Origin of the sequence: Bariatricus sp. HCP28S3_D3, from assembly GCF_052065755.1 — a bacterium.
Lineage (GTDB): Bacteria > Bacillota > Clostridia > Lachnospirales > Lachnospiraceae > Allocoprococcus.
Genome location: NZ_JBQHTK010000017.1, coordinates 1 through 57671, shown reverse-complemented (window position 1 = coordinate 57671; position 57671 = coordinate 1). Strand labels below are relative to the sequence as shown.

Below are 57671 nucleotides of genomic sequence, written 5' to 3'. Positions count from 1 at the left end.
CTCGTAATCTTATCAATCTCATCAATATAAATGATTCCATGCTCCGCACGTTCGATATCACCGTCCGCAGCCTGGATAATTTTCAAAAGAATATTTTCTACGTCTTCGCCGACGTATCCAGCTTCAGTAAGAGCCGTTGCGTCAGCTATGGCAAATGGTACATTCAGGATCTTTGCCAGTGACTGTGCAAGAAATGTCTTTCCGCATCCTGTCGGACCTACCATAAGAATGTTACTCTTCTGCAGTTCCACGCCCAGGTCCTTCTCTGCCATAATTCTTTTATAATGATTATAAACAGACACAGACAGAACCTTTTTAGCTTCCTCCTGTCCGATCACATAGTCGTCAAGAAATTCTTTGATTTCTTCCGGCTTCAATAAATTGATATCTTCGTATTTTTCGCCTTCGTCATACTCCAGCTCTTCCTCAATGATCTCGGCACAGACATCCACACACCTGTCACAAATATACACTCCGTTCGGTCCGGCAATCATTTTGCGCACCTGAGCCTGTGTTTTATTACAGAAGGAACATCTTACGACATCATCATATCTGCCTGCCATATTTTCACCTCACACAATTCATACAAATCTCATATCCTGCCCCTAATCGGGCAAACTCTCCCGGTTTTTAAATTTAGAAATGGGAATGCCCGGTTCTGCGAACATTCCCACTTTCACTACCGGCTTGTCACAACCTTATCAATCAGTCCGTAAGCCACAGCTTCTTCTGCAGTCTTCCAGTTATCTCTCTCTGTATCTGCTGCAATCGTCTCATAGCTCTGGCCTGTATTCGCTGCCATCAGCCTGTTCATTCTTTCTCTAATCTGCAAAATATGCTTTGCATTAATCTCAATCTCAGTTGCCTGCCCCTGTGCTCCGCCTGACGGCTGATGAATCATAATCTCGGCGTTCGGAAGAGCAAAACGTTTGCCTTTGGTTCCTCCTGCAAGAAGAAATGCTCCCATACTTGCCGCCATTCCCATGCACATTGTGGACACATCACATTTCACATAATTCATTGTATCATAGATGGCCATTCCGGCTGAAATAGAGCCGCCCGGGCTGTTAATATAGAACTGAATATCTTTGTCCGGATCCTCCGCTTCCAGGAAAAGCATCTGTGCAACGATCACGCTTGCGGATGCATCATTTACTTCTGTGTCAAGGAAAATAATTCTTTCCTTTAAAAGTCTTGAATAAATGTCGTAAGAACGTTCTCCACGGCTTGTCTGTTCAATGACATAAGGTACTAAACTCATGTACACGCCTCCTGATTCTTCATTACCACTGCCGGTCGCAAGATGCAGCCAGCATTATAATACTCATTTATTTTACTACGGCATTCTCTACAACGAATGTAATCGCATCCTGAACTGCCATATCCAGTTTCATCTGTTCTTTTTCTCTGTCGCCCATGTATTCTTTCAGCTTATCAACTTCCATTCCGTAAGCTTCTGCCATCTTGGCAACTTCCTCATCCAGTCTCTCATCGGAAACTTCGATGTTCTCAGCACTTACGATTGCTTCGAGAACCAGTCTTGTCTTGATTCTCTTCTCAGCCTGCGGACGCATCTCTTCTGTCATCTTATCAACAGTCATTCCTGTGAACTGCATATACTGTTCAAAGGTAAGTCCCTGCTGCTGCAGTCTCTGAGCGAAATTATCAAGCATCTGTCTTGCTTCAGTCTCGATCATTGCTTCCGGAAGGTCCATCTCAGCATTTGCGATAATCGCATTCACTGCCTGGTCTTCCTGAGCTCTCTTGCCTGTGCTTTCTTTTTCTTCTCTCAACTTCTTCTCAACGTCAGCCTTGTATTCTTCCAGTGTATCAAATTCAGAAACTTCAGATGCAAATTCATCATCCAGTTCCGGAAGTTCTTTTGCTTTGATCTCATGAACGGTACATTTGAATACTGCATCTTTGCCCTTCAGATCTTCTGCATGGTAATCTTCCGGGAAGGTTACCTTAACTTCTACTTCCTGTTCCGGTTCAACGCCGATCAGCTGCTCTTCAAATCCCGGAATGAAAGAACCGGAACCGATGGTCAGAGGATAGTTCTCTCCTTTTCCGCCTTCAAATGCAACACCGTCAACAAATCCTTCAAAATCAAGAACTACTTCATCCTTATCCTGAACCGGACGTCCTTCTACTGTAATGGTTCTTGCATTCTTGTTCTGTTCTTCTGCCAGCTTCGCTTCTACTTCTTCAGCTGACACTTCTGTTGAGAAGCTGTCTACTTCGATTCCCTTGTACTGTCCAAGCGTTACTTCCGGCTTAACAGCTACTTCTGCGGTGAAGATAAATGCTTTGCCTTTCTCGATCTGTGTTACATCGATCTTCGGCTGAGAAACAATATCCAGTCCGCTTTCATCATATGCTTTTGCATATGCTTCCGGAATCAGTGCATTGGCTGCATCATCATAGAAGATCTCCGGTCCGTACATTTTCTCAACCAGCTGACGCGGAACTTTGCCTTTACGGAATCCAGGAATGCTGATCTTTCCTTTCTGCTTCTGATAAGCTTTCTGAAGTGCTCCTTCCAGTTCTTCTGCGGAAACTTCAATCGTAAGCTTTGCCATATTGTGTTCTAATCTTTCAACTTGTAAACTCATTACCATTTCCTCCTAATATATATATGTGAAAAGTCGGACAGACTTATCTACATTACACTCATTTTGATAGTATAGCATGTATTCTACAGTTTATCAAGTGCTAAAATCCTTACGATAAAGGTATTTATCTCATCTTCATCCATGGAAAGAGAGTCTCTCCCTTCTTTCGTGACGGTAAATGTATAAGTCTCCTTTTCCAGATAATCCATTTCGATATAAGATTCCTTCAGCAGCTCATATGAATTTATCAGATATTCACTCATCATCGCCTGCTGAATCTCCTCATCGGTTCCCTCATACTTTCCATTTTTTGCAGCCTGTTCGATCCGATCTGTCTCCTGCTGCAGTTTCGGAATAAATGTCGTAAATACATCGACCGGTTCATACTGTACTTCGACCTCAAATATGCTTCCGTTTTTTTTCTTTCCCTCGCCAACCTGATAACGCATCGCACGAAAAATCTCTTTTACAAGATAAGCATACGATTCCGTAAGTGTCTGCTGCGAGTCATCTGTCCCGGTCAAATAGTTCTCCACAAATGCCGTGATACCGTTTTCATACATTTCTTCAAGCTCCTTGTCGGAAGCTTCAATGAACTGTTTTGCGCCTTCCTTCTCTCCCTGAAAAATGAGATCCAGATCAGCCTGCACATAAGCTGACGCATCCTCTGCATTTTGGGAGCATCCTGTCATTCCCGAAGCCAGTACACAGATCAGCATAATCACAGCCAGACATCTGCGTTTGTAGCCTTTCATCTATTTCCTTCCTTCATATACGATCTGCTTCGCAATTTCATCCGCCTTCTCACGCCCACGAAGTACCTCCACAAGTGCAAATGCAAAATCCAAAGAAGCGCCCATTCCACGTCCCGTAATCACATTTCCATCGATCACTGCGCCCTCGGCAACCGTCTCTGCCCCCACAAGCCCATCTTCCATAGATGGATAGCATGTAGCTTTCTTTCCCTTCAGCAATCCCATTCCTCCGAGAATCGTCGGGGCAGCACAGATCGCGGCAAGATACTTTCCTTCCCGGGCAAATTGCACGATCAGTTTTGCCAGTTCCTTATACGCTCCAAGATTTCTGGTGCCCGTAAGACCACCGGGAAGTACCAACATTTTTGTCTCAGAAAAATCTGCTTTTTCAAATTTCTTGTCTGCCTTCACAAGAATTTTATGAGAACCTGTTATCTTCTTTTTTTCCATAACAGAAACTGTCTCTACACTGATTCCGGCTCTGCGCAGGACATCCACAACAGTCAGACCTTCAATTTCTTCAAATCCATCTGCGAGAAATACACAAACTTCACTCATCTTTTAAACCATCCTTTCCGGAAATAACACTCATAATTCATACTCAACACTTAGATTCTAACAGACGCCTTCAAAAAAAGCAATTCCTGCTCTTGTAAAGTTCCTCATATTTCTTTATACTATTATTAAGCATCATGTGACGGGATCTGATCCGCCGCACGATCAGCAAAGGAGTTTGATCTGTTATGGAAATCGAAAGAAAATATCTGGTCAGAGAACTTCCCGATGATTATGAGCGCTACCCACATCGCTCACTGGAACAGGGATATCTCTGTACAGATCCGGTTGTTCGTGCCCGCAGGGACGGGGATGATTACATCTTGACCTACAAGTCCAAAGGCTTCATGGTCCGCGAGGAATACAACCTCCCACTTACCAGGGAGTCCTACTTACACCTTATTTCGAAGGCTGACGGCCGCCTCATTTCAAAAGAGCGCTATCGTATTCCTTTTGACGAGTCACTTACGATTGAGCTGGATGTCTTTAAAGGTGATCTTGCGCCTCTTATTCTTGCAGAAGTAGAATTTCCGGATGAAGCTTCCGCGAATTCTTTTGTACCACCTGCATGGTTTGGCGAAGATGTGACATTCCGGAAAGAGTATCATAACAGCTTTTTAAGCAGTCAAGATAAAGCGCAAATTATGTAATATAAATGTTACATATCAATTTTCGTTACATTTTGTTGCTTACCACCATTTTCAGTATAAAAACTGATATACTTTTGAGTATGAGCGGGGATTTCAGGGGAACGGAGGTAAATCTGGCAATGCCTAACATTCAACTTTCTAAGAATTTGCGGACGCTTCGCAAAGCACATCATTTGACACAGACACATCTAAGCGAAATACTGAATATTTCGAGACAGGCCTACTCTAATTACGAAAACAATAAACGTACTCCCGATTTGGATTCTTTGATACATCTGTCTCAACTTTATCAGGTGAGTCTGGATCAGCTTGTGAATTTTAATATTGGCAGCAAAATAAAAAAAGGCATAATACCTGTTGTTTCTGCCATGGATATAGCAGCCAAAAATACATTGTATCTGACTGATTCAGAAACAAATCTGGTTATGAAATTTCGTGACCTTCCTTTTAACAGTCAGAAAGTGGTGCTCGGTTTTCTCGATTCGCAAGTGGCACATAAGTAGAAGAGGCTCTGAGCCAAAAAGCTCAGAGCCTCTTATTCTTTTCTTTATACGATTCAATCTTATATTCAGTGATACCCCGGAATAAATTAGTCTTCCAGACCAAATCCGTCATGAACGGCGATCAGCGCTTTATCCGCATCTTTTTCATCAATCAAAACGGTAATCCGGATCTCTGATGTAGAGATCATGTTGATATTGATATTGGAATTACAGAGTGCTTCAAACATGGTCGCTGCCACACCCGGATTGCTGAGCATACCTGCACCGACAATTGAAATCTTTGCTACCTTCTCATTATGTGTAATCTCCTGAATCGTCAAGGCTTCTTTTCTCGCTTCCAGAACTTCCAGCGTCTCCTTCAGATCATCCTGTGAAACCGTAAAGGAAATATCCTTCGTTCCTTCCCGTCCTACAGACTGCAGAATAATATCGACATTGATATTATGTCTAGCCAGTAAATTAAAAATTTTAAATGCAGTTCCAGGTTTGTCTTCAATTCCGATCACTGAAACGCGTGCTGTATTTTTATCCGCCGCAACGCCGGTAATTAACATTTTTTCCACTTTCACTACCTCCTTGACCACGGTTCCCTCTTCTGTATTCAGGCTGGACCGTACTACCAGTTCTACACCGTATTTTTTCGCCATCTCCACCGAACGGTTATGCAGGACCTTAGCTCCTGAAGTAGCAAGCTCCAGCATCTCATCGTATGTAATCTCTTCAATCTTTCTGGCATTTGGAACCACTCTCGGATCCGCTGTATAGACACCGTCAACATCTGTATAAATCTCACATTTATCCGCATGCATCGCTGCCGCCAGGGCAACGGCCGTTGTGTCGGATCCTCCTCTTCCGAGCGTGGTATAGTCATCGTATTTATTCACACCCTGGAATCCGGTCACGATCACGACCTTCCGGTTCTCCAGTTCGTGGCGGATGCGATCCGTGTCGATTCGTTTAAATCTTGCATTACCGTTTCTTGAAGTGGTATGCATCTGCACCTGAAATGCATTCAGTGAAATAGCCGGAACCTGCAGGAACTGCAGCGCCATTGCCATCAATGATACCGATACCTGCTCCCCTGTAGTGAGAAGCATATCCAGCTCTCGTTTTGACGGGTACGGGTTGATCTCGGCTGCCTTCTCCAAAAGTTCATCCGTCGTATCTCCCATTGCAGAAAGTACCACAATGACATCATTACCCATCTGATACTCTTCTGCGCAGCGTCTGGCAACATTAAAAATACGCTCTTTATCAGCGACTGAGCTGCCACCAAATTTCTTTACTACCAGCATAATTTCCTCCTACTCTCCCAGCAAGTGATCGATCAGCCGGAAACCTTCTTCCCATACGATTCCACTTACCCTGGCATTCTTCTCATTATATGTATCCAATCCGTTTACTTCTTTCGTGCTGTCATATAGCAAATACGGAACCGGATCTCCTGTGTGTGTCCGAACTCGGATCGGTGTCGGATGATCCGGGAGAATCAACAGACGGAAATCTTCTCCGGCTTTTTCAAGCCCTCTTACGATTACATCAATGACGTTCTGATCCAGATTTTCAATGGACTGGATCTTTTTCTCCATGCTGCCCTGGTGTCCCATTTCATCCGGGGCTTCCACATGAACATAAGCGAAATCATATCCATCTTCTGTAAGTGCCTTCACCGCTGCCTGCGCTTTACCCACATAATTCGTGTTCAGACCGCCGTTCGCACCTTCTACGATGACACGGTCCATACCGGCACCCACGGCAATTCCTTTCAACAGATCCACCGCAGAGATCATCACGCCTTTTTTACCGGTCTTTCCTTCGAAAGAAGTCAGCGCCGGACGTGTTCCTGCTCCCCAGAACCAGGCAGAGTTGGCCGGGTTTAGCCCTCTCTTTCTGCGTTCCACATTCAACGGATGGTTTTCCAGAATGTCATAACTTTTCTTCATCATTTCACGGAGGATCTCTTCTTTCGGAAGATACTCGCCGATCTTTCTGGTCAACACATCATGTGGCGGAGTGAGTTCCACAACTCTGCCCTGCTTCCAGATCAGCAGATGACGATAGCTGGTTCCGACATAGAATTCAAACCCTTCTTTTTTCAGCCCTTCCTTTACAGCCTCCAGAAGGATGGCCGCATCGGCCGTACTGATCTCATCGGAGCTGTGATCCAGAATGGTACGATTCTCGTATTCGGTATCCTCCTCGGAAAGTGTTACAAGATTACAGCGGAACGCCACATCATCCGGCTCCATGTCCACGCCAATGCTGAGTGCTTCCAGCGGCGATCTGCCTGTGTAATATTTCCTCGGGTCATATCCCGCCACTGCAAGATTCGCCGTATCGCTTCCGGGTGCCATTCCAACCGGAACCATTCTCGCAATCCCCTGCTCGGACTTCGGCGCAAGCGCGTCCATTCTCGGCGTTCTCGCAGCTTCCAGCGTCGTTTTCTGCTGCAGTTCTTCCAGCGGTTCACCCGCCATACCATCACCTAATACAATCACGTATTTCATATCTAGCCCACCTCTCCAAAGTTGTCTTATTCTCCTACTCGTATCATATGCAGAATTTCTTCATAAGAATCTGCTTTCCTCTCATAGCATCCTTCTGTCATAACCGGTGTCACAACTCCAAACTCACCTGTCAGGCCTTCCGGCTGTACAAAAGTTACATCACCGAAATCTGCCAGGATTCGATTCTGAAGCTCCTCTTTATTTCCTGCCATTCTTACAAGAAATCTTCTGGATGTATCCCTGTGGTCTTCAAGCTCAAGCTTCTCTCCGGTCCAGAAGTTCATCACATCCTTATCCTGGTTCAAAGCAGCCGCAATCACATCCGCAACTACTGCACTTGCTGTTGGGAGCTTTCCTGCGCCGCTACCGTAGAACATCGCATCTCCAAGCATATTACCTTTTACAAATACAGCATTAAACACATCATTCACACTGTAAAGCGGATGCTCTGCCGGAAGCATCACCGGTGCCACACATGCCGACAAACGGTCTCCTTCTCTCTTGCATTCCGCAATCAGCTTGATCGTCATTTTCATTGCCTTTGCATACAGCATATCTTCCACTGTAATCTTGCTGATTCCTTCTGTGTAAATCTCTTCAAAATCAACCTGTTTCCCGGAAATAATGGAAGACAGGATCGCAATCTTACGGCATGCATCGTACCCTTCTACATCAGCGGTTGGATCTGCCTCTGCATATCCATTCGCCTGAGCTTCTTTAAGAACAGTTTCATAATCGGCTCCCTCGTAGAACATCTTAGTCATCATATAGTTAGTCGTACCATTTAAGATTCCTGCAATTTCTTCAATCTCATCAGCTGTAAGTGAGGATCCGAGCGCTCTTAGGATCGGAATACCGCCTCCTACACTTGCCTCAAAAAGGAAATTAACATGATTCTTACGCGCTGTGGCGAGAAGCTCCGCTCCATGCTTTGCCACTAAAGCTTTGTTTGAAGTAACGACACTCTTTTGGGCCTGAAGAGCCTTGCTTACAAATGTATTGGCAGGTTCCACTCCTCCCATCACTTCCACAACAATCTCAATTTCCGGATCATTCAGGATTACATTGTAATCATGTATGATTTTTTCCTGAATCTTCTGTCCCGGGAAATCCCTGAGATCCAGGACATATTTCACATCGATCTCTCTGCCTGCTCTCCTGGTGATCAGATCCCGGTTCACTTCCAGGACTTCCACAACGCCTGAGCCGACAGTACCATAACCTAATACTGCTATTTTCATATCCACTCTACTCCCTGCCAACAATTTTCAAATAATGCACGCCTTCGTGCTGTTCCAGCTCATCCACCATGTCTGACATATTACCGGTACCGGCCAGCACCTCCACGCTGAGCGTAATTGTCGCCACCCCGTTGATCGGAATACTCTGATGAATCGTCAGGATATTCGCTTTATACTCTGCCACCTTCTGAAGCAGTTCCGCCATTACCCCCGGTGTATCATCAAGCTGGATGACCATCGTGACCGTCTGGCCCTTTTCATTCTCATGAAAGGGGAAAATATCATCTTTGTACTTATAAAATGAGCTCCTGCTGATTCCGATCTCATCGGTGGCCTCCTGAATGGTCATTCCCCGATTCGTGGCGAGAAGTCGTTTGGTCTCCACCACTTTCAGAAGGACTTCCGGAATTGCTTTTTTCTTCACCACAAAGTATTTTGTCTTATCCATGATTGCTCCTTTGCTTCAGATATGCATTGATAAACGGATCAAGTTCTCCGTCAAGGACTGCATTTACATTTCCGTTTTCTTCTCCGGTCCTGTGATCTTTCACAAGTGTGTACGGCTGCATAATATATGACCGTATCTGACTTCCGAAATTAATGTCTCTTACTTCTCCCCGGATGTCAGACATTTTCTCTTCCTGCTCCTGCTTTTTCAACAGATACAGTTTTGCCTTTAACATCTGCATGGCTTTGTCCTTATTGAAAAGCTGTGATCTCTCATTCTGACACTGAACCACGATTCCTGTCGGAAGATGTGTGATTCTCACAGCCGATGATGTCTTATTGATATGCTGTCCACCCGCACCGCTCGAACGGTAGGTATCGATCTTTAAATCATCATCATTGATCTCAATATCTATATCATCTTCAATATCCGGTATCACATCGCAGGATGCAAAAGAAGTCTGTCTTTTGCCCGCAGAATTGAAAGGAGAAATTCTCACCAGACGGTGTACCCCTTTCTCCGATTGAAAATACCCATAAGCATTTTCGCCATTCACCTCAAACGTAATACCCTTTAATCCGGTAATATCACCGTCCTGATAATCCAATACCGTGATGCTGAACCCCTTGTCCTGAGCATATCGGGTATACATTCTGTACATCATATTTGCCCAGTCACAGCTGTCTGTTCCGCCGGCTCCCGCATGCAGTGTCACGATCGCATTGCAGCGGTCATATTCTCCGGACAGCAGCGTCCGGATCCGAAATGCTTCAAATCCTTTTTCAAACGCTTCCAGATCTTTCCGGATCACAGGAATCATCTCGGCATCCTCCTCTTCGTCTGCCATTTCCATCAGCATGACAATGTCATCATAAGATGCCGACATCGCTTCTGCTTCTTTGACAAATTCCTGGAGTGATTTCAATTCTTTCATAACCTTCTGAGACTCTTCTGCATGATCCCAGAACCCCGGTTCTTCTATCTTTCGTTCCAGTTCTTCGACCCTCTGCTTCTTTCCAGGCAGGTCAAAGTGAATCCCTCATTTCCTTCAGCGGTTCCTCATACGCATTTAATACGGTTTTAAATCCGTCTAATTCAACCACAATTTCACCTCTATTCTATATGTTCATGCCACGTCTTCTATTTTCTTCCACAGCACTGTTTATATTTCTTACCGCTTCCACACGGGCACGGATCATTCGGATAAATCTTCTTCTCTGTCCGAACCTTCGGCCCTTTTGCAACAGAATCATCCTTATTCGTTCCGGTCACTTTCGCAACCTGTTCTCTCTCGACTTTCTGTTCTACCTTAACATGGCAGAGCAGACGTACCGTATCTGTTGTGATCGCTCTTGTCATCTCGCCAAACATATCATATCCAAGCATCTTATATTCAACCAGTGGATCTCTCTGTCCATAAGCCTGAAGACCGATTCCCTGACGAAGCTGATCCATATCATCAATATGATCCATCCATTTTGCATCAATGACTCTGAGCAGGAATACCCTCTCCACTTCACGAAGATGTTCTGCTTCCGGGAATTCCGCTTCTTTCGCTTCGTATGCCTTGGCTGCACGTTCTTTCAGAAGATGCTTAAGCTGCTTCATTTCTTTGCCCTTCACGTCTTCTTCTGTAACTGTCTGGATCATCGGGATCACATCCTGAAGTTCTCTGTTCAGTGTGCCGATATCCCAGTCCTCATAATCCTGATCCGGGGAAATATTCGCATCTACTGTATTTTCAACAAAATCGGTGATCATATTGAAAATAGAATCGCGCATATTCTCTCCATCCAGAACGCGGCGTCTTTCTTCGTAAATGATCTCCCTCTGTTCATTCATAACCTGGTCATATTCAAGCAGGTTCTTACGAATACCGAAGTTGTTATTTTCAATCTTCTTCTGTGCTTTTTCAATCGCACTGGAAAGCATCTTATGTTCAATCTGCTCACCCTCTTCTACACCAAGCGTGGTGAAGACGCCCATCAGCTTTTCAGAACCGAACAGACGCATCAGATCATCTTCAAGCGAAATGTAGAATCTGGATTCACCCGGATCTCCCTGACGTCCGGCACGCCCACGCAACTGATTATCAATACGGCGTGACTCGTGACGCTCTGTACCGATGATCTTAAGCCCGCCCGCCTTTCTTGCTTCATCGTCCAACTTGATATCGGTACCACGACCGGCCATATTGGTTGCGATCGTTACTGCTCCGTGTTGTCCGGCCTGCGCAACGATTTCTGCTTCCATTTCATGGAATTTTGCGTTCAATACATTATGCTTTACACCTCGTTTAGAAAGCATCTTGCTGAGGAGTTCGGATGTTTCAATGGTAATCGTACCCACCAGAACCGGCTGGCCTTTGGCATGTGCCTCACAGATCGCATCAATAACTGCATTGAATTTTTCTCTCTTTGTCTTGTATACCACATCCTCCATATCAATTCTCTGAACCGGGAGGTTGGTCGGGATTTCAATGACATCCAGTCCGTAGATGTCACGGAATTCCTTTTCCTCTGTAAGAGCGGTACCGGTCATACCACTTTTCTTCTCATATTTATTAAACAGATTCTGGAATGTGATCGTAGCCAGTGTCTTGCTCTCTCTTCTGACTTTCACATGTTCTTTTGCTTCGATCGCCTGATGAAGTCCGTCTGAGTAACGGCGTCCCGGCATAATACGTCCGGTAAACTCATCTACGATCAACACTTCATTATCTTTTACCACATAATCCTGATCCCGGAACATCATGTAATGTGCACGAAGTGCCAGAATAATGTTGTGCTGGATCTCCAGATTTTCCGGATCCGCAAGGTTCTCAATATGGAAGAACTTCTCAACCTTCTTCACACCTTCTTCGGTCAGGTTGACGTTCCGTTCTTTCTCATTCACAATGAAATCACCGGTCTCTTCAATGTCCTCACCAAGGATGGCATTCATCTTGGAAAATTCACCGCTCGCTTCACCTTTCTGAAGCTGACGGGCAAGTGTATCACACGCCTCGTATAACCGGGTTGACTTTCCGCTTTGACCGGAAATGATCAGAGGTGTTCTTGCCTCATCGATCAGAACCGAGTCCACCTCATCAATAATGGCAAATTTCATGCCACGCTGTACGAGCTGTTCTTTATAGATCACCATATTATCTCTCAGATAATCAAAGCCCAGTTCGTTGTTCGTCACATAAGTAATATCACAGTTATAAGCTGCACGTCTTTCATTATTGTCCATGGAATTCAGCACCACGCCGACAGTAAGTCCCAGGAATTCATGTACTTTTCCCATCCACTCGGCATCACGCTTCGCCAGATAATCGTTGACCGTGACAATATGAACCCCTTCTCCGGTCAGCGCATTCAGGTATGCCGGAAGTGTAGACACGAGGGTCTTACCTTCACCGGTTCTCATCTCGGCAATTCGTCCCTGATGCAGGATAATACCACCAATCAGCTGCACCCGGTAATGACGCATTCCCAATGTTCTCACAGATGCTTCACGTACAACGGCAAATGCCTCCGGCAGGATATCATCCAGCGTCTCCCCTTTTCCCAGTCTCTCCCGGAATTCGCGGGTCTTCGCCTTCAGCTCTGCATCGGACAGCTTCTGCATCTCCGGTTCCAGTGCTTCGATATGATCTACAATCGGATAAATATGCTTTAATTCATTTTCACTGTGTGTACCAAATATCTTTTCAAATATACCCATTCTAATAACTCCTTATGCTAAATTCACTTCTGATTCAAGGACAAAAAAAGCTCTGTTTTTCATTTTATCACTATTTTCCTTATACTTCAATCTATTTATAAACTGTTCACAAACTCTTTTCTCAAAGTTCACACCTTATCATATCCGCATAAGGGATACTTCCACCGAATAGATCCAACGCACTTCCGATCGTGAAATCCAGTTTTCCGCCGCTAAGAGATCGGAATTCCTCCAGATCCTCTCTGCTTCCGATTCCTCCCGCATAAGTCACAGGACATCCGTCCCACTCTGCCAGAAGACGGACCAGCTCTTTCGCCACACCGGAAGCCTTTCCTTCCACATCCACACCGTGAACAAGAAATTCTGCACAAGAATCTGAAAGCTCATCCAGCACTTCCCAGGACAACTTCACATTTGTAAAATTCTGCCAGCGGTTCGTCACAATATAATATCCATCCTCTTTCTTCCGGCAGCTCAAATCCAGAACCACCTGCTCTTTTCCGACTGTATCCACAAGTTTTTTCAGATTATCCCTTCGGATTTCTCCATCACGGAACACATAGGACGTTACGATTACATGGCTCGCACCGGCCTCCAGATATTCCCGGGCATTCTCGGCAGTGATGCCTCCTCCTATCTGAAGGCCGCCCGGATATGCCTCGAGTGCTTTCATCGCCTGCTGTCGGGTCCTCTCATAATATTCCGACGACGGCGGATTCAGAAGAATAATATGTCCTCCCTCTAATCCGTCTCGCCGGTACATTCTTGCATAATGATCCGCCTCATAATGTGAGACAAAATTCGTTTTCGCCTGATCTCCTTCGTCCCTCAGACTACCTCCCACGATCTGTTTCACTTCTCCGTTATGTATATCAATGCATGGCCGAAACTTCATCGTTTCTATGCTCCTTTCCCATCTGTCATATGTACACTTGTACGCTGTACCCGCACATTGTTCTTATGCGAATATACCATTTCCCTTCTGAACTTGCAAGCATCCATCTGTTATTTATCCTGCTTTATCAAAATTTTCCCACTCCCAAACGGAAAAAAGACTGCACTTTCGCACAATCTTTTCTCCTGACATCTCTTATTATTTTCCTGAATTGTCCGACTGGCTGCGGCTGGTATTATTGGTATTGTTCGTTGTGTTATTCGTTGTATTGTTATTTCCATCGTTTCCCAACACATCATTTACACCATTCGCTACGCCGTCTGTCACATCGTCCACCGCATCCGCCGCATCGTTCACAAGATTATTTCCGTCACGATTATCTGCGTTTCCACTGGTCGCGTCGTTCACATTCGTCCCGTTTCCCGTTCCAGTTCCGTCAGTACTGCCGTTTGTGGTTCCATTTCCATTCGTATCGCCAAATTCATTGTTGGTTCCATCGGTCGCATTGTTGTTTCCACAGGCCGTGACAGATCCCATAGCAAATATGCAGATTCCAATCAGTAGTATTTTCTTAAAAAGCTTCATATTCAATTCTTCCTTTCTGTAAATGTAAAATTCAGGTTACTACTACTATTTACAGAAGCGAAAAAAATATGTATGAAAAATAATTTTAAATTTTTTCGATGATCTTACCGCTGCGGTATGCCTTAAGCAGTTCCTCCAGATCGGCGATCCGCTCACGGATACTATTTCCCACATCCGTATCTCCGACCGTCTTTCTGGAAACAACACGATTGATGATCACACTGTCCGAATGAATATCACGCTCCTTCTCAATAGCTGCCTCGGTTGATTCAAACGGCTCATGTGCCGCAAGGATCAGTCCATAAGAATTGTAGATAAGCGTATATCCTGCAATTCCGGTCTCTTTCTGGTAAGCCTTGGAAAATCCTCCGTCGATAACCATCACCTTACCTCCGCATTTCACCGGATTTTCTCCATTCTTTGTCTTCACAGGTACGTGACCGTTGATGATTCTCGATTTCTTTGTATCCATACCGAATTCCATGAGAACACGATCCATCACTTCTTCATTTTCCAGGAATGTATAATACGGATTTTTATGTTCCTTGTGCAGTTCTACTTCATTCAGAAAATACCGTTCAAATGTAGCCATCTTATCTTTTGCAAACAAAGGTGAATTCTCACCCTGCCAGATATACCACATCAGATCCCGCCCTTTTGCACGTTCCTTCGGATCAATTGCAAAAAATCCTTTTCTCACATAGGAATCCATAAAATCATACAACGCTTTTCCTTTATAGGTCTTGCCATAAATCGTTACTTCTTTCAGATTTCCGTCTTCTGTAAGCGGCACACATCCATGATACAGAAGATTTGAATTGTAGATCTTGTACAACGATCCTTTGCTAAGAAGAAATCGCATATGCCGCTGGAGTTTCTCACAGTTCTGGAAAGCTGAAACAAGACGTTCCATGATTTCCTCCTCTTCCGGCGACAACGCATACGGGTCAGCCGGATCGATCGTCGGGAAATAATCATCCAGCATGGTGTATTCCTTATCTTCAATTACAATCGTTCCCTTTTCATAATTGATCTTATGCAGGAAATTCCGTTTTTCAAATCCAAATTCCGGATATACTTTAGACATCTGTCCTTCAATCTTGAACTGAATAATTGAAATCGCTTTATGAAGCTTCATATTCAATTCCATTTCCTGAGCGCCGTCGGCACCGCTTCCTTTCAATTTAAAACACTCACACGGATCTTTCGCATATTTTTTCCACGCAAAAGTCGCAAGCGGAAGTAAATTGATTCCATATCCATCTTCCAGGATATCCAGATTACCGTATCTTGCACAGATTCGGATTACATTTGCAATACAGCATTTCTGCCCAGCTGCCGCTCCCATCCAGAGGACGTCATGATTCCCCCACTGGATATCTACCGAATGATGTTCCATCAGCTTGTCCATAATCAGATGCGGTCCCGGACCTCTGTCGTAAATATCACCGACAATATGAAGATGATCCACAACAAGCCTCTGAATCAGTTCACAAAGTGCTACAATAAACTCCTCTGCTCTTCCGATGCGGATAATGGTACTGATAATGGACGCATAATAAGATTCCTTATCTGCCAGTCCCTGCTTTTCTGTAATCAATTCTTCAATTACATAAGAGAAATCCTTCGGAAGCGCCTTTCTCACTTTGGAGCGGGTATACTTGCTTGCCGCTCTCTTACTGATCTCGATCAAACGGTAGAGCGTAATCTTATACCAGTCATCCATATTCGGTTCTGTCTCACGGATCTTTTCCATCTTCTCCCGTGGATAGTAGATCAGTGTTGCCAGTGTCTGCTTATCTCTCGCACTCATCGTGTTTGCAAACACATCATCGATCTTCCGCTTTACAGAACCCGATCCGTTTTTGAGGACATGATTGAACGCCTCATATTCACCATGCACATCCGTTATAAAATGCTCCGTCCCCTTTGGAAGATTCAGAATCGCCTGAAGATTGATGATTTCGGTTGAGGCAGCTGCAATGGTAGGAAATAATTCCGCCAGACGTTCCAGATATTTTTCTTTTAATCCACTCATTTTCATATTCTCCCTGATATTCTTTTTCTAAAACTGAATCACATCACTCATATCATAATGACCTGCCGGCTTCCCTGCAAGGAACTTTGCAGCTTCCACTGCGCCCTTCCCAAAAACAGCTTTGGAGTAAGCCGTATGCTGGAACTCAATGACCTCATCCGCCCCCGCAAAGATGACATCATGCTGTCCCACAATCGTTCCGCCACGCACAGCCACGATTCCGATCTCATTCTTTTCACGTTTTTTGCGTTCCTTGCTTCTGTCATAATTATAGGTATACTTTTCATCCAGTGCTTCATTGATCGAATCCGCAAGTGCAATCGCGGTTCCGCTCGGTGCGTCCACCTTCTGATTATGATGCTTTTCCACCAGTTCGATATCAAACCCTGCCGGTGAGAGGACTTTCGCTGCTTCCTTCAATAATTTCATCAACAAATTGATTCCCAGCGACATGTTCGCTGACCGAAGCACTGCTGTTGACTCCGATGCCTTGTCTACTTTTGCGAGCTGTTCCTCGGAAAGCCCTGTCGTACAGAGTACAACCGGAAGTTTTCTTGCAACACACTCGTCGAGAAGTGCGTTCACAGCCGATGCATTGGAAAAATCGATGACTACATCCGCCTCCACATCGCATTCTGCAAGAGTCTTAAATGTCGGGTATGTATTTTCAATTCCTAAATACGCATCCACTCCTGCTACGATTTCAATCTGCTCATCATCCCTGACAAGTCCTGTAATGACCTGTCCCATTTTTCCGTTGCATCCATGCATAATTGCCCTTACCATCAATCCATTCCTCCTTTGGTTCTTTCATAAACATCGTAATTTTTTTCACAATTATCTTTATTTAACAAAAGGGCAGTGCCACCTTCCGGCAGCAAAGCCCTGTCCTATCAATCCCATTTTTACCATTACTGACTTCCAATTAAAGTACAGAAATTCCAAATTTCTTCATCTGTTCAGCTAATTTTGCAGTATTTGCTTCTGTCATCTCCGTGAGTGGCATACGAAGCGGTCCCACTTCCAGCCCCATCAGATTCAATGCCTTTTTTACCGGAATCGGATTGACTTCACAAAACAGCTTCTCGATCAGTGGAAGTGCAGCAAGCTGCATCCGGCAACTTTCTGCCACATTGCCTTTAAAGAAATTCTCACAGATATCATGTGTATAGTCCGGCGCAATATTGGCAAGTACAGAAATCACACCTTTTCCTCCGAGAGAAAGGATCGGAACGATCTGGTCATCATTTCCTGAATACAGATCAATCTTACCGTCCGTCAGATTCATAACTTTCGCAATCTGCGAAATATTTCCCGAAGCTTCTTTGATTCCCACAATGTTATCAACGGTTTTGTAAAGCTCTGCAGCAGTCTCCGGTGCGATATTTACACCGGTACGGCTTGCAACACTGTAAAGAATGATCGGCGCTTTCGCCTCCTTTGCCACCTGAGTGTAATGTGCAACCAGACCTGCCTGTGTACATTTATTATAATACGGAGTTACCAGAAGTAATCCGTCCGCCCCGTCTTCAACCGCTTCTCTCGACATCTGCACCGTTGTATATGTACTGTTGGACCCTGTTCCTGCAATGACCGGAACACGTCCTTTTACACGTTCAATCGTAAAACGGATACAGTCCATATGCTCCTCTTCCGACAAAGTAGAAGACTCTCCTGTAGTCCCACAAATAATAATACTATCTGTTCTATGATTACAGTGAAAATCCAGCAGTTCATCTAATTTATCGTAATTAATACTCTCATCATCATTAAATGGTGTTACGATTGCTACACCAGAACCGGTAAAAATAGACATAATATTCCTCCTGACTTACTTTTCTTGACTATTCACAGTTTATCATTATTTAAAAGCACTGTCAATCAAAGGATTTAGCAAAATATCTCTGCATTCATCTATTCCATACATTCCAGCTTACTTACAGACACCTCATAGGCAACTCTTTTCTCCGTCTCCGTCTCAGACAGTTTCTTCACATATTCCCTGCTCTGGATCCTGCCAAGAACCTGCACATGCTCTCCCACTTCAAATCCGGATGCATACCTTGCATTTCTTCCCCAGCAAATACATGGTATATAATCCGATTTTCCGTATGGTCTATTGACCGCAAGCAGAAGATCTGCAATTTCTCTTCCCAGCGGTGTCTTCCTGTAAATCGGCTCTTTACAGATATATCCATCCAACAGAATACTGTTCGTTTTCGAGCCGTCAGGCTCTTCTTCCATAAAGGAAATCTCCCGCACAAACACGGATAATACCAGACGGTTTTTCTGCTCCTCATGCCGGTTGTAGGACCGGAACTGACCGGATGCCATAATAAATTCTCCTGTATAGTCCTGCGTCACATCGATCAGCCGTTCTGAGACCATCAGAGGAATACGGTCGCAGGAATTGCTGAGCCTTTTCACCAATACCTCCACGATGTAGAATCCTTCACCAAACACCTCGTGACTGAACTCAAATTCGGATGCAACCTGCCCCATAATTGTTACCTGGTTGTTTTCAATAATCTTATCTGACATAGCGTCGTAAATCTCCTTCCTTTTCGTTGGCGTACTTCCGCAGCATTTTTTCCCGGTATAGCTGGCATTTTACCGCACACATTTCACCGGACACATTTATATATCTATGAATCACCCATTTGTTTTAGAACTAAAAATTGAAAATTTTTGATAGTACTTGTAAAATTTCAGAAATGTGATAAACTAAACAAGTTACAACATTATATAGGTAAGAAGAAGGGTAAAAGAACATGAATACAAAGCGTGAAGACATTAGAAATATTGCAATCATCGCCCATGTTGACCACGGTAAAACAACACTGGTGGATGAACTTTTGAAACAGAGCGGTGTATTCCGTGCAAATCAGGAAGTAGCCGAACGTGTCATGGACTCCAACGATATCGAACGTGAGCGCGGCATCACAATTCTTTCCAAAAACACAGCCGTTTTCTATAAAAATACAAAGATCAATATCATTGATACACCCGGCCATGCCGATTTCGGCGGTGAAGTGGAACGAGTTCTCAAAATGGTCAACGGTGTCATTCTTGTTGTTGACGCATTTGAAGGAGCAATGCCTCAGACCAAGTTCGTTCTGAAAAAAGCACTGGCACTGAAGCTTCCGGTCATCGTCTGTATCAATAAGATTGACCGTCCCGAAGCACGGCCGGATGGCGTCATCGATGAAGTACTGGAACTGCTGATTGATCTGGGTGCTTCCGATGATCAGCTTGACTGTCCGTTCATCTATGCATCCGCAAGAGACGGATATGCCACCTACAATGAGGATGATGAACCGAAGGATATGACTCCTCTTTTTGAGACGATCCTGGATTATATTCCTGCACCGGAGGGCGATCCGGATGCCGGCACACAGGTACTGATCAGTACCATCGATTACAACGAGTACGTCGGAAGAATCGGTGTCGGCAAAGTAGACAACGGTACCATCGCCGTGAATCAGGACGTGATCGTTGTCAACCATCACGACCCAGACAAGCAGAAGAAAGTGAAGATCAGCAAACTCTACGAGTTTGACGGACTGAATAAAGTAGAAGTTAAAAAAGCGACTATCGGCTCAATCGTGGCAATTTCCGGTATTGCAGACATTTCCATCGGTGATACGATCTGTTCTGTCGACCAGCCAAGGCCAATCGAATTCCAGAAAATCTCCGAACCTACCATCGCCATGCAGTTCATCGTAAACGACAGTCCATTTGCCGGTCAGGAAGGAAAATTTGTGACTTCCCGCCACATTCGCGAACGTTTATTCCGGGAACTGAATACCGATGTCAGTCTGCGTGTGGAAGAGACCGAGAATACCGACAGCTTCAAAGTTTCCGGAAGAGGTGAACTTCACCTTTCTGTTCTCATCGAAAATATGCGCCGTGAAGGCTATGAATTCGCAGTCAGCAAGGCAGAAGTATTATATAAGACCGATGAAAACGGCAAGAAGCTGGAACCGATGGAGCTTGCTTACATTGATGTTCCGGACGAGTTCACTGGAGTCGTTATCGACAAGCTTAGTCAGAGAAAGGGGGAACTCCGCAATATGGGTATGTCCAACGGCGGTTACACCCGAATGGAATTCTCCATTCCTGCCCGCGGCCTCATCGGATACCGCGGCGATTTTCTGACCGACACCAAAGGAAACGGAATCATGAATACTGCCTTCGACGGCTATGCCCCATATAAAGGTGACATCCAGTACAGAAATCAGGGTTCTCTGATTGCATTTGAAACAGGAGAAGCCGTTGCATATGGTCTTTTCAATGCACAGGATCGCGGTACCCTGTTTATCGGACCGGGCGAAAAGGTATACGCCGGTATGGTTGTCGGTCAGAATGCCAAAACTGACGATATCGAGCTGAACGTCTGCAAGACCAAGCATCTGACAAATACTCGTTCTTCCAGCGCCGACGAAGCACTGAAACTTACACCACCTAAGGTCCTGAGTCTTGAAGAAGCCCTCGATTTCATCGATACCGACGAATTGCTGGAAGTAACTCCGAAATCCTTACGTATCCGCAAAAAGATCCTGGATCCTAAAATGCGTAAACGAGGAATCAGCTAATGAGTTTTTTATGGACACTTTCCAGAATACGTACCCCGCTTCTTGACACGATTTTCCAGCTCATCACGTTTCTCGCGCAGGAGCTGGTCATCATCGCTGTCATCTGTGCACTGTACTGGTGTATCGACAAGAAGCTGGCCGTTCAGATCGGATTCAACTATTTATGCGCAGGACTTCTTGTGCAAAGCCTGAAGATTACGTTCCGGATCCCGCGTCCTTGGGTACTGGATCCGGAATTTAAAGCTGTGGAAAGTTCCATCCCGGCTGCCACAGGGTACTCCTTTCCCAGCGGGCACACACAGAGCGGAACAAGCCTCTTTGCGACACTTGCCATCAACGCCGAAAAATGGTACTGGAAATGTATTTTCGTGCTTACATTTCTTCTGATCGGATTCTCACGGATGTACCTGGGATGCCATACGCCGAAGGACGTGATCACTGCTATGGTGATATCACTCTTCTTTGCCTGGTTTACGCGGAAATACCTGGAACGCTTCACTTCCAATTCGAAATGGACCGGTATCATCACCCTGATCATTATATTGGCAGCCGCACTGGTCTGCATCCAGTCCGCGTACCTTTATAGAAACCAAACGATCGAGTATCGTTACGTGACCGATTGTTTCAAAGCATCCGGCGCCGCACTCGGCTTTGCCGCAGGCTGGTATCTGGAAAATAAAACGCTCCGCTTCTCCCCGAAGGCAAATAACCCTTCCCGGAACGTACTTCTGCTCCGCTATGTGGTCGGGCTTGCACTGACAGTCGTTTTGAAGCTGGTGCTGAAAATCCTTCTTGGGAGCACTCTGATTGGCGAAATGATTCAGTATGGCATTATCATTTTCTGGGTGATTTTCGTATATCCCTGGATATTCAGTCGAAAAATGAAATATTTATAAAAGAAATAAAAGAACTGTAAAAGAGTAAGAACCGGACTAGTTTCCAGTAAATTCTCCTTTACAGTTCTTTGTTTATTCGATAGAATGAAATTATCAATCAATTTATTTCATAAGGGGGAAATGTATGAAAAAGTATGCTACCGCAATTTTAAGGAAAATGTCTTCATTTCTGGAGATTTTCATCTCGGTCGTGCTTACAGTCAGCATTATACTTGTTGCTGTAAAGCTCGCGATGTCATTGAAAAATATCCCGAATTTTGACATGTATCCGAACTACAGTGATCTTCTGGAAAACTGTCTGAGCCTGATCATTGGTGTCGAAATGATACGAATGCTCTATCAGCAGACACCTTCAACCGTATTTGAAGTTCTGCTTTTTGCCATTGCACGACAAATCATCGTAGAACACTCTAATCCGGTTGCCACCCTGATCGGCGTGATTTCCATCGCGATTCTCTTTGCAACACGTAAATTCCTGTTTGTGGAATTCGATGAATCCGAGCGAGTGATCTTCCGGGCTACCTCAAAGGCAAAGCATGTAAACTCCATCATCCATGTACATATTCCATGTGAGGACAATCAGACACTTCGGGATGTACTCCATAAGCGATTTGAGGAAGAACAGACCGAGATTGGAGTCGGTGCATGTACCTATTTCGATAATTTTGGGCTCCGTGTGGCAAAGATGCATAACGGCGATATATCCCGGGTCGAAGTAATCCGCTCCATTCATTAAGCCAAAATTTATTCTTTTTTCATTGCATGTCCATAGTGAAATAGAGTATAATATTTATAGATTCATAGAACAGTGATTCTATTCTATGGAATGCTCTTATGAGGTGCGTCCGGCACCCTGCATAGGAAATACAAACAAAAGGAGTTGAGCTGTATGAAATTTATCATTAGCGGAAGAAACATCGAAATCACACCAGGTCTCAGACAGGCCGTAGAACAGAAGCTTGGGAAGCTTGAAAGGTATTTTACTCCTGAAACAGAAATCATCGTAACCTTAAGTGTCGAAAAGGAACGTCAGAAAATCGAGGTCACAATCCCTGTCAAGGGCAACATTATCCGCTCTGAACAGGTAAGCAGTGATATGTACGTATCCATCGATTTAGTAGAAGAGATTATCGAGCGCCAGCTTCGAAAGTATAAAACGAAACTCATTGCCAAACATCAGGGTGGACATGACTTCCGCCAGGAATTCATCGATGAAGAGACCAATGCCGAACCGAATCCGGAAGAAATCCAGATCGTCCGCACAAAGCGCTTCGGAATCAAACCGATGTTCCCGGAAGATGCCTGCATCCAGATGGAACTTCTCGGACACAACTTCTACGTGTTCAGCAACGCAGAGACTGATGAAGTCAATGTTGTATATAAGAGAAAGAATGGTACTTACGGACTGATTGAACCTGAATTTCAATAAACATAATCGAATATAGTATAAAGAATGCTGGTCACTTATGTGACCAGCATTTTACTTCAAAGCAGCGTTATTCAATCTCTTTTTTATCCAATCGGAAATATCTCAATCTTCCCGTCAATATCCGCGAAATAACACATATCACCGGATTCCAGCTTCGCCTGTCCGTTTGTTCCTTCCGTAATCTCAGCCAACACTTCCCGTTCCTCCACCTCCGGAATCAGAACATGAATCTTAACACTGTCCGTATATTCCGTATCTCGCACAAAAAGTTTACGTTGTGCCAGAATGTACTGGATCTTTCCAAGTCCCGTATAATCTGTCCCGATCACATATTCTTTCCCAAGGTATTTTGTAATCACAGTGCTCGCCAACAGACCGGCTTTCGTTGCGGCCTGATAAGCCCTCACCAAACCTCCGGTTCCCAAAAGGGTCCCACCGAAATACCGTGTCACCACGACTGCCGTATCATGAAGCTCTTCTCCCATCAGGACATCCAGCATCGGTTTCCCTGCTGTTCCGCCAGGTTCTCCATCATCACTGCACCGTTGGATCTCGAAATGTTCTCCGATCACATAAGCAAAACAGTTATGCGTTGCATTCCAGTATTTCTTTCTCATCTGCTCGATAAAACCAATCGCCTCTTCCTCACTGTGCACCGGCAAAACCGTAGCAATAAATCTGGACTTTTTTTCCGTAATTTCGCCTTCGCTTCCTTCAAACACTGTCCTATATTTCTTAAGCATCCTTATTCTTTTCCTTCATCTGCAAATTATAATTCCTATGACAAGTATACAAATCCTGATTACCAGATGCAAGACAATTACAAAAATATTACAAATCAACACGATTCGACAAGAATTCGGAAGTTTTTCTTAATTTTCTCATAGGTAATAAGGAAGTTTTTATTTTTCGCTTTATTTAGATTGGTATATTTGCTATAATAAATCAATATGAAGGAGGCAATGTTCATGAATTATGGAAAAAGAAGCGCTTCTAAAAAGCAAAAAAATATTACTTCCAAAGCAAATATGCGAAAGAAAAAAATAGGTGTGCGCCTATTTAAAGGTTTTTTACTCTGTATTGCCGTTGTATGTATCGCAGGCGCAGCAGGTGCCGGGCTTCTGGTAAAACGAATCATTGATAATGCACCGGAGATTACTCCTTCCAGCATCAAACCAGAGGGATATACTTCTGTTGCCTATGCGGATGACAATGCAACGATCATCGAAGATTTCAAGCAGGCCGGTTCCAACCGCGTTTATGTGACAATCGATGAAATTCCGGAAGATCTTCAGCATGCATTTGTTGCTGTCGAAGACTCCCGGTTTTATCAGCACAACGGGATTGACCCCCAGGGAATTCTTCGAGCTGCTGTAGTAGGACTTACAAGCGGACATTTTTCGGAAGGAGCCAGTACAATTACCCAGCAGCTTATTAAGAACAATGTATTTCCAGACTTCATTAATGAAAGTCAGTTGGAAAAGGTTGAACGTAAATTGCAGGAACAGTATCTTGCCCTGCAGCTTGAAAAGCAGCTGAGTAAGGAAGAGATTCTTGAAAGTTATCTCAATACCATTAACCTTGGTCAGAACACATTGGGAGTACAAGCTGCAGCCAAACGTTATTTTGGCAAGGATGTATCCGATCTAACGCTTTCCGAATGCGCAACGATTGCTGCAATTACCAAGAGTCCGGGTGGTTATAACCCAATCACGAACCCAGAGAAAAATGCAGAACGTCGGAAGAAAGTGCTGGACAATATGTTGGAACAAGGGTATATTGATCAAGCTGAACACGATGAGGCACTGGCCGATGATGTTTACTCCCGAATTCAAACGGTGAACACCCAGGTTTTGGAAGAAACACGTGTTACTTCTTATTTTGTTGATGCACTGATCGACCAGCTGATGGATGATTTGACCTCCGCCGATGGTCTCGGCTATACAGAGACTCAGGCTTACAACGCGATTTACAGCGGCGGTCTCAGCATTTACACAACTCAGAATCTGACGATTCAGGGAATCTGTGACGATGAGCTCAACAACGATGACAATTTCCCATCGAAAACGACCTGGGATCTAGACTACGCATTGACCGTCACCAGGGCAGATGAAGCGCAGACACAGGAAAACTATTCCGTAGGAAATGTAAAGCAATATAATGGTGTGGATTCCAAGTATTTATATAGTTCAAAAGAGGAAGCTTACCAACACATCGAAGCTTTTAAGGCAAGCATCGCCCAGGAGGGAGATACCTATGATGAATACGTGAATCTCGCTCCGCAGCCACAGGCTTCTGTCTGTATCATTGACCAAAGCAACGGTCATATTAAAGCAATGGTCGGAGGGCGTGGCGAGAAAACCACAAACCGTGGACTGAACCGTGCTTACGGCACGACTCGTCAGGCCGGTTCCTGCTTTAAGATTCTTGCTGTTTACGCACCGGCCCTCGACAGTGCAGGTAAGACTCTTGCAGATGTCGAAGTGGACGAGCCATATTACTATCAATCCAATCCAGACAAGCAGGTTCACAACTGGTGGGGCGATTCCTACCGCGGTGCGGTAACGCTTCGGAAAGCAATTGAACAGTCTATGAACGTTATCGCCGTAAAAGTGATCAACGAAATTTCCGTTTCACTTGGCTATGAATATGTAGAGAAATTCGGTATCACCACTCTTTCGAAAGATAAGGATATGGTAGAATCCCTTGCGCTTGGTGGTGTATCACACGGTGTATACAATTATGAACTGACCGCCGCTTATGCCGCAATCGCCAACGGCGGCGTCTATAATAAGCCGATTCTTTACACAAAAGTACTGGATCATGACGGTAATGTGCTGATTGATAATACCAAAAACGAATCGAAAACCATCATCAAAGATACGACTGCTGCCCTCCTGACACTCGCGATGGAAGATGTTGTAACAAAGGGTACTGCAGCACCGTATGCCCAGCTTGAAAATATGCCGGCAGCCGGAAAAACCGGTACAACTTCTGATAATAAGGATCTATGGTTTGCCGGATATACACCTTATTATACCTGTTCCATCTGGATGGGATATGATAACAACCAATCGCTCAGTGACACAAGCTGGTACTACCACGTGCGAATCTGGTCCAATATTATGGATAGAATTAACAGCGCCCTTGGTCTGGCCTATAAAGATTTCACAATGCCATCTTCTCTGGTAAGAAGAACCATCTGTACTGAGACCGGACTACTTGCTTTATCTGATGAATGTCCTTCCATGACAGAATGGTTTGCTCCGGGCACTTATCCGACGGAAACTTGTCCGGGACACGAGCCGGTAGAACCCGAAGAGCCCGAAGAACCGGATGATTCTGAGAATCCGGATGATGGAGGAGGAAGCGGAAACGGCGGAAACAGCGGAAACGGCGGAAATGGAAGTGGAAATGGAGGAAATAGCAGCGGCAATGGCGGTGGAACGCCCACCCCAACAGAGCCTACCACTCCGACAGAGCCTACCACTCCGACAGAGCCTACTACTCCGACGGATCCAACCACTCCAACAGACCCAGGCACATCAGATCAATAGAATAATCCAAAATATCAAAAGGGACGTAACACGAATTATCATTGCGTGTTACGTCCCTTTTTTAACTATCAAACTTGTTTCTTCTGCTTTCCATATGTACTTATTTAAGGATCATCTTAGCCGCCCCACAGATTCCTGCATCATTTCCGAGCTGTGCAAGAGCAAACTGTGTTTCCCTGTTTGCGAAGAATGCTCTTTCCTTAAATGGCCCCTCGATATAGTCGAAAAGGATTTCTCCGGCTCTTGATACTCCTCCCCCAATTACAATGACTGCAGGATCACATGCTGCCGCAAGATTGGCAAGTGCATATCCCAGATATTTTCCAAACTCTTTTGCGACTTCAATTGCTGCCTTGTCATCTTTTTTTACAGCATCAAACACTTCTTTTGCACTGAGTTCCGTAACATCACGCAGCAAACTCGGCTCCTCGTCTTGCGCAAGACGTTTCCGGGCAAGTCTAACAATCCCCGTCGCTGATGCGTATTGTTCCAGACATCCTCTGTTACCACATCCGCAGGGTTCCGTCTCTTCATAATTCACACAAATGTGTCCTATTTCACCGCCTGCTCCATGCTTTCCTATCACACACTCACCGTTGATAATGACTCCTCCACCTACGCCGGTTCCGAGCGTAACCATGACCATGTTGCGATGTCCCTGGCCTCCACCGAGCCACATTTCTCCCAACGCAGCTACATTGGCATCATTTCCCGTAGCAACATGGATTCCGGTCAGTTCCTCCAACTCACGCTTCACTTCCTTGTATCCCCATCCGAGATTTGCGGTATTCGGCACAATCCCGTCTTCTGTGACCGGTGCCGGAATTCCAAGCCCGATTCCGAGAATCTGCTGTTTCTCAAGTCCAAACTCCATCATTTTCTTATTAATTGCTTTTGTAACATCCGGAAGAATTGCTTCCCCTGCGTTCTCCGTTCTGGTCTTGATTTCCCATTTATCAACCATCTTTCCATCAAACTGGAACAATCCCATTTTGATTGTCGTTCCTCCAATGTCAACTCCAAAACAATAATTCATTTTCTTTTCTCCTTCTTTTATCTAATTACTTTTTTTGCAGATTTTCCTGAACACGCCGGTATAATTCTTGAGCAGCGTTATACCCCATCTGTTTCTGCCTATGGTTGACAGCTGCCGACTCGACGATAATTGCCAGATTTCTTCCCGGACGAATCGGAATACTATGGCAAACAATGCGGTTGCCCAGGAATTCCGTATATTCTTCTGTAAGTCCAAGACGGTCGTACTCTTTATCCTTATTCCAGTCTTCCAACGTAATCGCCAGATCGATATTCTGTGTTTCTTTCACACTCTGTACACCGAACAAAGTTTTCACATCAATGATTCCGATTCCCCTCAGCTCAATAAAATGTCTTGTAATATTCGGTGCCATTCCGACCAGAGTATCATCACTGACTTTATGGATTTCAACCACATCGTCCGTTACAAGACGATGTCCTCTCTTGATCAGTTCCAGCGCAGCCTCACTCTTTCCAATTCCGCTTTCACCCATAATCAGGACACCGACACCATACACCTCAACCAGAACGCCGTGTATAGAAATGCAAGGTGCAAGTTCTACGTTCAACCAGCGAATGATCTCCGCTGTAAATGCCGAAGTCGGCTTGTCCGTAATAAACACCGGAGTCCCTGTTTCCACTGCTTTCTCAAGAAATACTTTGTCCGGCATCAATTCCCGACAGAAAATGAAGCAAGGAACGCCATAAGACATCAACGTAACATAGATCTTTTCTCTCTGCTCCTCTGACAGTGTCTCCAGATACGTATACTCCACATATCCGATTATCTGCACTCTCTGAGACTCAAAATGATCAAAAAAACCTGCCAGCTGAAGTGCCGGTCTGTTGATATCCGGAATCTTTACTTCACGTTTTGTCAGATCCACTTCCGGTGTCAGATTCTTCAACTTCATTTTTTCCACGATTCTCTGTAACTCAACTCCCATTGTCTGTTCTCCTTTTCCTTTATCTTTTTTCCAGGGATTCATCCTGATCTTTTGTGTCACTCCTAAAGAAATTATACACGCTTCGTGCCGATTTTTCATCCATAGATGGAATTTTTTTCAAATCTTCTATTTCAGCTTTTTTTATTTCATCCAATCCCACAAAATTCTTCATAAGCGCTTTTCTCCTTGCCGGTCCGATACCGGGGATATCATCCAGAATCGAATGAACCTGGCCTTGTCCACGCAGCTTTCTGTGGAATTCAATTGCAAAACGGTGTGCTTCATCCTGGATTCTGGTAATCAGCCGAAAAGCCTCTGAATTTCGATCAATTGGCAGTTCCTCATTATTATAATATAATCCCCTGGTCCGGTGATGGTCATCCTTTACCATACCGCAGACCGGAATCGCAAGATGCAGTTCATCCAGAACTTCCAGCGCCACATTCACCTGACCTTTTCCTCCGTCCATCAGGATCAGATCCGGAAATACCTGGAAACTTCCAAGTTCCTTCCCACTCTTCTGTTCATCCAGTCCATGAAGGAATCTTCTGGTCAACACTTCTCTCATACTGGCATAATCATCTGCTCCCTGAACTCCTTTGATCTTAAATTTTCTGTAATCATTACGTTTCGGTTTTCCACGCTCATATACTACCATGGATCCCACTGAATCAAATCCATTCGTATTGGAAATATCAAAAGCCTCCATCCTCAAAATATTTTGAAGTCCCAGAATACTCTCAATCTCCTTGACCGCCCCGATCGTTCTTCCCTCTTCTCTCTTCAGCCTTTCCTTATCCTTTGCAAGAACCAGCTGCGCATTCTTTGCGGCAAGTTCCACAAGTTTCTCTTTTTCTCCTTTTTTTGGAACCCGCAAATGCACTTTATGCCCTCTCTTCTGCCCCAACCATTGTTCCAGAATGTCCTGGTCTTCCGGTTCTTCCGGAAGCATCAGCTCTCCCGGTATATAAGGTGTAGCAGCATAAAACTGTTTGATAAAACTGGATAGGATCTCACTTACTCCATCTCCTTTTGCAATTCTGAGATAGAAATGATCACGTCCGATCAGCCTGCCGCTGCGAATAAAAAATACCTGGATCACCGCATCCTCCTGCTCTCTCGCAAGCGCAATAATATCCCGATCTTCTCCTCCTGTATCTGTAATCTTCTGTTTTTGGGCAATCTGTCTGACACTTCCGATCAGTTCCCGGTATTCGATTGCTTTCTCAAATTCCAGATTATCCGATGCCTCCATCATCTTCTGTTCCAGATCTCCCAGTATCTTCTCATAGTTTCCATTCAGGAACTTCAGCACCTCATCTACCGACTTTTTGTATTCTTCCTGAGAAATATACCCCTGACATGGAGCATCGCATTGCTTGATATGGTGGTAAAGGCACGGCCGCTCCTTTCCGATATCCTTGGGAAGGCTTCTGTTGCAGCTTCTCAAATGATACAGCTTCCGTACCAGTTCAATCGTATCCTTCACTGCAGTCACACTCGTATAAGGGCCAAAATATTTAGCCTTATCTTTCTTCATCTGACGGGCCATCATAATTCTCGGGTATGCCTCATTTACCGTAACTTTGATAAAAGGATAGCTTTTGTCATCCATCAGCATGGTATTGTATTTCGGGCGGTATTCCTTGATCAAATTACATTCCAGCACTAACGCTTCCAACTCAGAATCTGTGACAATATACTCGAAACGAGTAATGTGTGTCACCATCTGTTCAATCTTCACACCCTTATTACGGCTACTCTGAAAATACTGCCGGACACGATTCTTCAGGCTGATCGCCTTTCCTACATAAATGATCTCATCCTTTTCATCATGCATCAGATAAACGCCCGGACGTCCGGGCAGTTTCTTTAATTCTTCTTCAATAATAAATGTCTGATTTTCCATAGTCCTATTATACTTGTCCGTAGGGAATAATACAAGTGACAAAACGGCGGTCCGCTAAAATCAAGCTGACCGCCGCAAAATATACTTCTATTTATCTGTTCTTAGGAAGAATGAATCCATCCTCATCTTTTTCAGTTTCATTTTCTGAATTGTTTTCTTGATCCAGAAGTCTCTGTTCCTTCTCTTTTGCAGGAAGTTCTCCTGCTTTTTTCGTCTCATCTTCTTCAGGCTCCGGAATTCCTTCGCATTTTCTGAAGATCTTCATGAATTCTTTTCCGGTAATCGTCTCTTCACGAATCAGGAATTCAGCAATCTGATCCATTGTATCACGATGCTCGGATAACAAACGTTTGGCTTCTGCATAAGCCCCTTTCAGCATTTTCATGACTTCCTGATCAATCTCAGAAGCTGTTGCTTCTCCGCAGTTCATGACCGGACGTCCGTCCAGATAACGATTCTGAACTGATTCCAGACCGATCAAGCCGAATTTCTCTGACATACCATACTGTGTAACCATAGCACGTGCAATTCTGGTTGCCTGCTCAATATCGTTGGACGCTCCAGTCGTTACCGTATCGAACACGATTTCTTCCGCGGCACGGCCCGCGAGCATTCCCACCAGCATCGCTTCCAGTTCTGCCTTGGTATTCAGGAACTTCTCTTCTTCCGGTGTATGCATTACATACCCGAGCGCTCCCATCGTTCTTGGAACGATTGTAATCTTCTGCACCGGTTCAGCGTCCTTCTGCAGAGCACTTACCAGGGCATGTCCCACCTCATGGTAAGACACGATCCGGCGCTCTTTCTGACTCATGATCCGGTCCTTCTTCTCCTTACCTACAAGAACCACTTCCACTGCCTCAAAAAGGTCTGCCTGTGATACAACCTGACGCCCGTTCTTCACTGCATTGATGGCAGCCTCATTGATCATATTTGCAAGATCTGATCCCACCGCTCCTGAAGTTGCAAGCGCAATTTCTTCCAGATTCACGGTCTCATCCATCTTGACATCTTTCGAATGTACCTTGAGGACATCAATTCGTCCTTTCAGATCCGGCTTGTCAACGATGATCCGACGATCAAAACGTCCCGGACGAAGCAACGCCGGATCCAGGATCTCCGGACGGTTCGTAGCTGCAAGAAGCAACAACCCTTTATTTGTATCGAATCCATCCATTTCCGCAAGAAGCTGATTCAACGTCTGCTCACGCTCATCGTTTCCGCCGAGCTGGCTGTCCCTGCTCTTACCGATTGCATCGATCTCATCGATGAAGATGATACACGGAGCCATCTGCTGAGCCTGTTTGAAAAGGTCTCGCACTCTGGAAGCACCTACACCGACATACATCTCAACAAACGCAGAACCGGACAAAGAAAAGAACGGCACATTCGCCTCACCAGCAACCGCTTTCGCAAGAAGAGTCTTACCTGTTCCCGGAGGTCCCACAAGCAGTGCACCTTTCGGAAGTTTCGCACCGATACCGGTATATTTTCCCGGATTATGAAGGAAATCTACTACTTCCTGCAGAGATTCCTTTGCCTCATCCTGTCCGGCAACATCCTTAAATGTAACACCGGTAGACTTTTCCACATACATCTTGGCATTGCTCTTACCGATCCCCATCACTCCGCCGCCTTTCGACATTCCTCTCATCAGATAGATGGCCATCCCGATCAGAAATACGAACGGAAGCACTGTTGCAAGGAGGTTCATAACAATGTATGGTGTAGAATCCGGTATCTCGTGGCTGAGCTTCACGCCGGCATCCAGCAGTTTCTGTGTAAGGTTCGGATCATCTACAACTCCAGTATAATACTCTTTTTCAGAAGCAAAGATACTCTTTTTATCTTCCTCCTGATTCTCTTTTACAGCACCCTCAACCACTCCGCTCTCATCAGTTGCCTTATCCTTCTCCGCTGCGATCTCACTCTCGCTCTTCGGTTTGATCACGATCCGGTCTGATTCAATCACAACTTCCTTCACTTCTCCGTCCTCAACCATCTCCATAAAACGGTCATAAGAGATTTCCTGCGCATTATCGTCATCACGCATCTGGAAAAAGGAAAACATAAGAACTGCAACAAGAAGAAGTATGAAAATCAGCATATTCATTCCCTGACGATTGTTCTTATTATTAGGGTTTCCGTTTCTATTGTTAGGATTATTCCTGTTATTTTGATTATTCATAAGTATCCTCCTAGTTTTCATCTCTTCTATTATAAGTAGCTCAAAAACATAAATCAATAAAAAGATTATGAAAAGATTGTAAAAATGACATATACTATAGTATACTGTTAAGTGGAATGTCAAAAATACACGCAGAGAGGGATGGTAACCAATGAAAATCGGATTTGACAATGAAAAATATCTTAGCATGCAGTCTTCACATATTCGTGAACGTATCAATAAATTTGACAACAAGCTTTACCTCGAATTCGGTGGAAAGCTTTTTGATGACTACCATGCAGCCAGAGTTCTTCCCGGTTTTATGCCGGACAGCAAGCTCCGCCTTCTTAAAGAACTTTCAGATACTGCCGAGATCGTCATCGTCATAAGCGCTGCCGACATAGAAGCAAACAAAGTACGCGGTGATCTGGGGATCACGTATGACACAGACGTTCTGCGTCTGAAGGACTCCTTTGAAGAAAACGGCCTCTATGTAGGAAGTGTTGTAATCACGCAATATTCCGGTCAGAACAGTGCACATCTGTTCAAAGGACGTCTGGAAAAGATGGGAATTAAAGTTTATATTCATTATATGATAGAAGGGTATCCTTCCAATATACCACTGATCGTCAGTGACGAAGGATACGGTAAGAATGATTATATTGAAACCACTCGCCCCTTGGTTGTTATCACAGCACCAGGACCGGGAAGCGGCAAGATGGCGACATGCCTCTCCCAGCTCTATCACGAACACAAACGCGGAATCCACGCTGGATATGCGAAATTTGAGACATTTCCGATCTGGAACATACCGCTCAAACATCCAGTCAATCTTGCCTATGAGGCTGCGACGGCCGATCTGAACGATGTCAACATGATTGATCCGTTCCATCTGGAAGCATATGGAGAAACCACAGTCAACTACAATCGTGACGTAGAGATTTTTCCGGTACTTTGTGCAATATTTGAGCGCATCTACGGAAGTAGTCCTTACAAATCTCCAACTGATATGGGTGTCAATATGGCCGGGAACTGTATCTGCGACGATGAAGTCTGCCGCGAGGCATCCAAGCAGGAGATCATCCGCCGTTATTATCATACTATGGACCGCTTTCTTGCCGGAAGCTGTCCACGTGAAGAAGCCTATAAAATTGAACTTCTTATGAATCAGGCTGGCGTTACCGTACACGACCGCAAGGTAGTAGATGCCGCACTGGATCTAGCCGCCGAGACCGACGGACCTGCCGCAGCACTGGAGCTTCCGGACGGAAAAATCGTAACCGGTAAGACTTCCAAACTTCTCGGTGCTTCAGCCGCCCTGATTCTGAATGCATTAAAAGAGCTTGCAGGCATTGATCACAGTGTACATGTGATCTCTCCGGCAGCAATCGAGCCGATTCAGAAAGTCAAGACAGAATATCTTGGAAGCCGCAATCCGCGTCTTCACATCGACGAAGTCCTGATCGCACTTTCCATCAGCGCTTCTACTGACCCTGTTGCAGAACTTGCCCTGAATCAGATTCCGAAGCTGAAAGGCTGTCAGGCGCACACCTCTGTCATGCTGGCAAATGTGGATGTCCGCCTGTTTCAGAAGCTTTCTATTCAGACAACTTCTGAGCCGAAATATGAGAAAAAACCAATTTACCAATAAGCACAAATTCACCATTCAAACTTTGTGATTTTTTTACACCCAGTCTGCAAAAAAAGATTGTATTTTCCTGTGGATTGGGTGTATACTTTTAAAGTATTTTATTTCACAATTATATAATTGCCGGTTTCATTTCGAACCGGGTTTGACGAGGAAGCCAAAGATTGATATCTTATGGTTTTTTTCGCTTTTTTTAGAGAAAAAATATAGTAATGGTATGAGCAGTATAGTATAAGGAGGTTATTATGGCAGTAAAATATGTATTTGTCACCGGAGGTGTTGTATCCGGTCTCGGCAAAGGAATCACAGCAGCATCCCTCGGTCGTCTTTTAAAAGCACGCGGCTACACGGTCACCATGCAGAAATTCGATCCATATATCAACATTGACCCGGGAACCATGAATCCGGTACAGCACGGAGAAGTATTCGTAACCGATGACGGTGCGGAAACCGATCTCGATCTCGGACATTATGAACGTTTTATTGATGAAAGTCTTACCAGAAATTCCAATGTTACAACCGGTAAAATTTACTGGTCTGTTCTGCAGAAGGAACGCCGGGGAGACTTCGGAGGAGGAACCGTCCAGGTCATTCCCCATATCACAAACGAAATCAAAAGCCGTTTTTACAGAAACCCAACCGCTACCGACACAGAGATTGCAATCATTGAAGTAGGCGGAACCGTAGGCGATATCGAAAGTCAGCCTTTCCTGGAATCGCTTCGTCAGTTCCAGCATGATATGGGGCATGAAAATGTCATCCTGATCCATGTAACCCTGATTCCGTATCTTCGCGCTTCTCAGGAAATGAAAACCAAACCGACTCAGGCAAGTGTAAAAGAGCTCCAGGGAATGGGCATTCAGCCGGATATTCTCGTCTGCCGTTCCGAACATCCGCTGGACGACGGCATCAAGGACAAAATCGCCCTGTTCTGTAATGTACCTGCAAGCCATGTTCTCCAGAATCTGGACGTAGAGTATCTTTACGAAGCACCGCTTGCCATGGAGGAGGAACACCTCGCATCAGTTGTGTGCGAATCCCTTCATCTTCCATGTCCGGAGCCGGACCTCAAGGACTGGAGAGAGATGGTAGACTGTCTGAAGCATCCTACTCAGGAAGTGACTGTAGCACTGGTCGGAAAATACATCCAGCTCCACGATGCCTATATCAGTGTAGTAGAAGCCTTAAAGCACGGCGGTATTTACAGTCATACTACCGTAAATATTAAATGGGTGGATTCAGAAACGGTAACTCCGGAGAATGTGGATACGATTCTATCCGATGTAAGCGGTATCCTCGTGCCGGGAGGTTTCGGAGACCGCGGTATAGACGGAAAGATCGAAGCAATCAAATACGCCCGCACACACAAAGTTCCATTTCTCGGTCTCTGTCTTGGCATGCAGCTTTCCATTGTGGAATTTGCAAGAAATGTGGTCGGATATCACGATGCACACAGTGTGGAACTGAAACCGGACACCACGCATCCTGTCATCCATATTATGCCGGATCAGATTGGCGTGGAAAATATTGGAGGAACCTTAAGACTGGGATCTTACCCTTGTGTTCTTGATGAGACAAGCAAGGCCTACTCGCTCTACGGCAAGAAAGAGATTTCCGAACGGCACCGCCACCGTTACGAAGTCAACAATGACTACCGTGATGTGCTGGAAAAGAACGGCATGAAGCTCTCCGGCTTATCTCCGGACGGAAGGATCGTGGAAATGATCGAGATTCCAGACCACCCATGGTTCATCGGGACTCAGGCTCATCCGGAACTAAAGTCTCGTCCAAACAAACCGCATCCGTTGTTTAAAGGTTTTGTAGAAGCCGCACTGGATTACCAGTCTTCTAAGAACTAATCCTTTATGTATTTGATTTAGTGCCTGAAGTTTGCCACTTCGGGCACTTTTTTTCTTTACCACATCTTTTCCCTTTGATATACTTATATTGGGAGTTATGAACCAGAAGGATATATTCACTTCGGGAACTACAAAAGTTTATCTAAAGGAGGAACAAGTAAACATGGGAACTTTCAAACCAATGCTGCTTACAACCCTGAAAGGCTATGACCGTTCACAGTTCATCAAGGATGTAACAGCTGGCATTATTGTGGCTATTATTGCGCTTCCGCTTTCTATCGCACTTGCACTTGCTTCCGGTGTGGGGCCGGAAGCCGGAATCTTCACCGCAATCGTAGCTGGATTCGTTATCTCTGCACTCGGGGGTAGTGCAGTACAAATCGCCGGGCCGACCGCTGCATTTGCAACCATCGTAGCCGGTATTGTCGCCAAAAGCGGCACCGACGGCCTCGCTGCGGCAACCATCCTTGCCGGAATCATTCTGGTCATTATGGGTATCTGCCATTTTGGCAGCTTAATCAAATTCATTCCATTTACAATCACTACCGGATTTACCGCAGGAATTGCCGTAACGATTGTCATTGGACAGCTCAAAGACTTCTGTGGTCTCACCTATCCGGAAGGCGTGAAGCCGATCGAGACTATGGAGAAACTGGAAGCATTTATCCAAAATATCTCTACCCTGAACATCCATGCCGTAATCGTCGGCCTCGTCAGTCTTGCCGTCCTGATCATCGCTCCATATTTTGCTAAGAAAATCCCGGGATCATTGATTGCCGTGATCGTCGGAATCCTGATGGTGAGATTCCTGCCTCTGAAGGTCAATACCATCGGGGATCTGTATACCATCAGTAACCGTCTGCCGTCATTCCATCTGCCGTCCATGAGCTTTGAAATGATACGCACCGCACTTCCGGATGCATTTACCATCGCAGTGCTGGCAGCCATTGAATCGCTTCTCTCCTGTGTGGTTGCCGATGGAATGATCAACAGCAAACACCGTTCCAATACGGAACTGATTGCCCAGGGCGCCGGCAATATGGCTTCTGCATTCTTCGGAGGAATCCCTGCAACAGGAGCCATTGCACGTACTGCTGCCAACATCAAGAACGGTGGCCGCACTCCGATTGCCGGTATGGTACATTCTATCACTCTGGTTTTGGTTCTTGTCGTCCTGATGCCATTCGCCGGAATGATTCCTATGCCGACAATCGCTGCGATTCTTTTCATTGTTGCATACAATATGTGCCAGTGGAGACCGTTTGTTCGTCTGGTAAAGACTTCCCCAAAGAGCGACATCGCAGTTCTTGTCATTACCTTTATCCTCACCATCGTCTTCGACCTTGTAGTTGCAATCGAGATCGGAATGCTTCTTGCATGTCTGTTATTTATCAAGCGCATGAGCGATGAGACAAGTATAAGAGGATGGACCTATGCAGATGACGACAGTGAAGAAGTAAATAGTCAGCTTCGCGTACTTCCGCGTGAGATCAGCGTTTACGAAATCAATGGTCCGCTCTTCTTTGGCGCAGCCGACTCCATCGAACAAATCATCTGCCATAGCAAAACCAAATGTCTGATACTCCGTATGCGCGGTGTTCCAGCATTAGACAGCACAGCCATGAACTCTCTGATCGATTTATGGAAAAAATGTAAAGAAGACAACATTACGATAATCTTCTCTCATGTAAATGAACAGCCTATGAATGCACTGAATAAAGCCGGCTTTGTGAAAATGGCCGGAAAAGAGAATTTCTGCAGCAATATTGAAGAATCTCTGGAACGCGCAGAAAAACTGATCCAAATATAAAATCTTTCCATTGAAAAAGCGGGCGATGTCATATGGATATCGCCCGCTTTTTCTCTATGCACAGCTTGAAGCAGATTCAAACTGAGAATTATATAGCTCGGCATAAAAGCCGCCTTTCGCAAGCAATTCTTCATGCCTTCCCTGTTCGATAATATCTCCGTCCTTCATCACCAGAATCAGGTCCGCATCCCGTATCGTTGAGAGACGATGTGCAATTACAAAGCTGGTTCTTCCCTTCATCAGGTTATCCATTGCTTTCTGAATCTGGACTTCCGTTCTGGTGTCAACAGAGCTTGTTGCCTCGTCCAGAATCAGAATCTTCGGATCCGCCAGAATCGCTCTTGCGATCGTAAGAAGCTGTTTCTGCCCCTGGGACACATTGCTCGCCTCTTCATTTAGTTCCATCTGGTACCCGTTCGGCAGAGTCTGTACAAACCGGTGTACATGTGCCGCTTTCGCGGCCGCTACCACTTCCTCATGTGTCGCATCCAGCTTGCCGTAGCGGATATTATCCTCAATCGTTCCGTTGAACAGCCAGGTGTCCTGAAGCACCATTCCGAACATTTCCCTGAGCTCACTCCTGTTGAAATCCCTGACATTATGTCCGTCAACCAGAATCGCTCCCTTATTCACATCATAAAAACGCATCAGCAGTTTGATCATCGTGGTCTTGCCGGCTCCTGTAGGACCGACAATGGCAATCTTCTGTCCCTGATGTACCTCAGCCGAGAAATCATGGATGATCACATGATCCGGATTATAACCAAATTGTACATGATCGAACGTGACATTTCCTTCCAGTCCCTCCACAGAAACCGGATGTTCCACAACCTGGTCCTCTTCTTCTTCTCCAAGGAATTCAAATACTCGCTCGGAAGCTGCCGCCGTAGACTGCAGCATATTCGCGACCTGCGCTACCTGCTGGATCGGTTGGGTAAAAGAACGCACATACTGAATGAAGGACTGGATATCACCCACTTCAATTGTTTTGCGGATTGCCAGATATCCTCCAAGGATCGAAACACCGACGTATCCCAGATTGCCGACAAACTGCATGATCGGCATCATCATACCGGAAAGGAACTGTGATTTCCACGCCGACTGATAAAGGATCTCATTCGTCTCATCAAAGGTTCGGATCACATCCTTTTCTTTGTTGAATGCCTTTACAATATTGTGTCCGCCATAAACCTCTTCCACCTGTCCATTAATATGTCCCAGATATTCCTGCTGGCTCTTAAAGAACTTCTGAGAATGCTTTACGATCGTAGATACAAATATCATAGAGATTGGAAGAATCAAAAGTGCCACGACCGTCATCAGTGGACTGATGCTCAGCATCATCACCAGAACACCAATGAGCGTTGTCACAGAAGTGATCAACTGCGTTGCACTCTGGTTCAGACTTTGGCTGAGCGTATCCACATCATTCGTCACTCTGGAGAGTACCTCTCCGTGTGTCGTCTTGTCAAAATATTTCATTGGCAGGCGGTTGATTTTCTCGGAAATTTCCTTTCTCATGCGGTATGTCATTTTCTGTGATATTCCTGTCATAATAAATCCCTGCAGGAAAGACAGCAGCGCACTTACCGCGTAGAGGCAGAGAAGCGCAATCAGTATCTTTCCTATTTTCCCAAAATCAATCCCGTCGCCTCCGGATATCTTGCTGATCAGTCCGTTAAAGATCTCCGTCGTCGCTTTTCCAAGAACCTTAGGACCCAATATACTGAAAACGGTACTTCCGATCGCAAATACCGCGACAAAGAAAATGCCGATTTTATATACACTCATGTAATTGATCAGTTTTTTCATAGTCCCGCCGAAATCTTTCGCTTTTTCCGTTGATTTCATCGGTCCGTGTCCTCCGTGTCTAGGCATGCGCCATCTCCTCCTTTCCGGTCGTTCCCATATCTCCCGCAAGTTCCTTCTCGGACAACTGCGAAGAAGCAATCTGATAATATGCATCACAGTTTTTCAAAAGCTCTTTATGTGTACCGATTCCCGCTATTCTTCCCTCATCCAGAACGATGATCTGTTCTGCATGGAGAATCGTGCTGATTCTCTGCGCCACAATAATAACGGTACTGTCCTGCGTCTTTTCCTTCAAGGCAGCCCGCAGCGTTACGTCGGTTTTATAATCCAGCGCGGAGAAGCTGTCATCGAAAATAAAGACATCCGGCTTCTTCGCGATCGCACGCGCAATGGACAATCTCTGTTTCTGTCCTCCGGAGACATTGGTTCCGCCCTGAGCGATCGGACTGTCATATTTTTTACGCTTCTCTTCGATAAATTCTGTCGCCTGGGCAATCGAAGCCGCCTCTTCCATCTCCGCCTTCGTTCCATCCGGATTTCCGTAAAGAATATTGGATTCGATCGTACCTGAGAACAGTACCCCTTTCTGCGGAACATATCCTAATTTGTCCCGAAGCTCATGCTGAGTGATTTCCCGGATATCGGTTCCGTCGATCAGGATCCTTCCGCCTGTCACATCATAGAATCTCGGAATCAGGTTGACGAGCGTAGACTTTCCGCTTCCAGTACTTCCGATGATCGCTGTCGTCTGTCCAGGTTTTGCCGTGAAATGAATATCATGAAGCACATCCTCCTCGGCCCCCGGATAGCGGAAGTTTACATGATCAAACACCACTTCTCCTTTACTTCCTGCAGGGAGTGTTTCCGGATTCTCTGGATCCTCGATTGCTGTTTTACTCGCAAGAATTTCATCTACACGATCTGCAGCGACCGCCGCTCTCGGGAGCATGATGGACACCATACAGATCATTAAGAACGACATGATGATCTGCATCGTATACTGGATAAATGCCATCATATCACCGACCTGCATATTTCCGTTATCGATTCCATGCGCCCCGTTCCAGACGATCAGAATCGTAATTCCATTCATGACCAGCATCATGACCGGCATCATAAATGTCATCGCACGATTTACAAACAGATTTGTCTTCATCAGATCTTTGTTTGCATTATCAAAACGCTTCTCTTCATATTTCTCCGTACTGAACGCCCGGATAACAGAAAGTCCGGTAAGGATCTCCCTCGTTACCAGATTCAGACGGTCCACCATGTTCTGCAAAATCTTGAATTTCGGCATTGCCACGATAAATAATACCAACACAAGCAGAAGTATGAGCACAACCGCAAGTCCGATGATCCATGACATATCGACATTGGTCCGGAATACCTTGATGATTCCGCCTGCTGCCATGATCGGTGCATACATTACCATCCTCAGTAACATAACGACCAGCATCTGAATCTGCTGGATATCATTGGTACTCCTTGTAATCAGGGATGCCGTTGAGAAATGGTCGAATTCCGCGTTTGAAAATCCGACTACTTTCTTGAATACCCTGCTTCTTAAGTCACGTCCGGTTCTAGCCGCAACACGGGATGCCAGAAGTCCCACCATCACACTGGCAAGCATTCCAAGAAATGCTAGGCCGATCATCTTCGCACCTGTTCTCAGAATATAGCTGTTCTGAATTTGTTCCGTATCCATTCCCAGCTTTTCATACACAGTCTTTATATAAGCCGTAGCTGCCTGCTCCACGATCGAATCCGGCATATCATCCATTTTTTCTGCAATCTGTGCTACCATCTCTTCTCTCTGATCCTCAGAGAGCATTCCCAAAATTTCGAACATATCCGCTTCATCAATCTTCTGCATCTGCGCTTCAATCTGCGCCTGCATTTCTTCCTGCTGTTTCTTAGCAAGCTCCGGATTTGCCTCAAGAGCAGCCTTCTCCTCTTCTGTCATCTGAGAGGCGGCTTTCTTTGCCTTTGCCTCCGCCTGTGACTGAATGGCTGCTTTCATGTTGTCCTTCATCGATACTTCCATCTGTTTGGTTGTATCGCTATCAGACTCAAATCCGGATACCAGCAGCATCGGCTGTCCCAGGATTTCCGACAATTCCTGCACTTCTTCCTTGTCTTCGGCAGCTGATTCCTTCAGAACATAAACACTGCCTTCACAGTCATATCCGGTATCCGCCGTCTTCAGCTCATACGCCTCCAGCACCCGTTCGCTATCCTCCCTGCTCATAAACAAAAGCAGCCTCTCCATCTCCTCTTCGGTAACAGCTTCCGGTATCTTCTCGTCAATTCCTCCCTGCTGAATTCCCACATTTACAATGTCAGAAGTATAAGAAGGAAGTGACAGATCGCAGGTTGCCTGAACAATCAGGAAACCGATGATAACAACAATGGTCACCGTATACGGTTTCAAATGTTTCAATAATTTTCTCATATCAACAACGATCCTTTCTTCTCGTTTTCACATATCCCTTTTCTGTCTGGTCCATATGGGGACATGTTTCCATTAATTCTTTCAGATTAATCTCCTTTACAGAAAAAAGATTTTCCCGCATCTGCAGCATCAAACGCCGGAGCAGCAGCTTTTCTTCTACACTCATATCCTTGAACAGTACCGCATCTGCCTGATCCGCAATTGTCATTAACTTCTCTGTGCATTCCATCCCCTTCTCCGTGATCTGAATATTTACGATACGCTGATCCTTCTTGTCCGGTCTGCGCTCCACATACTCCAGCTTCTCCAGCTTCTGGATCGCGACCGTCACAGACGGCGGCTTCACCCCGATATGATCCGCGATCTCACGCTGCGAGAGCGGCCCTGCTTTTCTAAGGAAAAGCAAAATCCCGGCGTGTCCCGGCTTGATCTTCAAAGGTTCTATCAAGTGAATAATATACTGCACATTCATATGAAACACCTGATGCATCAAAAACAGTAATGGTATGTTTTTGTCACAGCACATGCCGGTACTGTCGCCTTCTCTCCGTTCATCCTGATACATCATCTCACCTCCAATGCTTAGATGTCTAACGGTTATTCTATGATTTATGTACAGAAATGTCAATTGTATGAGAAAAGATTTTATACTTTTATTATAATTTCTGCGCATTATTTAATTAGATATTTAACTTTATCTTTATCCCCCAAAACAAAAAAAAGGTCCACCGGACCTTTTTTTACGTATACATCTTACATTTTCATATTTACAGATCCGCCAGAAGTGATCTCACATTCTCCTCCGTCGTAGCCCAGCTGGTACAAAGCCGGATTACGCTGTGCGTCTCATCATATCTCTGCTGATATGTCACACCGTATTTTTCACGGATCTTCTCAAGCTTCTCATCCTCGATCATAATAAACTGCTGGTTCGTCACGCTGTCCATAAAGAAAGAATACCCTTTTTCCTTCAACCCTTCCTTTAAAATCATCGCCATATCGATCGCATGCTTTGCAATCTCAAAATACAACCCGTCCCGGAACAGCTCCAGAAATTGAATTCCCAGAAGACGCCCCTTTGCCAACATACCACCCTTCTGTTTAATACAGTAGCGGAAATCCGGTTTCAACTGGGGATTCATGATCACAACTGCTTCCCCAAAGAGCGCGCCGATTTTCGTACCGCCAATATAAAACACATCGCAAATTTTTGCAATATCCGCAATTGTCACATCCGTCCCCGGAGCCATCAGACCATACCCTAGCCTTGCCCCGTCGAGAAACAGATACAGACCGCATTCCCGGCAGACACGCCCGATTTCTTCCAACTCACCTTTCGTATACAGGGTTCCAAGCTCTGTTGGATGGGAAATGTATACCATCTTCGGCTGCGCGATATGTTCGTGTGACTCATCGCTCCAGTGCAGATCATGCGCATTCCTAATCTGCTCAGCCGTGATCTTGCCATCCTTCCCCGGAAGTGCAAGCACCTTGTGTCCGCATGCCTCCACCGCACCGGTCTCGTGTACATTGATATGGCCGGTATCCGCACACAAAACGCCCTGATATGGTTTCAGAGCCGACGAAATAACGGTAAAATTCGCCTGCGTTCCTCCCACCAGGAAATGTACATCCGCTTCCGGCGCATCGCACACCTTTCGAATCGCTTCTCTTGCCGCCTCACAGTAAGCATCCTCCCCATAACCGGTAGTCTGCTCCAGATTCGTCTCCATCAATCTTTCCAGAATTCTGGGATGTGCTCCCTCTGTATAATCACTGTTAAATAATATCATGACTGTTCCTCCGTAAATTTTCCGGTAACCGCAAAGGCATGGTTCATCGGCCCGCTTCCGCTTCCCAGATCCAGCATGGCCGAAAGCGCACCGGAAATATATTCCTTTGCCCGTTCCACCGATGTATCCAGATCAAATCCCTTCGCCAGATTTGCCGCGATCGCACTGGATAAGGTGCATCCCGTTCCGTGGGTATTCGGATTATCGATCCTTCTGCCGCAGAACCATTTTATGCTTCCCTCCCGATAAAGCAGATCATTGGCATCATTCAGCTGATGCCCGCCTTTTAACAGAACTGCGCAGCCATATCTGCGGCTGATCACTTCTGCTGCAGTTACCATGTCTTCCTCCGTCTTCACCTGCATATCGGCAAGCACCTCAGCTTCGGGAATATTCGGCGTCAATACCGTCGCCATCGGAAGCAGTCTCTCTTTCAATGCGCCGATCGCCTCCTCACTGATCAGCCTTGCCCCACTGGTGGCAACCATCACAGGATCCACAACGATATTTTCCGCATGATACACTTCCAGCTTGTCCGCAATCGTTTCAATCAATGCCTTCCCGGAAACCATTCCGATCTTCACTGCATCCGGCCGGATGTCCGTAAAAACCGCATCCAGCTGTTTTCCCAGAAAATCAGGCGTCACTTCAATAATTCCCGTGACACCGGTCGTATTCTGTGCCGTCAAGGCCGTGATTGCACTCATGGCGTAGACCCCGTTGACCGTCATCGTCTTAATATCCGCCTGAATACCGGCGCCTCCACTCGAATCACTGCCTGCTATTGTTAATGCTGTTTTCATCTCACACTTTCCTTTCTGCTATCCCTGCTTATCGAAGAATTTCATATAAGAATCCGATTCCTCCAGAACCACATCCCCCAGAGACTTGATTTCTTCCCAGTCTTTTTTGCTGCTTTCATCATAGATCACAGTCACCTTAAACCCGCTCTGTTTCGCCGTTCTGACCGCATGAACAGCATCCTCGAACACCCAGGTCTCCTCCGGAGTACTCCCCAATGTTTCCGCTGCTTTCAGGAAAATATCCGGCCGCGTTTTCCCGGCGCCGACCTCTCCGCAGGAAAAAATCCTCAAAAAATAATCCCGAACCCCGAGACGTTCAAGTGCTGCTCCGGCAAGTTCCGCACTTCCCGAAGTGGCAACCACCATTTTCACATTCCTCTTCTTCAGTTCATCCAGAAGCACCCGGACATCCTTCTTAAATCCCGCTTTCTCCCGATAAAACTTCTCAACAAACTCTACAATCCCCGTAAGAATCTCTTCTGCCGTCTCAGGCATCTGATACTTCTCCTTCACATAAGCAGAACCTTCTTCCATGCTCATATGCATGATCGTATCAATAAGCCCATCCTCCGGAACAATTCCTTTCTTTCTCAGAAGCTGCTCAGTCGCCTCTTCCCAGATAGACATCGAATCCAGGAGTGTCCCGTCTACATCAAAAATCGCATATTGAATCACGCTTTCACCATCTCTTCCGTCCGCAGCTTCAGTTCTCTTGTCGCCGCTTCAATATCCTTTTTTGCAAAAATTGCACTGACAACTGCAACACCACATATTCCATTTCCCGCCAGTTCTGCCACATTTTCCTCTGTAATTCCCCCGATCGCCACAACCGGAATGTTTACTGCCTGGCAAATCTGCTTCAGAACCTTATGATCCATCTTCGAAGCATCTTCCTTGGTACTGGTGCCGAATACAGCACCGGAGCCCAGATAATCCGCCCCATGCTTTTCTGCCAGAAGTGCCTGCTCCACCGTCTTCGCCGTGACCCCGATTATCTTGTCCGGTCCCATTTTCGCGCGCACATCCTGCGCTTCCATATCACTTTGCCCCACATGAACACCATCCGCATCCACGGCAAGAGCGATCTCCACATTATCATTGATCAGAAGCGGCACATGATACTTTGCGCACACTACTTTCATCCTTCGGGCCTCTTCCAGAAACTCTTCTTCACTCAGATGCTTCTCCCGAAGCTGGATGCAGGTTGCCCCGCCTTTCAGGCACTTCTCCACCTGCTCCTCCAGAGTCTCTCCTTCATCAAGCCAGCTCCGGTCCGTCACCGCGTATAATAACAAATCTTTCTTATCCATTTTCTCTTTCCTGCCTCAGATCCAGTATTCTCTGATTCCTGCTTCCCCGAAATACCAGCGTAAGATCCTTCTCCGCTTCCACAAATGGTCCATCCACCAATACATCTACATAGGAAAGCATTTCCTCTGTTACATCGGTAAATACTTTTCCACCGGGAATCAGATCGACATCATACAAATATCCCGTATAACACCAGATATTCTTACCCGGATACGTTTCCCGGATACGCCTCAGCACATTTACCAGCACCTGCTGATTCTCCGGTTCAAAAGGTTCTCCCCCAAGAAGCGTAAATCCCTGAATATAATCCGGTCTCAGCGCTTCCAACAATTCCGCCAGCGTCTCTTCAGTAAATGGACTTCCATACGCGAAATCCCAGGTTTCCGCGTTAAAACAGCCTTTACAATGATGTCGGCATCCCGAAACAAACAAACTGACTCTGACGCCCGGCCCATTTGCAATATCGCATTCTTTTATATTCCCATAATTCATGACATATCACCTACAATTCTTTTTTCAAATTTCACAGTAATCAGTCTATGGATTATTATAAGCGAATCAGCCTGTATTTTCAAGCCATTCCTCCCCAGCGAAAGGGACCATTCTAATACATATTTTTCTCTTCACATAATTCAGCCGTCCGGTAAATGACGGAACGTGCTTTCCCCTTCTGTTTTGCTTCATAAAGAGCCCTGATTGAGTCAAAGATATAACAAGGCATTCCATCACAGTCAGTAATGAAATGCCTTATTTGAAATTAATAATTATGATTCGATATCGTATACTTTATCTTCTCAATAACACCGCATTATTTATTGCTGCATTTTTCTCTTTTAGGGTATAAAATGATTCTTTCTCTCCGGTTTCTAAGTCATAACCTATAATTTCCGATTCATATGAAATATAATACACTTTCCTATTTTGCATGGAAATCAGTTTATCTATCTTTAAATCCTCAAAGATAGTCGATTTCTGGGATTTTCCATTTTTCAGTTTGTACCAATCTCCTATTTGATAATAAATGTCACCAGAAGAATCTAATACAATTGCTGTCATATATCCCGCCTCTACATCTGCAATCTTCTGGATTCTTTCTGTTTCTAAATCCATCTCATAAATCGTATTCACACCAAAAGATTCTTCTCCCATATTATTTGCCATCTTCTCATCAAATTCCGACTGGGAATATGTATTGAATACAATTTTCTCTATATCAGAATTGTAATTCACCTGCCATACAAATGCATCCTCATCCTTCAGCAGCCTGCATATTTCTCCATTTTCAAGCTTAAACAAGCCCATCGCCCTTGTTCCATTTTCAACAGCTACAAGATATACTCTGTCTGCAAATGGGAAAATATAATTAACGGCAAATAAAGAATCTGTCAACCGGTTCCCGTTCAAACTTCCGCACTTCTTTCGATAAATCTCATCATCGCCTGCTCCATCTTCTCGGTATGTGTAATATACCTCATCCTTTGAATCTAAGTATACAGTCAAAGGATATTGGGAGGTGTAAGGAATCTTCGACTTTTCATCTATCGTCTTCGTCTCAAAATCAGAAATATAATTATAAGTATTCAACTTATTTCCTTCTTCTTTTGTGACGGTAAATGAAAAATAATAAGGTGATTTCTCTTTTTGCTTTTCCAGTTGTTCTTCTTCACTCTTCCCTTTCAGCACCTGCGACTTTGTACATCCAGGCAAAATTACCATACCTAAAATCATAAATAGCAGCATCTTCAAAAAATATCTTTTTTTCATAGTACAATTCTTTTAATCATTTCTTATTTACAAATGCAGCACCCTGTCCTTAATCTCCTGTGTACGTCCCTGATTCCAGAACTGCGTTCCGATATATCCACAGGTTCTTCTTGCCACAAAGAGCTTATCCTGATTGGTATTACCACAGTTCGGGCATCTCCAGATCAGTTTTCCTGTCTCATCTTCTTCGATCTGGATCTCCCCGTCATATCCGCAGCATTCGCAGAAATCACTCTTGGTATTCAGTTCCGCGTACATAATATTGTCATAAATAAATTTCATAACTGTAAGAACTGCCGGAATGTTATTCTGCATGTTCGGAACTTCCACATAGCTGATTGCCCCGCCCGGTGATAATTTCTGGAAATCAGATTCAAATTTCAGCTTCTGGAATGCATCGATCTGCTCGGTCACATGAACATGATAACTATTCGTAATATAATTCTTATCCGTTACACCCGGAATGATTCCAAACCGGCGCTGCAGGCATTTTGCAAAGCGGTAGGTTGTAGATTCCATCGGTGTTCCGTAAACAGAATAACTAATATTTTCTGCCTCTTTCCACTCTTTACATTTATCATTCAGTCTCTGCATAACAGCCAGTGCAAATGGCTTCGCCTCTGGATCTGTATGTGATTTGCCGAGCATGCGCACGCACATTTCATAAAGTCCTGCATAACCCAACGAAATCGTTGAATATCCGTTATAAAGCAGTTTGTCGATCTTCTCTCCCTTTTTCAGTCTGGCCAGTGCTCCATGCTGCCAGAGGATCGGAGCCACGTCTGAAACGGTACCAAGCAGACGTTCGTGGCGGCAGCGGAGTGCTCTGTGGCAAAGTTCCAGTCTCTCATCCAGGATTTCCCAGAATTTATCCATATCCCCTTCGGAAGAACATGCAACGTCTACAAGATTGATCGTCACAACTCCCTGATTAAATCTTCCGTAGTATTTGTGGCTTCCATCCGGATTGCGCTGAGAATCTTCTACCGTCAGGAAAGAACGGCATCCCATACAGGTGTACACATCGCCCTGCTTCAGTTCTCGCATCTTCTTTGCGGAAATGTAATCCGGAACCATACGTTTTGCGGTACATTTTGCTGCCAGTTCTGTCAGATACCAGTACTTGGATTCTTCTGTGATATTATCCTCATCCAGCACATAGATCAGTTTCGGGAAAGCCGGAGTGATCCAGACACCCTTCTCATTTTTAACTCCCTGCATACGCTGGATCAGTACTTCTTCAATGATCATCGCAAGGTCATCTCTGGTCTGTCCTTCCGGGACCTCATCCAGATACATGAACATAGTCACAAACGGTGCCTGTCCGTTACAGGTCATCAGCGTGATCAGCTGATACTGGATCGTCTGGATTCCGCTCTTCACTTCCTCACGGAGACGACGCTCTGTCACTTTTTTGATGATTCCTTCATCCAGTGATTCACCGGATTCCATTCTCTCCTCAATCACACTCTTACGGATTTTCTGACGGCTCACATCCACAAACGGTGCCAGATGAGACAGTGTAAATGACTGTCCGCCATACTGGTTGCTGGCTACCTGTGCTACGATCTGTGTGGTGACATTACAAGCAGTAAAAAAGCTGTGCGGTTTCTCAATCATCGTTTCGCTGATCACCGTTCCGTTCTGAAGCATATCCTCCAGGTTGATCAGATCACAGTTATGTTCCTTCTGTGCAAAATAATCCATATCATGGAAATGGATGATTCCTTCTTCATGTGCACGTACAATCTCTTCCGGCAAAAGGACACGGCGAGTCAGATCCTTACTTACTTCTCCTGCCATATAATCTCTCTGTGTCGAATTGATGACCGGATTCTTATTCGAATTTTCCTGCTTCACTTCTTCATTCATGTGTTCCAGAAGAGACAGAATTCCATTATCTGTAGTATTGGACTTACGAGTCAGTTCTCTCTTATAACGATAGCGCACGTACTTCTGCGCCACCTCATACCCACGCATCTCCATAATTCCGGTCTCTACCATATCTTGTATATCTTCCACATGAACAGCATGTGTCATCTCTTCTGCCTTCTGAGCAATGGTATCTGCGATCGCCAGAATCTGATGCTGATTCATCTGATGAATCGGTGCAATCTCCTGATTAGCCTTCTCAATCGCATTCACAATCTTAGTCTGATCAAATGATACTTCTTCCCCATTCCTCTTGATAACCCTTGTTTTTACTACTGTATCCATATATTTCTCCTTACCTTTAACCCCTATCAACATCTACCAAATGTTGCGTCACTTTTGCGTTTCTCCACTATATTTGGTGGCTACGTTATCTATCATACACCAATCCATGGCAAAATAAAAGAGCAAATCGCCATATTTTTAAAATTCTTCATTTCCACATTTTTTCAGAAAATTGCAACTCTTATCTTTGAATCAAAAATAATTTCTGCCAATTATATCGGTGTCTACCAACGTACATATACAACTCAAGAACTTCGAAATGAAATACATTATTTTCTGATTATCTTAATTCAGCTTAATGACCAAGCCGATATACTAGTATAGCGAATACAGCAACAAATTGAAAACAAAACGTAATACTCCCCAACCACTACGTTCTAAAACAAAATAATTACAGATTAGCACGTAAACCTCAACTTTCACTCCCATTATTTTTTTACTTCCCGGCACTCTATTTTCAAAGATATTGATTGACAAATATTACAAACTATGGTATAAGAATACAGTGTGATTTCACGCAAATCAATTCAATACATAGGGGATTGGTCAAATGGTATGACAGGAGTCTCCAAAACTCTTAGCGGGAGTTCGATTCTCTCATCCCCTGTTAAAAATCTAGTAAAAGAAAGGCTTTTCGTATGCCTACTAGAAAAAGTTAACACGAAAGTTAACACAAGAAAAAAGCAATGTTATGTGTACAAAACAATTTGTATTCATACCATTGCTTTTTTATTTGTCTTGTGCCATAGTTTTAGAAAATATCATTATATCTTCTATTTGACAATCTAAGATGTTACACAAGACATCAACTGTGTGTGTTGAAATATATTGATTCTTTCTCATACGTGATAATTGACCTGCTGATACATGAAAATCTTTTATCAACTTATATTGTGAAATGTTTTTTGATTTTAATGTTGTCCAAAATGGGTCGTAAGTTATCATAAGGCAAATCCTCCTACTTGCATAATACCCATATATTGGCTATAATAATATTAGCCATAATCGGCTAATATTTTAATAAAACAAAGGAAGAGAGGTTTTGTTTATGGAATTATTTGCCACCTTGTTATGTATGTGTTCAATGTTTGCAGGATTCATTTTTATAATTATGCTTATTGTAAACAAAATAAGGAAAAAGCCTAAAAAGAAACTTTATTCTAAAGGCTTATTGATTTCTGTAGTTGTTTTCGTTGTAAGCATTGTATTGTTTGCAGTATTTGAAACACCAGAAAGCAGGGCAAAGTATGAACAGCAACGACTTGAAGAGCAAAAAGAGCAAGAGAAAGAAGAACAGGCAAAAAAGGAACAAACAGAAAAAGAACAATCCGAAAAGGATAAAAAAAAGAAACCAGAAAAAAAGGAAGAGGAAGAGAAAAAGAAGACAGAAGAAAAACCGAAAAAAGAAGAATCAACTAAACAAACCAAAGAAAGTACGGTTTCCGAGGACAAGACAACAAAAGATTCAACAGAGGAAGCCATAAAGGAAAAGATTATAAAAGTTGTGGGAGAAGAAAATTTGGAAACGTTTAACTATGTTCCAGATAACAATTTTGCATTGATAAAATTTAAAGGCAGTGAAAACTTAACCTCTAAAATGACAGTAGAAGGAATGTATATGGATATTGCTAACATTTTAAAAGGAATCCAAGAGGACATAGATGTTAATGTTGATATTAATGTTACTTATCCTTTACAAGATTCATATGGAAATATTGAAGAGGATATTGTTATTAAAGCAACTTTCAACAACGAGACAATCAAAAAAATCAATTTTGATAATTTTCTTTCTAAGAATATTCCATCTATAGCAGATGAATGGTGGAATCATCAAGCATTAACCTATTGATATATAGGATGAGAAAAATGCCCCTAGAATCTCAAAATACGAGGTCACAGGGGCATATATAAACAGGGCATAGAATGAGAAAAATATACAGGGCAAAATTTCATTAAATTTTTTATGTTTCTACTTGACGAACAATTTTTGTGCATAGTATAATATTATTATAAAATATAGAACAACTAGAACAACTAGAACAACAAATCAATTGTTGTTATTCTGAACAAATCAAGTCCAAAGGTCGGACATATAACAACCCAGTGAAGAATTAATTGAATAAATTATATAAACACAGTTGCTAGGGCAAAAGTGACTCTTGTTTATGTGGTGTGCTGTTTCCAGAGTAATGCACGTAACGTATCTCTATAAAAAGACCACACGATAAGTTTCACTTTGTTTGTTCTCATAGTTCAGCCCATGTAGTAACCGTATTTGCCATACATTTTTACTACATGGGTTTTATTATGGCGAAAATTGCAGAAAGGGGTGAAACATGAGAACAAGGAAAAATGTGTCTATAGGAATTGATGGTATTACTTGCATTGTCTCCGGGTGTCTCGTTCCTTGCGAAACAAAGTTCCCGGAAGATTCTGACAAACCATTAATAAGATTAATACCAAAATACAGTACGACAGAAATTGGAATTATTTTACCTAGGGCGATACGCCAAAACAATAACATTGGGTTCAGAGTTAGTGACACAAAGATGCTCTTAGATGTGGTTCAAACAATAAATAGAGCGTTGAAAACGATGATTTCCAGAGATTGGAGCGAGTTGATTGTGAAACAGATTGAGGTTGCTTGTACTGTTGATATGGGATGTGTAGACGAACTGACAGTTGACAGCATAATGAGTTTTATGAGCAGAGTTTTCTTGCAAGTGGACAGACCGAGCAAAGAGCGCAATATTAAAAACAGTGTTAGAACAAAGCCTATTATGAAGTATGTTACAGGCAAAAGAAGAAACGGTCACACATTTTTGAAGGATGAAGTAACAAAATCATTTGAAACATCCATTTGCACCAACAGGCGTTTGAAATTTAAATGCTACTCAAAAGGTGCGTTCTCTGAATTTGGTGGAGACACCTCTATTTTTCGTTTAGAGGGTGTCTACTGTGAGCGTGGAATAATACACGTGCTAAAGAAAAAAGATGGTTATATTACGCTCCAAGACGTGCTAAAGCAAGATGCAATAAGAAAGTTCATAGACCAGTTTAAAGTAGACTATGCAGAAATTGTGTTGCCACAGATGAGAGGATTCTTAAAAGAAGCAGAACAACTTATGTTCGACCAATTACATCATTCCAGTGCCTATAATGCTCTTCTAATCAATAGAGATGTTGTTTATGATATGAGAATTTACCGCAAAGCACTGAAACGATACTATAAAGAACAAAACAAATCAGATGGAGCATACAGGAAAATGCTTTCTTCTGTAACAAAACGGATGCAGGGGGAAGGTATTGATATATCAGATAGGGTAATTGTCATACTAGAGGACGTATCAAGCGCAATGAAAATTAGCGATACCGATTAGGTAACAAATTCAGTATTTTGCGTGGGAGGAAAAATCAAAACAATCCAGTGTTTTACTAATGTTCTTGGTAATTCGTGAATATCGGTTTATAAAGCCATTATACATACAATGCGAGGTGATAAGATGATACAGACCAAACAAAACAAACGAGGGAGACCTGTTCTAGATGAGCAACAGAAAATCGACAGAGAGATTCTGAGACGTTTATTTCTGTCACACACACCAGAAGCACTTGAAACGATCGTTAGCATTATGCGTCACAGTATGGACAGCACATCACGATTAAAAGCCAGCATGTTCATTCTCAACAAAGTTCTCCCAGAGGGCTTTGTACTCGAGGATGAAGTACAACGAAACATGGTAGTTCACATTGTGACAAAGGATTCAGAAAAAGATGGATTATCTTACGAAGAACAAACAAAACTTATCAAAGAGGTTGAAAATGAGCCAGATACAGAAGATGATGACTGGGGAGATGAAATATATACCCCCTAGAGATAACAACCCTCTAAAAGGCAGATAAAAGCCACAGAGGGCAAAGAGAATGGAGGGAATTATATAATGAGTTTAGCAGAGCGAGTTTACAACAATAATAGAACCAAACATAACATGACCAGAGAATCTACTGAGGATAAAGCCTACAGACTAGCGAGAATGTATAATAATATCTTACGTAACATTGAAAAGGTATCTGATGCAAAAACATTCTTACAGGTAAGAAATGAAATCAGCGCATATGCACATGAAGCAGGTAAAGAGTCTGTAGATGTGGCAAGGTTGAGAACAAAATTGGATAACAGATTAAAGAAGGTCACAGAAGAGTTAAACGCTTCTATTAGCACATCAAATATAGAGATTGATAAAATTAAGAGTGATAAGTTCGAGGAATTGCCTGAACAATTGCAGGAGTTGACTACGCAAGCGGAACACAGAATGCTACAATTCCTTATGCAAATGGGTAACACTAACGATGGTGGCGTAGGAAATCGCAGGCGTGTAGGGAACTGGATTAAGGATGCAACAAGAGTTGATGCTCTGGCACTTATGAAGATTGCTACTCTTCCACAATATGCAAATTCATTTACAGCGAAACAAAAGCAAATTATTGTAGAGAAAAGTAAGAATCCAGCAGAGATAGTATTTGAACAAAACAAAGCGTCTTTACTTGCCGAAAAGGGTTCAGAACTTGGAAAGCTGTACATGAAAGCCTTTAATCTAAGGAACATACAGAAGAAAATAGGCAATGAAGAAAACAACTACTATTTTAATGATGATGAGGAGGAATAAACCATGATAGACGAAAAACAGAACACGACAGAACATTCTGATACTGATGCACTGGCATATTATAGAATTGTGACTAATGCGTATAAGATGCGCCATAAATGCAGAACATGGATTTTCAACAAGATATTGAAACATATGCTTAGTAAAATGAAAGAGGAATGTTCAATCTTCTATCTCATGCAGGCAGTAAAAGAAAACAGACATTAATTTTTTTACCCTTATCATATTCATAACTTAAAAGTATTGACACCGTTTCAAAAGCAATGTAGAATAGAAGTATGCAAAGGTGTCAATACTTAGTGTCATAAGTGGAGGGCAAAAAATTAATGATTTATGGATATGCAAGGGTAAGTACAAAAGGACAGGCTAAAGATGGAAACAGTTTAGAAGGACAAGAAACAGTATTAAAAGAAGCAGGTGCAGAAATAATTTTTTCTGATGTGTTTACAGGAACAAAAGCGCACAGACCGGAATTAGACAAACTACTATCCCAAATAAAGGAAGGGGATAAATTGATTGTAACAAAACTGGATAGAGTTGCAAGAAGTGCAACACAGGGAATTGAATTAGTCAATTCATTGTTAAACAAGGGTGTTACTGTCCATATCTTAAATATGGGAATTATGGACAATACACCAACAGGAAAATTAATCAGAACAATAATGTTGGCTTTTGCAGAGTTTGAAAGAGATATGATTGTTGAACGAACACAAGAGGGAAAAGCCATTGCAAAACAAAACCCTAATTTTACAGAGGGCAGACCCAAAAAATTTGGTAGAGAACAGATTGAACTTGCTCTATCCTTGTTGGGAGAAAACAGTTACAAGCAAGTGGAAGCAAAAACAGGAATTAGTAAAAGCACACTGATTCGTGCAAAAAAAGAGCGTGTAGGAAAATCTTTATCAAAACATAACAATACAAAATAAGCGATTATAAGAATCGCACATAACAAACAGTGAAGGAGTGAAACTATGAGAACTTATGTAGATGATGGATAAAACGGAGTTGGCAAAATGAAAACAGAACATAACATTATTTCTATTGCAGAATTCATTTCTAATGATGAATTATTGGATTTTGCAGTAAAAAATGATAACATAGATTTGGTAGGCATACGAAATGAATATGAGAACATGAAGAGAGAACAATATTTAGAACAGCATAATCATACCGTATGGCAATCAAACGATGGTAAATGGAGAACTTATCTTGACGATGTAAACAGCCCTAGAGGGTATGTTTTAAAGGTAAGGACAACAGAAAAGGCTATTAAGGATTTAATTATCAAGTATTATAAGGATAAAGAGTTAAACCCTTACATAGACCAAGTATTTAATGAGTGGAACAATCAGCGGTTATATTTTGGAGAAATCTCAAAACAATCACATAATAGATATTTAAATGATTTTAAAAGATTTTTCCCAAAAGATTGCCTATTAAGACAGAAGAAATTCAGACAAATAACGGAGAAGGACATTGAGACGTTTATAAAAACAACTATTCACGAAAAGAAACTTTCATCTAAAACCTATAGCGGATTGCGAACAATTATACGTGGTATCTTTAAGTATGGAAAGAAAGAAAACCTAACCACAATAAGCATAACCACCTTTTTTGGCGATTTAGAATTGTCACGCAGAGCCTTTACAAGAAAAGTTGTTGATAAGGAAAGCGAAGTGTTCAACGAAAATGAAATTACTATTGTAAAGTCGTATTTGCAAAAAAGGGGAACAATCCGAGATTTGGGAGTGCTATTAGCATTTGAAACAGGTTTGCGAGTTGGAGAATTGAGTGCACTTAAAAAAGAGGATATAATTAAAAGTAGGAAGTGTATTCACATTCAGCGTACGGAGATAACATATAAAGACCCAGAAACAAATGAGCGTATCTGTGAAGTGAGAGACTTTCCTAAAACAGAAGCAGGAGATAGGTATCTAATTATTCCAGATTCGGCGATAGCGATTTTGGATGATATACTTATACAAAGCGCAAGCGGTGAATATTTGTTTTCAGAACATGGAAAGCGTATCCGTTCAAATGCTTTTAATAGGCGATTGACTAGAGTATGTGACGATTTGCATATCAAACATAGGTCAATGCATAAAATCAGAAAAACGTATGGTACTACCCTATTAGATGCAGATGTTGACGAAAGTACTGTTGCTGAACAAATGGGGCACTCGGATATTGCGACCACTAAAAGATTTTACTATCGTAGCAACAAGAATGATAACACGAAGTTTGAGCAAATCAGCAAAGCGTTATCGTGTTAATTCTTAACACAAGTTAACACAAAAACAAACTATCGAAAAGTACAACAAACATTGAATTTACAGGGATTACAAGAGATTTGATAAGATTTATTTAGCGGTTCGATTCTCTCATCGAGGGCGTAAATAGTTTTGTGTCTATGAAGGCTGAATCCTTCTGATTAAGAATTAGATATGTAATATTTTGCCGTCGAATTTATGGATTTATTGTTGTCGAATTTATCTTT

The 57671-nt window shown here is 43.8% G+C and carries 50 protein-coding genes and 1 tRNA gene (1 of these 51 running past the window's edge); 18 read left to right on the top strand and 33 right to left on the bottom strand.

Translation table 11 applies throughout. The features are described from left to right. The 5 genes from clpX to ACTNB3_RS11210 form a co-directional block, all read right to left on the bottom strand. Positions 1 to 563: the 5' end (the start) of an ATP-dependent Clp protease ATP-binding subunit ClpX gene (gene clpX / locus ACTNB3_RS11230; RefSeq protein WP_427807354.1), read on the bottom strand. It extends 688 nt beyond the left edge of the window; only the first 563 of its 1251 coding nucleotides appear in the window; it begins with the start codon at positions 561 to 563; its stop codon lies beyond the left edge, outside the window. 116 nt (positions 564 to 679) lie between these two features. Beyond that, positions 680 to 1261, bottom strand: a complete 582-nt coding sequence (gene clpP / locus ACTNB3_RS11225; protein ID WP_427807356.1) for an ATP-dependent Clp endopeptidase proteolytic subunit ClpP — start codon at positions 1259 to 1261, stop codon at positions 680 to 682. Between the two features lie 67 nt (positions 1262 to 1328). Then, a complete protein-coding gene (gene tig, locus ACTNB3_RS11220; protein WP_427820209.1) occupies positions 1329 to 2615 on the bottom strand; it encodes a trigger factor in 1287 nt (428 codons plus the stop codon). 83 nt (positions 2616 to 2698) lie between these two features. Next, on the bottom strand, positions 2699 to 3370 hold the full coding sequence (locus ACTNB3_RS11215) for a hypothetical protein (protein ID WP_427807359.1): 672 nt from the start codon (positions 3368 to 3370) through the stop codon (positions 2699 to 2701). Next, positions 3371 to 3928, bottom strand: a complete 558-nt coding sequence (locus tag ACTNB3_RS11210; RefSeq protein ID WP_441025701.1) for a DJ-1 family glyoxalase III — start codon at positions 3926 to 3928, stop codon at positions 3371 to 3373. 185 nt (positions 3929 to 4113) lie between these two features. Between ACTNB3_RS11210 and ACTNB3_RS11205 the strand changes: the two genes are divergently transcribed. Together ACTNB3_RS11205 and ACTNB3_RS11200 are read left to right on the top strand one after the other, a co-directional pair. After that, positions 4114 to 4575, top strand: a complete 462-nt coding sequence (locus ACTNB3_RS11205) for a CYTH domain-containing protein (protein WP_427820210.1) — start codon at positions 4114 to 4116, stop codon at positions 4573 to 4575. A gap of 119 nt (positions 4576 to 4694) precedes the next feature. Beyond that, complete coding sequence (locus ACTNB3_RS11200) at positions 4695 to 5078, top strand: helix-turn-helix domain-containing protein (RefSeq protein ID WP_441025698.1); 384 nt, start codon at positions 4695 to 4697, stop codon at positions 5076 to 5078. A gap of 86 nt (positions 5079 to 5164) precedes the next feature. Here the strand turns inward: ACTNB3_RS11200 and ACTNB3_RS11195 are convergent, their stop codons facing one another. From ACTNB3_RS11195 to ACTNB3_RS11140, 12 genes are all read right to left on the bottom strand, one after another. Beyond that, positions 5165 to 6373, bottom strand: coding sequence for an aspartate kinase (locus ACTNB3_RS11195; protein WP_427807367.1), 1209 nt, complete (start codon positions 6371 to 6373; stop codon positions 5165 to 5167). A 9-nt stretch (positions 6374 to 6382) separates the two neighbouring features. After that, entirely contained in the window at positions 6383 to 7585 is a 1203-nt protein-coding gene (locus ACTNB3_RS11190; protein ID WP_427807369.1) for a cofactor-independent phosphoglycerate mutase, read from the bottom strand. A 26-nt stretch (positions 7586 to 7611) separates the two neighbouring features. Continuing rightward, the gene (locus ACTNB3_RS11185) at positions 7612 to 8826 is read right to left on the bottom strand and encodes a homoserine dehydrogenase (RefSeq protein WP_441025695.1); all 1215 of its coding nucleotides are present in this window, start codon (positions 8824 to 8826) and stop codon (positions 7612 to 7614) included. Positions 8827 to 8833: 7 nt separating this feature from the next. Next, positions 8834 to 9277: an ACT domain-containing protein gene (locus ACTNB3_RS11180; RefSeq protein WP_427807455.1), complete on the bottom strand. Its 444-nt coding sequence runs from the start codon at positions 9275 to 9277 to the stop codon at positions 8834 to 8836. Then, positions 9267 to 10377, bottom strand: a protein-coding gene (gene prfB, locus ACTNB3_RS11175; protein ID WP_427807372.1) for a peptide chain release factor 2 whose coding sequence is annotated in 2 segments (ribosomal slippage) — positions 9267 to 10301 and positions 10303 to 10377 — 1110 coding nt in all. Because the reading frame shifts where the segments join, the coding sequence is not laid out codon by codon here. Before prfB ends, ACTNB3_RS11180 begins: the two co-directional genes overlap by 11 nt. A 37-nt stretch (positions 10378 to 10414) precedes the next feature. Beyond that, the gene (gene secA, locus ACTNB3_RS11170; RefSeq protein WP_427820212.1) at positions 10415 to 12982 is read right to left on the bottom strand and encodes a preprotein translocase subunit SecA; all 2568 of its coding nucleotides are present in this window, start codon (positions 12980 to 12982) and stop codon (positions 10415 to 10417) included. A 121-nt stretch (positions 12983 to 13103) separates the two neighbouring features. Then, positions 13104 to 13877 carry a phosphoribosylformimino-5-aminoimidazole carboxamide ribotide isomerase gene (hisA, locus tag ACTNB3_RS11165; protein ID WP_427807376.1) on the bottom strand — a complete coding sequence of 258 codons (774 nt, stop codon included), beginning with the start codon at positions 13875 to 13877 and terminating at the stop codon, positions 13104 to 13106. A gap of 198 nt (positions 13878 to 14075) precedes the next feature. Next, the gene (locus ACTNB3_RS11160) at positions 14076 to 14462 is read right to left on the bottom strand and encodes a hypothetical protein (RefSeq protein WP_427807377.1); all 387 of its coding nucleotides are present in this window, start codon (positions 14460 to 14462) and stop codon (positions 14076 to 14078) included. A gap of 85 nt (positions 14463 to 14547) precedes the next feature. Then, the gene (locus ACTNB3_RS11155) at positions 14548 to 16500 is read right to left on the bottom strand and encodes a fructose-1,6-bisphosphatase (protein WP_427807379.1); all 1953 of its coding nucleotides are present in this window, start codon (positions 16498 to 16500) and stop codon (positions 14548 to 14550) included. 27 nt (positions 16501 to 16527) lie between these two features. Next, positions 16528 to 17286, bottom strand: a complete 759-nt coding sequence (gene dapB / locus ACTNB3_RS11150; RefSeq protein WP_427807381.1) for a 4-hydroxy-tetrahydrodipicolinate reductase — start codon at positions 17284 to 17286, stop codon at positions 16528 to 16530. Between the two features lie 139 nt (positions 17287 to 17425). Then, complete coding sequence (dapA, locus tag ACTNB3_RS11145; protein ID WP_427807383.1) at positions 17426 to 18316, bottom strand: 4-hydroxy-tetrahydrodipicolinate synthase; 891 nt, start codon at positions 18314 to 18316, stop codon at positions 17426 to 17428. Between the two features lie 98 nt (positions 18317 to 18414). Next, entirely contained in the window at positions 18415 to 19041 is a 627-nt protein-coding gene (locus tag ACTNB3_RS11140) for a single-stranded DNA-binding protein (RefSeq protein ID WP_427807385.1), read from the bottom strand. A gap of 230 nt (positions 19042 to 19271) precedes the next feature. Here ACTNB3_RS11140 and typA point away from each other — a divergent pair, with 230 nt between their 5' ends. The 4 genes from typA to hpf all read left to right on the top strand — a co-directional run bounded on the left by typA (position 19272) and on the right by hpf (position 23420). After that, positions 19272 to 21095, top strand: a complete 1824-nt coding sequence (typA, locus tag ACTNB3_RS11135; protein ID WP_427807387.1) for a translational GTPase TypA — start codon at positions 19272 to 19274, stop codon at positions 21093 to 21095. Beyond that, a complete protein-coding gene (locus ACTNB3_RS11130) occupies positions 21095 to 21991 on the top strand; it encodes a phosphatase PAP2 family protein (RefSeq protein WP_441025690.1) in 897 nt (298 codons plus the stop codon). The genes typA and ACTNB3_RS11130 overlap by 1 nt, the downstream gene beginning before the upstream one ends. A 124-nt stretch (positions 21992 to 22115) precedes the next feature. Next, positions 22116 to 22727 (top strand): transporter, encoded by a 612-nt coding sequence (locus ACTNB3_RS11125; RefSeq protein WP_427820216.1) that lies wholly within the window; start codon positions 22116 to 22118, stop codon positions 22725 to 22727. Between the two features lie 153 nt (positions 22728 to 22880). Further along, a complete protein-coding gene (hpf, locus tag ACTNB3_RS11120) occupies positions 22881 to 23420 on the top strand; it encodes a ribosome hibernation-promoting factor, HPF/YfiA family (RefSeq protein ID WP_427807392.1) in 540 nt (179 codons plus the stop codon). Between the two features lie 83 nt (positions 23421 to 23503). Here hpf and ACTNB3_RS11115 read toward each other — a convergent pair whose 3' ends face one another. Next, on the bottom strand, positions 23504 to 24163 hold the full coding sequence (locus tag ACTNB3_RS11115) for a YigZ family protein (protein WP_427807394.1): 660 nt from the start codon (positions 24161 to 24163) through the stop codon (positions 23504 to 23506). Between the two features lie 225 nt (positions 24164 to 24388). Between ACTNB3_RS11115 and ACTNB3_RS11110 the strand changes: the two genes are divergently transcribed. Beyond that, positions 24389 to 26977 carry a transglycosylase domain-containing protein gene (locus ACTNB3_RS11110; RefSeq protein WP_441025687.1) on the top strand — a complete coding sequence of 863 codons (2589 nt, stop codon included), beginning with the start codon at positions 24389 to 24391 and terminating at the stop codon, positions 26975 to 26977. A 100-nt stretch (positions 26978 to 27077) separates the two neighbouring features. Here ACTNB3_RS11110 and ACTNB3_RS11105 read toward each other — a convergent pair whose 3' ends face one another. From ACTNB3_RS11105 to ftsH, 4 genes are all read right to left on the bottom strand, one after another. Continuing rightward, the gene (locus ACTNB3_RS11105) at positions 27078 to 28013 is read right to left on the bottom strand and encodes an ROK family glucokinase (protein WP_427807398.1); all 936 of its coding nucleotides are present in this window, start codon (positions 28011 to 28013) and stop codon (positions 27078 to 27080) included. A 25-nt stretch (positions 28014 to 28038) separates the two neighbouring features. Further along, on the bottom strand, positions 28039 to 28959 hold the full coding sequence (gene hprK / locus ACTNB3_RS11100) for an HPr(Ser) kinase/phosphatase (protein ID WP_427807400.1): 921 nt from the start codon (positions 28957 to 28959) through the stop codon (positions 28039 to 28041). Between the two features lie 19 nt (positions 28960 to 28978). After that, complete coding sequence (uvrC, locus tag ACTNB3_RS11095; RefSeq protein ID WP_427820219.1) at positions 28979 to 30868, bottom strand: excinuclease ABC subunit UvrC; 1890 nt, start codon at positions 30866 to 30868, stop codon at positions 28979 to 28981. A 91-nt stretch (positions 30869 to 30959) separates the two neighbouring features. Then, positions 30960 to 33056, bottom strand: coding sequence for an ATP-dependent zinc metalloprotease FtsH (ftsH, locus tag ACTNB3_RS11090; RefSeq protein WP_441025684.1), 2097 nt, complete (start codon positions 33054 to 33056; stop codon positions 30960 to 30962). Between the two features lie 151 nt (positions 33057 to 33207). Between ftsH and ACTNB3_RS11085 the strand changes: the two genes are divergently transcribed. From ACTNB3_RS11085 to ACTNB3_RS11075, 3 genes are all read left to right on the top strand, one after another. After that, positions 33208 to 34686 (top strand): DUF1846 domain-containing protein, encoded by a 1479-nt coding sequence (locus ACTNB3_RS11085; protein ID WP_427807406.1) that lies wholly within the window; start codon positions 33208 to 33210, stop codon positions 34684 to 34686. A 242-nt stretch (positions 34687 to 34928) separates the two neighbouring features. Continuing rightward, complete coding sequence (locus ACTNB3_RS11080) at positions 34929 to 36542, top strand: CTP synthase (protein ID WP_427807408.1); 1614 nt, start codon at positions 34929 to 34931, stop codon at positions 36540 to 36542. 163 nt (positions 36543 to 36705) lie between these two features. Continuing rightward, positions 36706 to 38352 carry a SulP family inorganic anion transporter gene (locus tag ACTNB3_RS11075; RefSeq protein ID WP_441025681.1) on the top strand — a complete coding sequence of 549 codons (1647 nt, stop codon included), beginning with the start codon at positions 36706 to 36708 and terminating at the stop codon, positions 38350 to 38352. 54 nt (positions 38353 to 38406) lie between these two features. On the opposite strand, the gene ACTNB3_RS11070 is transcribed toward ACTNB3_RS11075, so the two are convergent. The 10 genes from ACTNB3_RS11070 to nrdD form a co-directional block, all read right to left on the bottom strand. Next, the gene (locus ACTNB3_RS11070) at positions 38407 to 40230 is read right to left on the bottom strand and encodes an ABC transporter ATP-binding protein (protein ID WP_427807412.1); all 1824 of its coding nucleotides are present in this window, start codon (positions 40228 to 40230) and stop codon (positions 38407 to 38409) included. Beyond that, entirely contained in the window at positions 40223 to 42619 is a 2397-nt protein-coding gene (locus ACTNB3_RS11065; RefSeq protein WP_441025678.1) for an ABC transporter ATP-binding protein, read from the bottom strand. Before ACTNB3_RS11065 ends, ACTNB3_RS11070 begins: the two co-directional genes overlap by 8 nt. Position 42620: 1 nt before the next feature. Next, positions 42621 to 43187, bottom strand: coding sequence for a MarR family winged helix-turn-helix transcriptional regulator (locus ACTNB3_RS11060; protein WP_441018099.1), 567 nt, complete (start codon positions 43185 to 43187; stop codon positions 42621 to 42623). Positions 43188 to 43386: 199 nt separating this feature from the next. Beyond that, the gene (locus tag ACTNB3_RS11055) at positions 43387 to 44412 is read right to left on the bottom strand and encodes a threonine aldolase family protein (protein WP_441025675.1); all 1026 of its coding nucleotides are present in this window, start codon (positions 44410 to 44412) and stop codon (positions 43387 to 43389) included. Further along, positions 44409 to 45215: a bifunctional hydroxymethylpyrimidine kinase/phosphomethylpyrimidine kinase gene (thiD, locus tag ACTNB3_RS11050; RefSeq protein ID WP_427820227.1), complete on the bottom strand. Its 807-nt coding sequence runs from the start codon at positions 45213 to 45215 to the stop codon at positions 44409 to 44411. The genes ACTNB3_RS11055 and thiD overlap by 4 nt, the downstream gene beginning before the upstream one ends. Positions 45216 to 45233: 18 nt before the next feature. After that, complete coding sequence (locus tag ACTNB3_RS11045; protein WP_441018103.1) at positions 45234 to 45890, bottom strand: HAD family hydrolase; 657 nt, start codon at positions 45888 to 45890, stop codon at positions 45234 to 45236. Continuing rightward, a complete protein-coding gene (gene thiE / locus ACTNB3_RS11040; protein ID WP_427820229.1) occupies positions 45887 to 46525 on the bottom strand; it encodes a thiamine phosphate synthase in 639 nt (212 codons plus the stop codon). The genes ACTNB3_RS11045 and thiE overlap by 4 nt, the downstream gene beginning before the upstream one ends. Beyond that, positions 46518 to 47018 (bottom strand): anaerobic ribonucleoside-triphosphate reductase activating protein, encoded by a 501-nt coding sequence (nrdG, locus tag ACTNB3_RS11035; RefSeq protein ID WP_427820230.1) that lies wholly within the window; start codon positions 47016 to 47018, stop codon positions 46518 to 46520. The genes thiE and nrdG overlap by 8 nt, the downstream gene beginning before the upstream one ends. Positions 47019 to 47312: 294 nt before the next feature. Then, on the bottom strand, positions 47313 to 48290 hold the full coding sequence (locus ACTNB3_RS11030) for a hypothetical protein (protein ID WP_441025671.1): 978 nt from the start codon (positions 48288 to 48290) through the stop codon (positions 47313 to 47315). Between the two features lie 27 nt (positions 48291 to 48317). Then, complete coding sequence (gene nrdD / locus ACTNB3_RS11025) at positions 48318 to 50507, bottom strand: anaerobic ribonucleoside-triphosphate reductase (RefSeq protein ID WP_427820232.1); 2190 nt, start codon at positions 50505 to 50507, stop codon at positions 48318 to 48320. 536 nt (positions 50508 to 51043) lie between these two features. Here nrdD and ACTNB3_RS11020 point away from each other — a divergent pair. Then, positions 51044 to 51114: transfer RNA gene (locus ACTNB3_RS11020), tRNA-Trp, on the top strand. A gap of 122 nt (positions 51115 to 51236) precedes the next feature. On the opposite strand, the gene ACTNB3_RS11015 is transcribed toward ACTNB3_RS11020, so the two are convergent. Further along, complete coding sequence (locus ACTNB3_RS11015; protein ID WP_025642401.1) at positions 51237 to 51452, bottom strand: helix-turn-helix domain-containing protein; 216 nt, start codon at positions 51450 to 51452, stop codon at positions 51237 to 51239. A gap of 103 nt (positions 51453 to 51555) precedes the next feature. Between ACTNB3_RS11015 and ACTNB3_RS11010 the strand changes: the two genes are divergently transcribed. The 7 genes from ACTNB3_RS11010 (at position 51556) to ACTNB3_RS10980 (ending at position 57447) form a co-directional block, all read left to right on the top strand. Beyond that, on the top strand, positions 51556 to 52356 hold the full coding sequence (locus ACTNB3_RS11010; protein ID WP_441025668.1) for a hypothetical protein: 801 nt from the start codon (positions 51556 to 51558) through the stop codon (positions 52354 to 52356). A gap of 487 nt (positions 52357 to 52843) precedes the next feature. Then, on the top strand, positions 52844 to 53887 hold the full coding sequence (locus ACTNB3_RS11005; protein WP_441025665.1) for a hypothetical protein: 1044 nt from the start codon (positions 52844 to 52846) through the stop codon (positions 53885 to 53887). Positions 53888 to 54010: 123 nt separating this feature from the next. After that, complete coding sequence (locus tag ACTNB3_RS11000; RefSeq protein WP_441025662.1) at positions 54011 to 54382, top strand: hypothetical protein; 372 nt, start codon at positions 54011 to 54013, stop codon at positions 54380 to 54382. 66 nt (positions 54383 to 54448) lie between these two features. Continuing rightward, a complete protein-coding gene (locus ACTNB3_RS10995) occupies positions 54449 to 55174 on the top strand; it encodes a hypothetical protein (RefSeq protein WP_441025659.1) in 726 nt (241 codons plus the stop codon). A 3-nt stretch (positions 55175 to 55177) separates the two neighbouring features. After that, positions 55178 to 55381, top strand: coding sequence for a hypothetical protein (locus tag ACTNB3_RS10990; RefSeq protein WP_025642392.1), 204 nt, complete (start codon positions 55178 to 55180; stop codon positions 55379 to 55381). A gap of 119 nt (positions 55382 to 55500) precedes the next feature. Beyond that, on the top strand, positions 55501 to 56100 hold the full coding sequence (locus tag ACTNB3_RS10985; RefSeq protein ID WP_441025656.1) for a recombinase family protein: 600 nt from the start codon (positions 55501 to 55503) through the stop codon (positions 56098 to 56100). Positions 56101 to 56187: 87 nt separating this feature from the next. Continuing rightward, the gene (locus ACTNB3_RS10980; protein WP_025642389.1) at positions 56188 to 57447 is read left to right on the top strand and encodes a site-specific integrase; all 1260 of its coding nucleotides are present in this window, start codon (positions 56188 to 56190) and stop codon (positions 57445 to 57447) included. The last annotated feature ends 224 nt before the right edge of the window (positions 57448 to 57671 follow it).

Bases quoted from the DNA above. Each gene is read 5' to 3' on its own strand.
- ACTNB3_RS11000 (WP_441025662.1), top strand. From the start codon at position 54,011: ATGATACAGACCAAACAAAACAAACGAGGGAGACCTGTTCTAGATGAG.
- ACTNB3_RS11060 (WP_441018099.1), bottom strand. From the start codon at position 43,187: ATGATGTATCAGGATGAACGGAGAGAAGGCGACAGTACCGGCATGTGC.
- uvrC (WP_427820219.1), bottom strand. From the start codon at position 30,868: ATGGAAAATCAGACATTTATTATTGAAGAAGAATTAAAGAAACTGCCC.
- ACTNB3_RS10980 (WP_025642389.1), top strand. From the start codon at position 56,188: ATGAAAACAGAACATAACATTATTTCTATTGCAGAATTCATTTCTAAT.
- ACTNB3_RS11125 (WP_427820216.1), top strand. From the start codon at position 22,116: ATGAAAAAGTATGCTACCGCAATTTTAAGGAAAATGTCTTCATTTCTG.
- hprK (WP_427807400.1), bottom strand. From the start codon at position 28,959: ATGGGAGTTGAGTTACAGAGAATCGTGGAAAAAATGAAGTTGAAGAAT.
- nrdG (WP_427820230.1), bottom strand. From the start codon at position 47,018: ATGAATTATGGGAATATAAAAGAATGCGATATTGCAAATGGGCCGGGC.
- clpP (WP_427807356.1), bottom strand. From the start codon at position 1,261: ATGAGTTTAGTACCTTATGTCATTGAACAGACAAGCCGTGGAGAACGT.
- ftsH (WP_441025684.1), bottom strand. From the start codon at position 33,056: ATGAATAATCAAAATAACAGGAATAATCCTAACAATAGAAACGGAAAC.
- hisA (WP_427807376.1), bottom strand. From the start codon at position 13,877: ATGAAGTTTCGGCCATGCATTGATATACATAACGGAGAAGTGAAACAG.
- ACTNB3_RS11160 (WP_427807377.1), bottom strand. From the start codon at position 14,462: ATGAAGCTTTTTAAGAAAATACTACTGATTGGAATCTGCATATTTGCT.
- ACTNB3_RS11185 (WP_441025695.1), bottom strand. From the start codon at position 8,826: ATGAAAATAGCAGTATTAGGTTATGGTACTGTCGGCTCAGGCGTTGTG.
- nrdD (WP_427820232.1), bottom strand. From the start codon at position 50,507: ATGGATACAGTAGTAAAAACAAGGGTTATCAAGAGGAATGGGGAAGAA.
- thiD (WP_427820227.1), bottom strand. From the start codon at position 45,215: ATGAAAACAGCATTAACAATAGCAGGCAGTGATTCGAGTGGAGGCGCC.
- ACTNB3_RS10990 (WP_025642392.1), top strand. From the start codon at position 55,178: ATGATAGACGAAAAACAGAACACGACAGAACATTCTGATACTGATGCA.
- ACTNB3_RS10995 (WP_441025659.1), top strand. From the start codon at position 54,449: ATGAGTTTAGCAGAGCGAGTTTACAACAATAATAGAACCAAACATAAC.
- ACTNB3_RS11215 (WP_427807359.1), bottom strand. From the start codon at position 3,370: ATGAAAGGCTACAAACGCAGATGTCTGGCTGTGATTATGCTGATCTGT.
- ACTNB3_RS11085 (WP_427807406.1), top strand. From the start codon at position 33,208: ATGAAAATCGGATTTGACAATGAAAAATATCTTAGCATGCAGTCTTCA.
- ACTNB3_RS11055 (WP_441025675.1), bottom strand. From the start codon at position 44,412: ATGATATTATTTAACAGTGATTATACAGAGGGAGCACATCCCAGAATT.
- ACTNB3_RS11205 (WP_427820210.1), top strand. From the start codon at position 4,114: ATGGAAATCGAAAGAAAATATCTGGTCAGAGAACTTCCCGATGATTAT.
- ACTNB3_RS11115 (WP_427807394.1), bottom strand. From the start codon at position 24,163: ATGCTTAAGAAATATAGGACAGTGTTTGAAGGAAGCGAAGGCGAAATT.
- ACTNB3_RS11080 (WP_427807408.1), top strand. From the start codon at position 34,929: ATGGCAGTAAAATATGTATTTGTCACCGGAGGTGTTGTATCCGGTCTC.
- ACTNB3_RS11065 (WP_441025678.1), bottom strand. From the start codon at position 42,619: ATGAGAAAATTATTGAAACATTTGAAACCGTATACGGTGACCATTGTT.
- ACTNB3_RS11200 (WP_441025698.1), top strand. From the start codon at position 4,695: ATGCCTAACATTCAACTTTCTAAGAATTTGCGGACGCTTCGCAAAGCA.
- dapA (WP_427807383.1), bottom strand. From the start codon at position 18,316: ATGTCTATTTTTACCGGTTCTGGTGTAGCAATCGTAACACCATTTAAT.
- ACTNB3_RS11105 (WP_427807398.1), bottom strand. From the start codon at position 28,013: ATGAATTATTGTTTTGGAGTTGACATTGGAGGAACGACAATCAAAATG.
- ACTNB3_RS10985 (WP_441025656.1), top strand. From the start codon at position 55,501: ATGATTTATGGATATGCAAGGGTAAGTACAAAAGGACAGGCTAAAGAT.
- ACTNB3_RS11155 (WP_427807379.1), bottom strand. From the start codon at position 16,500: ATGAGTGGATTAAAAGAAAAATATCTGGAACGTCTGGCGGAATTATTT.
- thiE (WP_427820229.1), bottom strand. From the start codon at position 46,525: ATGGATAAGAAAGATTTGTTATTATACGCGGTGACGGACCGGAGCTGG.
- ACTNB3_RS11030 (WP_441025671.1), bottom strand. From the start codon at position 48,290: ATGAAAAAAAGATATTTTTTGAAGATGCTGCTATTTATGATTTTAGGT.
- typA (WP_427807387.1), top strand. From the start codon at position 19,272: ATGAATACAAAGCGTGAAGACATTAGAAATATTGCAATCATCGCCCAT.
- ACTNB3_RS11190 (WP_427807369.1), bottom strand. From the start codon at position 7,585: ATGAAATACGTGATTGTATTAGGTGATGGTATGGCGGGTGAACCGCTG.
- ACTNB3_RS11005 (WP_441025665.1), top strand. From the start codon at position 52,844: ATGAGAACAAGGAAAAATGTGTCTATAGGAATTGATGGTATTACTTGC.
- ACTNB3_RS11110 (WP_441025687.1), top strand. From the start codon at position 24,389: ATGAATTATGGAAAAAGAAGCGCTTCTAAAAAGCAAAAAAATATTACT.
- ACTNB3_RS11210 (WP_441025701.1), bottom strand. From the start codon at position 3,928: ATGAGTGAAGTTTGTGTATTTCTCGCAGATGGATTTGAAGAAATTGAA.
- ACTNB3_RS11075 (WP_441025681.1), top strand. From the start codon at position 36,706: ATGGGAACTTTCAAACCAATGCTGCTTACAACCCTGAAAGGCTATGAC.
- secA (WP_427820212.1), bottom strand. From the start codon at position 12,982: ATGGGTATATTTGAAAAGATATTTGGTACACACAGTGAAAATGAATTA.
- ACTNB3_RS11015 (WP_025642401.1), bottom strand. From the start codon at position 51,452: ATGATAACTTACGACCCATTTTGGACAACATTAAAATCAAAAAACATT.
- ACTNB3_RS11130 (WP_441025690.1), top strand. From the start codon at position 21,095: ATGAGTTTTTTATGGACACTTTCCAGAATACGTACCCCGCTTCTTGAC.
- hpf (WP_427807392.1), top strand. From the start codon at position 22,881: ATGAAATTTATCATTAGCGGAAGAAACATCGAAATCACACCAGGTCTC.
- tig (WP_427820209.1), bottom strand. From the start codon at position 2,615: ATGAGTTTACAAGTTGAAAGATTAGAACACAATATGGCAAAGCTTACG.
- ACTNB3_RS11195 (WP_427807367.1), bottom strand. From the start codon at position 6,373: ATGCTGGTAGTAAAGAAATTTGGTGGCAGCTCAGTCGCTGATAAAGAG.
- ACTNB3_RS11010 (WP_441025668.1), top strand. From the start codon at position 51,556: ATGGAATTATTTGCCACCTTGTTATGTATGTGTTCAATGTTTGCAGGA.
- ACTNB3_RS11070 (WP_427807412.1), bottom strand. From the start codon at position 40,230: ATGCCTAGACACGGAGGACACGGACCGATGAAATCAACGGAAAAAGCG.
- ACTNB3_RS11140 (WP_427807385.1), bottom strand. From the start codon at position 19,041: ATGTCAGATAAGATTATTGAAAACAACCAGGTAACAATTATGGGGCAG.
- dapB (WP_427807381.1), bottom strand. From the start codon at position 17,286: ATGGTAAGGGCAATTATGCATGGATGCAACGGAAAAATGGGACAGGTC.